This is a genomic window from Pseudomonas sp. P5_A12, assembly GCF_056400685.1.
Genome location: NZ_JBFUKU010000020.1, coordinates 1 through 41,547 on the forward strand (window position 1 = coordinate 1; position 41,547 = coordinate 41,547).

At 59.3% G+C, this 41,547-nt stretch carries 35 protein-coding genes and 1 pseudogene; 12 read left to right on the top strand and 24 right to left on the bottom strand.

From position 1 onward, the window contains the following. Together fahA and maiA are read left to right on the top strand one after the other, a co-directional pair. On the top strand, positions 1–864 hold an 864-nt coding region (gene fahA / locus AC1DSG_RS05040; RefSeq protein WP_477789872.1), incomplete at its 5' end, for a fumarylacetoacetase. 12 nt (positions 865–876) lie between these two features. Further along, the gene (gene maiA / locus AC1DSG_RS05045) at positions 877–1,512 is read left to right on the top strand and encodes a maleylacetoacetate isomerase (RefSeq protein WP_477789873.1); all 636 of its coding nucleotides are present in this window, start codon (positions 877–879) and stop codon (positions 1,510–1,512) included. Positions 1,513–1,571: 59 nt separating this feature from the next. Here maiA and AC1DSG_RS05050 read toward each other — a convergent pair whose 3' ends face one another. Further along, complete coding sequence (locus tag AC1DSG_RS05050) at positions 1,572–2,375, bottom strand: SirB1 family protein (protein WP_477789874.1); 804 nt, start codon at positions 2,373–2,375, stop codon at positions 1,572–1,574. Between the two features lie 183 nt (positions 2,376–2,558). Between AC1DSG_RS05050 and AC1DSG_RS05055 the strand changes: the two genes are divergently transcribed. Next, complete coding sequence (locus AC1DSG_RS05055) at positions 2,559–3,578, top strand: Glu/Leu/Phe/Val dehydrogenase family protein (protein ID WP_477789875.1); 1,020 nt, start codon at positions 2,559–2,561, stop codon at positions 3,576–3,578. Positions 3,579–3,753: 175 nt separating this feature from the next. On the opposite strand, the pseudogene AC1DSG_RS05060 reads toward AC1DSG_RS05055, so the two are convergent. After that, positions 3,754–3,993, bottom strand: a pseudogene (locus AC1DSG_RS05060) (YebG family protein); the annotation flags it as partial. Positions 3,994–4,361: 368 nt separating this feature from the next. Here AC1DSG_RS05060 and AC1DSG_RS05065 point away from each other — a divergent pair. After that, on the top strand, positions 4,362–4,862 hold the full coding sequence (locus AC1DSG_RS05065) for a phosphate-starvation-inducible protein PsiE (RefSeq protein WP_477789876.1): 501 nt from the start codon (positions 4,362–4,364) through the stop codon (positions 4,860–4,862). On the opposite strand, the gene AC1DSG_RS05070 is transcribed toward AC1DSG_RS05065, so the two are convergent. Both AC1DSG_RS05070 and AC1DSG_RS05075 read right to left on the bottom strand, forming a co-directional pair. After that, positions 4,859–5,176 carry a DUF3509 domain-containing protein gene (locus tag AC1DSG_RS05070; RefSeq protein WP_477789877.1) on the bottom strand — a complete coding sequence of 106 codons (318 nt, stop codon included), beginning with the start codon at positions 5,174–5,176 and terminating at the stop codon, positions 4,859–4,861. The two genes, AC1DSG_RS05065 and AC1DSG_RS05070, sit on opposite strands and share 4 nt — an antisense overlap. A 300-nt stretch (positions 5,177–5,476) precedes the next feature. After that, a complete protein-coding gene (locus AC1DSG_RS05075) occupies positions 5,477–6,853 on the bottom strand; it encodes an L-serine ammonia-lyase (protein WP_477789878.1) in 1,377 nt (458 codons plus the stop codon). Between the two features lie 135 nt (positions 6,854–6,988). Between AC1DSG_RS05075 and AC1DSG_RS05080 the strand changes: the two genes are divergently transcribed. Further along, positions 6,989–7,936 carry a LysR substrate-binding domain-containing protein gene (locus AC1DSG_RS05080; protein WP_477789879.1) on the top strand — a complete coding sequence of 316 codons (948 nt, stop codon included), beginning with the start codon at positions 6,989–6,991 and terminating at the stop codon, positions 7,934–7,936. A gap of 213 nt (positions 7,937–8,149) precedes the next feature. Continuing rightward, positions 8,150–8,557 carry an HPF/RaiA family ribosome-associated protein gene (locus tag AC1DSG_RS05085; RefSeq protein WP_007944669.1) on the top strand — a complete coding sequence of 136 codons (408 nt, stop codon included), beginning with the start codon at positions 8,150–8,152 and terminating at the stop codon, positions 8,555–8,557. Between the two features lie 150 nt (positions 8,558–8,707). Here the strand turns inward: AC1DSG_RS05085 and AC1DSG_RS05090 are convergent, their stop codons facing one another. Continuing rightward, entirely contained in the window at positions 8,708–9,583 is an 876-nt protein-coding gene (locus AC1DSG_RS05090; RefSeq protein ID WP_477789880.1) for a helix-turn-helix domain-containing protein, read from the bottom strand. A gap of 138 nt (positions 9,584–9,721) precedes the next feature. Between AC1DSG_RS05090 and AC1DSG_RS05095 the strand changes: the two genes are divergently transcribed. After that, positions 9,722–10,624, top strand: a complete 903-nt coding sequence (locus AC1DSG_RS05095) for a DMT family transporter (protein WP_477789881.1) — start codon at positions 9,722–9,724, stop codon at positions 10,622–10,624. A 27-nt stretch (positions 10,625–10,651) separates the two neighbouring features. On the opposite strand, the gene AC1DSG_RS05100 is transcribed toward AC1DSG_RS05095, so the two are convergent. The 4 genes from AC1DSG_RS05100 to AC1DSG_RS05115 all read right to left on the bottom strand — a co-directional run bounded on the left by AC1DSG_RS05100 (position 10,652) and on the right by AC1DSG_RS05115 (position 14,163). Further along, positions 10,652–11,161, bottom strand: coding sequence for a DUF2165 family protein (locus AC1DSG_RS05100; protein ID WP_477789882.1), 510 nt, complete (start codon positions 11,159–11,161; stop codon positions 10,652–10,654). A gap of 142 nt (positions 11,162–11,303) precedes the next feature. Further along, a complete protein-coding gene (locus tag AC1DSG_RS05105; RefSeq protein ID WP_477789883.1) occupies positions 11,304–12,278 on the bottom strand; it encodes a 2-hydroxyacid dehydrogenase in 975 nt (324 codons plus the stop codon). A 214-nt stretch (positions 12,279–12,492) separates the two neighbouring features. Further along, a complete protein-coding gene (locus AC1DSG_RS05110) occupies positions 12,493–12,870 on the bottom strand; it encodes a DUF6124 family protein (RefSeq protein WP_477789884.1) in 378 nt (125 codons plus the stop codon). A gap of 324 nt (positions 12,871–13,194) precedes the next feature. After that, the gene (locus tag AC1DSG_RS05115; RefSeq protein WP_477789885.1) at positions 13,195–14,163 is read right to left on the bottom strand and encodes a LysR family transcriptional regulator; all 969 of its coding nucleotides are present in this window, start codon (positions 14,161–14,163) and stop codon (positions 13,195–13,197) included. Between the two features lie 213 nt (positions 14,164–14,376). Between AC1DSG_RS05115 and AC1DSG_RS05120 the strand changes: the two genes are divergently transcribed. The 4 genes from AC1DSG_RS05120 to AC1DSG_RS05135 all read left to right on the top strand — a co-directional run bounded on the left by AC1DSG_RS05120 (position 14,377) and on the right by AC1DSG_RS05135 (position 19,291). Then, the gene (locus tag AC1DSG_RS05120) at positions 14,377–15,879 is read left to right on the top strand and encodes an efflux transporter outer membrane subunit (RefSeq protein ID WP_477789886.1); all 1,503 of its coding nucleotides are present in this window, start codon (positions 14,377–14,379) and stop codon (positions 15,877–15,879) included. Positions 15,880–16,034: 155 nt separating this feature from the next. Continuing rightward, a complete protein-coding gene (locus AC1DSG_RS05125; protein WP_477789887.1) occupies positions 16,035–18,227 on the top strand; it encodes an FUSC family protein in 2,193 nt (730 codons plus the stop codon). Then, entirely contained in the window at positions 18,217–18,417 is a 201-nt protein-coding gene (locus tag AC1DSG_RS05130; RefSeq protein ID WP_007896379.1) for a DUF1656 domain-containing protein, read from the top strand. Before AC1DSG_RS05125 ends, AC1DSG_RS05130 begins: the two co-directional genes overlap by 11 nt. Positions 18,418–18,442: 25 nt before the next feature. Then, a complete protein-coding gene (locus AC1DSG_RS05135) occupies positions 18,443–19,291 on the top strand; it encodes an efflux RND transporter periplasmic adaptor subunit (RefSeq protein WP_477789888.1) in 849 nt (282 codons plus the stop codon). Positions 19,292–19,420: 129 nt separating this feature from the next. On the opposite strand, the gene AC1DSG_RS05140 is transcribed toward AC1DSG_RS05135, so the two are convergent. From AC1DSG_RS05140 to AC1DSG_RS05150, 3 genes are all read right to left on the bottom strand, one after another. Further along, complete coding sequence (locus AC1DSG_RS05140) at positions 19,421–19,819, bottom strand: DUF4440 domain-containing protein (protein ID WP_477789889.1); 399 nt, start codon at positions 19,817–19,819, stop codon at positions 19,421–19,423. Positions 19,820–19,941: 122 nt separating this feature from the next. Beyond that, positions 19,942–20,766, bottom strand: a complete 825-nt coding sequence (locus AC1DSG_RS05145) for an SDR family oxidoreductase (RefSeq protein ID WP_477789890.1) — start codon at positions 20,764–20,766, stop codon at positions 19,942–19,944. Positions 20,767–20,798: 32 nt separating this feature from the next. Beyond that, positions 20,799–21,263 (bottom strand): multidrug transporter, encoded by a 465-nt coding sequence (locus tag AC1DSG_RS05150; RefSeq protein WP_477789891.1) that lies wholly within the window; start codon positions 21,261–21,263, stop codon positions 20,799–20,801. A gap of 165 nt (positions 21,264–21,428) precedes the next feature. Here AC1DSG_RS05150 and AC1DSG_RS05155 point away from each other — a divergent pair, with 165 nt between their 5' ends. After that, positions 21,429–24,272, top strand: a complete 2,844-nt coding sequence (locus AC1DSG_RS05155; protein WP_477789892.1) for an RHS repeat domain-containing protein — start codon at positions 21,429–21,431, stop codon at positions 24,270–24,272. A gap of 92 nt (positions 24,273–24,364) precedes the next feature. On the opposite strand, the gene AC1DSG_RS05160 is transcribed toward AC1DSG_RS05155, so the two are convergent. From AC1DSG_RS05160 to AC1DSG_RS05215, 12 genes are all read right to left on the bottom strand, one after another. Further along, positions 24,365–25,816: a mannose-1-phosphate guanylyltransferase/mannose-6-phosphate isomerase gene (locus AC1DSG_RS05160; protein WP_477789893.1), complete on the bottom strand. Its 1,452-nt coding sequence runs from the start codon at positions 25,814–25,816 to the stop codon at positions 24,365–24,367. A gap of 214 nt (positions 25,817–26,030) precedes the next feature. Next, positions 26,031–26,696, bottom strand: coding sequence for an alginate O-acetyltransferase AlgF (locus AC1DSG_RS05165; RefSeq protein ID WP_477789894.1), 666 nt, complete (start codon positions 26,694–26,696; stop codon positions 26,031–26,033). 17 nt (positions 26,697–26,713) lie between these two features. Then, the gene (locus AC1DSG_RS05170) at positions 26,714–27,889 is read right to left on the bottom strand and encodes an alginate O-acetyltransferase (RefSeq protein WP_477789895.1); all 1,176 of its coding nucleotides are present in this window, start codon (positions 27,887–27,889) and stop codon (positions 26,714–26,716) included. 11 nt (positions 27,890–27,900) lie between these two features. Next, the gene (locus tag AC1DSG_RS05175; RefSeq protein WP_477789896.1) at positions 27,901–29,466 is read right to left on the bottom strand and encodes an MBOAT family O-acyltransferase; all 1,566 of its coding nucleotides are present in this window, start codon (positions 29,464–29,466) and stop codon (positions 27,901–27,903) included. A gap of 146 nt (positions 29,467–29,612) precedes the next feature. After that, positions 29,613–30,734 carry a mannuronate-specific alginate lyase gene (locus AC1DSG_RS05180; protein WP_477789897.1) on the bottom strand — a complete coding sequence of 374 codons (1,122 nt, stop codon included), beginning with the start codon at positions 30,732–30,734 and terminating at the stop codon, positions 29,613–29,615. 8 nt (positions 30,735–30,742) lie between these two features. Continuing rightward, positions 30,743–32,191 (bottom strand): alginate O-acetyltransferase, encoded by a 1,449-nt coding sequence (locus AC1DSG_RS05185; protein ID WP_477789898.1) that lies wholly within the window; start codon positions 32,189–32,191, stop codon positions 30,743–30,745. Between the two features lie 10 nt (positions 32,192–32,201). Further along, a complete protein-coding gene (gene algG / locus AC1DSG_RS05190; RefSeq protein WP_477789899.1) occupies positions 32,202–33,788 on the bottom strand; it encodes a mannuronan 5-epimerase AlgG in 1,587 nt (528 codons plus the stop codon). Between the two features lie 26 nt (positions 33,789–33,814). Beyond that, positions 33,815–35,296 (bottom strand): alginate export family protein, encoded by a 1,482-nt coding sequence (locus AC1DSG_RS05195; protein WP_477789900.1) that lies wholly within the window; start codon positions 35,294–35,296, stop codon positions 33,815–33,817. Further along, the gene (gene algK, locus AC1DSG_RS05200; RefSeq protein ID WP_477789901.1) at positions 35,293–36,672 is read right to left on the bottom strand and encodes an alginate biosynthesis TPR repeat lipoprotein AlgK; all 1,380 of its coding nucleotides are present in this window, start codon (positions 36,670–36,672) and stop codon (positions 35,293–35,295) included. Before algK ends, AC1DSG_RS05195 begins: the two co-directional genes overlap by 4 nt. 171 nt (positions 36,673–36,843) lie before the next feature. Next, positions 36,844–38,013 (bottom strand): PilZ domain-containing protein, encoded by a 1,170-nt coding sequence (locus AC1DSG_RS05205; RefSeq protein ID WP_477789902.1) that lies wholly within the window; start codon positions 38,011–38,013, stop codon positions 36,844–36,846. 36 nt (positions 38,014–38,049) lie between these two features. Further along, the gene (gene alg8, locus AC1DSG_RS05210; protein ID WP_477789903.1) at positions 38,050–39,531 is read right to left on the bottom strand and encodes a mannuronan synthase; all 1,482 of its coding nucleotides are present in this window, start codon (positions 39,529–39,531) and stop codon (positions 38,050–38,052) included. 109 nt (positions 39,532–39,640) lie between these two features. After that, positions 39,641–40,957 carry a nucleotide sugar dehydrogenase gene (locus AC1DSG_RS05215; RefSeq protein WP_477789904.1) on the bottom strand — a complete coding sequence of 439 codons (1,317 nt, stop codon included), beginning with the start codon at positions 40,955–40,957 and terminating at the stop codon, positions 39,641–39,643. Positions 40,958–41,547 lie beyond the last annotated feature (590 nt).

The following is a 41,547-nucleotide window of genomic DNA, read 5'->3' on the forward strand; positions in this document are numbered from 1 at the left end:
CTGTTCCGCCCCGACAACCCGCTGCTGCCGAACTACAAGTATGTGCCTATCGGCTACCACGGTCGCGCCTCGACCATCCGCCCGTCCGGCACCGACGTTCGCCGTCCGAAAGGACAGACCTTGCCGGCCGGTCAGACCGAGCCGACGTTTGGTCCGTGCGCACGTCTGGATTACGAGCTGGAACTGGGCATCTGGATTGGTCAGGGCAACGAGATGGGCGACTCGATCGCCATCGGTGACGCCGCCGATCACATCGCCGGTTTCTGCTTGTTGAACGATTGGTCGGCGCGTGACATTCAGGCTTGGGAATACCAGCCATTGGGGCCGTTCCTGTCGAAAAGTTTCATCACCAGCATCTCGCCATGGGTCGTCACCGCCGAAGCGCTGGAACCGTTCCGCCGCGCCCAGCCTGCCCGCCCTGAAGGCGATCCGCAGCCGCTGCCGTACCTGTTCGACAAGCGCGATCAAGCCGCTGGCGGTTTCGATATCGAACTGGAAGTGCTGCTGCTTACCGAAGGCCTGCGCGAGCAAAACCTGCCGGCCCATCGCCTGACACTCAGCAACACCCAGCACATGTACTGGACCGTGGCGCAAATGGTTGCGCACCACAGCGTCAACGGCTGCCAATTGCAGGCCGGCGACCTGTTCGGTTCGGGCACCTTGTCCGGTCCGGAAAACGGTCAGTTCGGCAGCCTGCTGGAAATCACCGAAGGCGGTAAAAAGCCGATTGAGCTGGCGTCGGGCGAGGTGCGTAAATTCCTGGAAGACGGCGATGAAATCATCCTGCGTGCCCGTTGCAGCCGCGAGGGTTTTGCCTCCATCGGTTTCGGTGAATGCCGCGGTAAAGTACTGCCGGCGCGTTAAGAGGATTGGGTGATGGAACTCTATACCTACTACCGTTCGACCTCGTCTTATCGAGTGCGTATCGCGCTGGCGCTCAAGGGCCTGGATTACCAGGCCCTGCCGGTCAACCTGATTGCGCCGCCAGGTGGGGAACATCGACAGCCGGCGTACCTGGGCATCAACCCGCAAGGCCGGGTGCCGGCCTTGCGCACGGATGAAGGCGGACTGTTGATTCAGTCCCCGGCGATCATCGAGTACCTGGAGGAACGTTATCCACAGGTGCCGTTGCTCTCCAAAGACCTTGTCGCCCGTGCCCATGAGCGCGGTGTGGCGGCGGTGATCGGCTGCGATGTGCATCCGCTGCACAACGTCAGCGTGCTCAACAAACTACGCCAGCTGGGTCATGACGAACCGCAAGTGGTGGAGTGGATCGGGCACTGGATCAGCCAGGGGCTGGCGACGGTAGAACAGTTGATCGGGGAGAGCGGTTTTTGCTTTGGCGACGAACCGGGATTGGCGGATGTTTACCTGATCCCGCAGCTGTACGCGGCGGAGCGTTTCAACATTTCCCTTGAGGCGTACCCACGGATTCGCCGAGTGGCAGCGTTGGCGGCAATACATCCTGCGTTCATCAAGGCTCATCCGGCCAACCAGCCAGACACCCCATAAAGCCTCACCCCGATCGAAATGTGGGAGCGAGCCTGCTCGCTCCCACAGGGGATCTGCGATCAGTGGACGATTGCGTTGGGCGGCAAGTGCCCAAGGCGTTCAGTCAGGCGAATTCGCTGAATCGGGTCGTCGCTGAGCAACAGCGCATGCTCCAGGTCAAAGCGCTCGGCATTCGGGCAGTCCAGTCGTTGATAGAGGCTGGCCCGGGCCAGGTAATCGGCGGCGCTGGCGTTGCCGAGTTCCAGCACACGTTCAGCGTCGACCAGGGCGCCGATGTAGTCATCGTGGGAGAGGTGCAGTTGACGCAGGTTTCGCGACAGGCGTTGCAGCATCTGCAGCGGATCAGCCGTCAGTAAATGGTCGGCGCTGAGTTTCATGTTCGGGCCGTACTGGCGTTGCAGCAATTCCCGGCAGTCGTTGGGGTACAACCGACGCCCGCCACAGGGGTCGAGCAGGTGGTCGGCGCCCGGAACCCGCAGCAGGAAATGCCCGGGGAAGTTGACTCCCGCCAGCGGGATTTCCAGGCGTTTGGCCAACTCCAGCGCAATCAACCCAAGGGACAGCGGCTGGCCGCGTCGCAGTTCCAGGACTTTATTGAGCAAGGCCACTTGTGGGCGCAGCGGTGTGAAGTCGTCCTGGGCGAACCCCAGGTCATTCATCCGCCGCAACAACGGTTGAGCCAGTTCGCTGACCGGTAACATCGGCAAGCCATAGCTGACCTGTTGTGTCAGCGCGTTAAAGTCGACTAGCACCGCCTCGGGGCTCAGCTTGCTATCGTGCTCGGCGGCCATCCACAGCGCCGCTTCGAACAGCGCGGGCGGTGAACGTTGCAGGCAATCGAAGAAGCATTGGCGGGGCGTCATCAAAATCTCCGGCGAATGCCTCGTTTTAGCCCCGTCTCCGGCATTCGTCCAGTGCTGTACACATGCGGTTTCAGGTTATGTCCGAAAGGCTGCAAATTGACGTCGCTTATTCCGGTGCGCTTCTGCAATTTTTAGGCGCAAGCCTATACTGGCGACTACAAGAAGTGATTCGGGAGCCCCACGATGTTCGCTCTCATGCAAAGCACTCGCCTTGAATCGCTACATTTGAGCGTCGACTCGGTCACCGGGTTGAAGGCGGTCATTGCCATTCATAACAGCCGGCTCGGGCCTGCCCTGGGTGGTTGTCGTTACCTTGCCTACCCCAGCGACGAATCGGCGGTCGAGGATGCCATACGCCTGGCGCAAGGCATGAGTTACAAGGCTGCACTGGCCGGGCTGGCCCAGGGCGGCGGCGTGGCGGTGATTGTTCGCCCGGTCCACGTGGAAAATCGTGCCGCGCTGTTTGAAGCCTTCGGGCGCTGCATTAACCAGCTCGACGGCCGCTATATCACCGCCATCGACAGCGGCACGTCGGTGGCCGACATGGATTGCATCGCCCAACAGACCCAACACGTCACCAGCACCACGTCGGCGGGCGACCCTGCGCCGCATGCCGCCATGGGCGTGTTCACCGGCATTCGAGCGACCGCGATGGCCCGTCTGGGCAGCGATAATCTGGAAGGCCTGCGTGTGGCCATTCAAGGTTTGGGCAACGTCGGTTATGCACTTGCCGAACAACTGCACGCGGCGGGGGCGGAACTGCTGGTCAGCGATATTGATCACGGCAAGGTGCAACTGGCGATGGAGCAACTGGGCGCTCACCCGATTGCCAACGACGCACTGCTCAGTACACCGTGCGACATCCTCGCGCCGTGCGGCCTGGGTGGCGTGCTCAACAGTCATAGCGTGTCGCAACTGCGCTGCTCGGCGGTGGCCGGCTCGGCGAACAATCAACTGACGCACCTGGAAGTCGCCGATCAACTGGAGCGGCGGGGCATTCTGTATGCGCCGGATTACGTGATCAATTCGGGCGGGCTGATTTACGTTTCGCTTAAACACCGCGGCGAAGAGCTGACAACCATCACTGCTCACCTGTCGAAAATTGCCACACGCCTGACCGAAGTCTACGCCCATGCCCAGGCGGAAAAACGTTCGCCGGCGCGGGTGGCGGACGAATTGGCAGAGAAAGTGTTGTACCGCTGAGTCACTCTGTTATTCCAGACATGAAAAAGGCCCTGAGTCAGTCGACTCAGGGCCTATTCAATTTGGGTGTTGCTTACTTCGGCGTCTTGGCTGCCTTGGCTGGCTTGATCGGCTCAGCGGCTTCAATGGCCTCGACAGGTTCAGCCTGTTCAACCACTTCAACCGGCGCATTCAGCAGTTCGGACAACGCATCCGGCTGGCTCTTGAATGCCTTGGCGAACACATCGCGATTCTTCGCCATGTAGATCCCGGCTTCTTCCACTTGCTGCTCGGTCAGGGACGGAACGGCTTTTTGCAACACTTCAGCCAGCAATTCGGCCAGTTCGAGCATTTTGTCATGACGGTCAGCTTCGGCTTTATCCATGAACAAGCGCTCCAGATCTCGGCTGCTGCGGTATACCACTTCGACGGCCATTCACCACCTCACATGCCTTCACATTAGTTATCTGTTTCGACTACTGTATTTATATACAGCTAAAAGGATAAGCGAATCCCCGGGTTTTGGGTAGTGGCTTTTTAATGTAGACCGAAATTGGCGTTTGTCAGGTAAACCATGTTGCACCCATTCGCGAGCAGGCTCGCTCCCACATTGGTTTTGTTTACGCCGCAGATCCGCTGTGGGAGCGAGCCTGCTCGCGATGGCGTCACTGAAAACACCACAAAAGTGTCCAGCAACAATTCATCACCATCTTACCCACAACGGCTGGCCTTTTTTCTGCATGCAGAACAACCGTCACGTCCATCCCGCATCATCCGCTCAAACCGAGCTAAGGAAGCATCATCGTGAAAATCAACTGGGCCGAGAACCTGCGGCAGAACGTGCATCAACTGGCCGAGTCCCTGGGCAACCTGTTCGTCGAGACCTTTCACTACCTGGCGCTGTTCGCCATTGGTGCGGTGACCGCGTGGGCGGCGGTGATGGAATTTCTGGGGATGATCGAGGCAGGACACATCAAGATCGACGACATCTTGCTGCTGTTCATCTACCTGGAATTGGGGGCGATGGTCGGGATTTACTTCAAAACAAATCACATGCCGGTGCGATTCCTGATCTACGTGGCAATCACCGCATTGACGCGGCTGCTGATCTCTAATGTCTCGCACCACAATCCACCGGATGTCGGGATCATCTACCTGTGCGGCGGGATTCTGCTGCTGGCGTTTTCGATTCTGGTGGTGCGCTACGCCTCATCGCAATTCCCTTCGGTGAAGATCGAACACCCGCAACGCAAGGTCGGTGCGGGTTCCGGTGAACATCCCGAAGTGGAGAAGGGCGAGCTTTAAAGCCTGATGGCAGGTCGAGACTGGCCTTTGAGCGGTGGCGGCGCCTGGGAGTGATCGTCGCCGTCGGTCATGGCTTCGAGGATGGACATGGCACTGTGGCCTTGTTCGATGGCGATGCCGAATTGAATACTTTGCACCAAACGTTTGAGGCGTTTGGGGTCGTTGCGCTGCTCGGCACTGATCATGCGTTTGACGATCACCCGGCCGGCATTGGAGAGGGTCAGCATGATGCTGCCATCCAGACCTTGAATGCTCAGGTTGATCTGGTATTCCGGTGCAAAGGCATCGGTAATGACCTGGAAGGGGTTGTCCATGATGCGTCACCGCCTGATTGAACGTGCAGTTGTTGACCGGCCATGTTCGGGTTGGTTCGCAACTCCGGACCATCGGCAGATCGTTCGCTAAGGTTTCAACAGCCTCACCGGTGACGTAGCAAGGGGCATGCCGGAAAAATTGTCGAACAATAATCACGGCAAAAAAGTGGCGGACGTTGTCGCTAGTGCAAACTCACTAAGCCGCACCGCGATCCGTAGTGCGATTACGCCTGCCCGTTTCAGGGCATGAATGCGTAGATGATCGCAGACAGTGCAATAACGATGACCGACGCCAGCGCCTCAGCACTCCACCCAGCTCACCGCCAGGCCGCCCCGTGAAGTCTCTTTGTACTTGTCCTGCATGTCGGCGCCCGTATCGCGCATGGTACGGATCACCCGGTCCAGGGAAATAAAGTGTTTGCCGTCGCCGCGCAGGGCCATTTGCGTGGCGTTGATCGCCTTCACGGCGGCAATCGCATTGCGCTCGATGCACGGCACTTGCACCAGGCCGCCGACCGGGTCGCAGGTCAGGCCGAGGTTGTGTTCCAGGCCGATTTCGGCAGCGTTTTCCAATTGCTCCGGCGTGGCACCGAGCACGTCGGCCAGACCGGCGGCGGCCATCGCGCAGGCCGAACCAACTTCGCCCTGGCAACCGACTTCAGCGCCGGAGATCGAAGCGTTTTTCTTGCACAGAATGCCGACCGCCGCCGCGCCCAGAAAGAACGCAACCACATCATCGTCGGACGCGTCCGGATTGAATTTCATGTAGTAATGCAGCACTGCCGGAATGATCCCCGCTGCACCGTTGGTCGGTGCCGTGACCATGCGCCCGCCAGCGGCGTTTTCCTCGTTCACCGCGAGGGCGAACAGGTTGACCCACTCCATGGCCGACAGGGTGGAGGTGATGACATTCGGCTTGCCGATTTCCAGCAGGCTGCGGTGCAATTTCGCCGCACGACGCGGCACATTCAGGCCACCCGGCAAGATGCCTTCGTGACGCAGGCCTTGTTCGACACACTCGCGCATCACCGACCAGATGTGCAGCAAGCCTTGGCGGATTTCGGCTTCACTGCGCCACGCCAGTTCGTTGGCCATCATCAGTTCAGAAACGCGCAGTCCGTGCTGGTTGCAGAGTCTGAGCAATTCGGCAGCGCTGGAGAAATCGTACGGCAGCACCACATCGCTACCGGGCGCAATGCCGGACTCGGCTTGCGCCGCTTCGACGATGAAACCACCGCCGATCGAATAGTACGTTTGCTCGTAGAGTTCGCCGGTTTCGCCGAACGCTGTCAGAGACATCGCGTTAGGGTGGTAGGGCAGGCTCTCGTCCAGCAGCAGGAGATCGCGCTGCCAGTTGAAGGCGATCGTCATTCTGCCGGCCAGGGACAATTCGCCGGTTTCACGCAAAGTTTGGATGCGGCTGTCGATAGACGTGGGGTCGATGCTGTCCGGCCATTCGCCCATCAGACCCATCACGCAGGCGCGGTCGGTCGCGTGGCCGACGCCGGTGGCGGAAAGTGAGCCATACAAGCGGATTTCCACCCGGCGCACGGCGTCGAGCAAACCTTGGTCCATCAGTGCCTGGGCGAAGGACGCGGCGGCGCGCATCGGGCCGACGGTGTGAGAACTGGACGGACCGATACCGACTTTGAAGAGATCGAAAACACTGATAGCCATGCTAAAGCCTATACATGCAATGGAAGAGAAATCGCTGCCATTTTTGTAGGACAAGCGCAATGTCGGCGATACTGCCAACCTCGGTCCTACGTGACCAACGAAACTTCCTAAGACAGCCTTTAGCAGGACTAAACGATGAGTCGTCAATTGCATGCCCAGACCTATGTCTGGCTGCACGTGTTTTCCTGTGCCGCGCGGCACTTGTCGTTCACCCGTTGCGCCGAAGAACTGCACATCACGCCGGGGGCGGTCAGTCAGCAAATTCGGCAGCTGGAAGAGCGTCTGGGCTTCCGCCTGTTTCACCGTCGTGCCCGGGGCGTGGAACTGAGCGCTGAAGGCCAGCGCCTGGCCATTACGGTCAACGAGGCTTACGGCAGCATCGATGCAGAATTGCGTCGTCTGGACGCCGGAATGATCAGCGGAATTTTGCGGGTACGCTCGATTCCGTCATTCCTGAGCAAATGGCTGACCCCGCGCCTGCCACGCTTGCAGCAGCGCTTTCCGGACATTCAGTTGCGCCTGGTGGCCGAGGACAGCAGTGTGCCGCTGCACGAGGGCGACTTCGATTTGGCCATCGACCTGAACGATGGCAGTTACCCCGGCCTGTTATCCACAGCCTTGCTCGACGAGCAGATCTTCCCGGTCTGTGCCCCTAGCCTGCTACGAGGCCGACCACCGCTGCATGGCCCGGCGGACCTGATGCATTTTCCGTTGTTGCACGACATCACCGCCTGGCGCGGCAGTTATGAATACGCGGAATGGGAGTTCTATCTCGATGCCATTGGCTTCGAGGGCGCGGACGTGCGACGCGGGCATACCTTCAATCGCAATCACCTGACCATCGAAGCGGCCATTGCCGGGATGGGCGTGGCGATTGCGCGCCGCACATTGCTCAACGATGAGCTGGAGCGGGGGGCATTGATCGTGCCGTTCGGGTTGGCGGTGCCCAATCACAAGCGCTATATGCTGCTGTATGCGCCGGGGGCTTTGAGCCATCCGGGCGTGCGCGCGGTGCATGACTGGCTGGTGGAGGAGGCGGGGATTTTTCGAAGTTTGCATCCGCTGGCAGAGCAACGGATGTGAGCAATTGTGACAAACAAGCGAGCGTACCCAACTCCCGACCTTAGCAGCGCTTTTGCTCGTTGTCCGGCTTTTTTTGCGAATCCATATTTATCTTTTTTTAGGGGTTGAAATGTTCTGCGCACAGACCGATTGTGTAAGTAAGAGGTCACGGTGACGACGCCCAAGGGCTAGCCGAAGGGCCTCTCGCGAGCTAGCTGAAATAAGGGATGAACTATGCAAATCCAAGTCAACAGCGATAACCATATTCAAAGCAGCATCCGACTGGAGGAGTGGGTACGTACTACCATTGAGAGCACGCTCGAACGTTATGAAGAGGACCTGACCCGCGTCGAGGTTCACCTGCGGGACGAGAACGGCGACAAGCCCGGACCGCACGACATGCGCTGCCAGCTGGAAGCGCGGCCAAAAGGCCACCAACCGATTTCTGTCACCCATAAAGCCGCTAACCTGGAACTGGCGATCGACGGCGCGGCCGAAAAACTTGAACACGCGCTGGAACACCTGTTCGGCAAACTGCGGGGCAAACCACGTGCCGCTATTGTGCCGTTCGAGCGAGCTGCAGCCGATGCGCTGCTGGAAGACGAGTTTCTCGAAAACGAACAGGCTGCACAGAACGGCTGATGCCGATTCACTTTTACCTTTCCACCACTGACAACGGGCCTGCTGATGCAGGCCCGTTCTTGTTTCAGGGTTTGCGAGGGTTTACGCATTCCAATGTGGGAGCGAGCCTGCTCGCGATGGCGGCCTGACAGTCACCGATTATCTTGGGAATTACCGCAAAAACGCCTGCCGATACTCCCCAGGCGTCCCCCCCAAAGCCTGCCGAAATCGATTGGTGAAATGACTCGCACTGGCAAACCCACACGCCAATGCGATCTCCCCCAACGGCTGCGACGTCGAACGTAATAACTCCCGCGCCCGGCTCAGTCTGCGAGCCAACACATACTGATGCGGCGGCAAGCCAAAACTCTCCCTGAACATCCGCGCAAAGTGGTATTCCGACAGCGCGCACAGCGCGGCCAATTGCCCAAGGCTGATGGCATCGGCCAACTGGTTATCGATGAAGTCGACCAACTGCCGCCGCTGATGCGCCGCCAATCCACCCTTGAGCCGCAACCCCTCGCGCATGCCCACCTGGCCAAGCAACACGTGGCTGAGCATTTCGTGGGCCAGACTACTGGTCAGCAAGCGTTCGCCGGGTTCATCCCAGTTGAGGGTGAGCATGTGCCGGAAGCGCCGGGCTTGTGCCGGATCGTCGAGAAAGGTCCTCTCGCGCAATTGCAACTCGCGCGGTTCGCGATCCAGGAGCGTGACGCAGCCGAGGGCGAATTGTTCGGGGCTGAAATACAGGTGGGCCAGGCGAATGTCGCCGTTGATCACCCAGCCCGATTGATGCTCGGCGGGCAGGATGCACAACTTGTCCGGGCCGCCCATGGTGCCGGGCTGGTCGCGGCGGAAGGTGCCAGTGCCGCCGGCGATGTAGCACGACAGCGTGTGATGGCTCGGCGCTTCGTAGTCCTGGGCATCGTGGTGGTTACTCCACAAGGCTGCAGCCATGCCGTCACCGAGTTCGGCGCTGTGCTCCAGGCGAGCATTGGGCGAACGGTTAAGGGCTTGAAAGACTTGCAGTGATTCCAGTGCGGGCATGATCGCTTCTCTCCAACGCCTTGCATCCTACTCCGTAGACGTTGGCCTGCCAGCCTCCGGGCTGACAAAAGCGCAAGTTTATGCAAGTGCGAAAAGGTGTGGCGCAGGACACTGAACCTCTATTGAGGAGCGCTTGCCATGAACCTGTCGTTGTACTTGCTGACCGTGCTGATCTGGGGCACCACCTGGATTGCCTTGAAATGGCAACTGGGCGTGGTGGCGATTCCGGTGTCGATCGTCTATCGCTTCGGCCTCGCGGCGCTGGTGCTGTTTGCCCTGTTGCTGTTGAGTCGGCGCCTGCAAGTGATGAACCGTCGCGGACACTTGATCTGTCTGGCGCAGGGGTTGTGTCTGTTCTGCGTCAACTTCATGTGCTTCCTGACCGCCAGCCAGTGGATCCCCAGCGGCCTGGTCGCGGTGGTGTTTTCCACCGCCACGCTATGGAATGCGCTGAATGCGCGGGTGTTCTTCGGTCAGAAAATTGCCCGCAACGTGCTGATGGGCGGCGCTCTCGGCTTGTTCGGGCTTGGCCTGTTGTTCTGGCCTGAACTGGCTGGGCACACCGCCAGCCCGCAAACCTTGCTCGGCCTGGGCCTGGCGCTGCTCGGAACCCTGTGCTTCTCGGCGGGCAACATGCTGTCGAGCCTGCAACAGAAGGCCGGTCTGAAGCCGCTGACCACCAACGCCTGGGGCATGGCCTATGGCGCGGCAATGTTGACGGTGTGGTGCCTGGTCAAAGGCATACCGTTCGACATCGAATGGAATGCGCGCTACCTCGGCTCGCTGCTGTATCTGGTCATTCCGGGCTCGGTGATTGGTTTCACCGCTTACCTGACACTGGTCGGTCGCATGGGGCCTGAGCGCGCGGCGTACTGCACGGTGTTGTTCCCGGTGGTGGCGCTGAATGTCTCGGCATTTGTCGAAGGCTATCAATGGACGGCACCGGCACTGGTCGGTTTGGTGCTGGTAATGCTCGGCAACGTACTGGTGTTTCGTAAACCCAAGGCGCCAATGGTGCAAGGCACTGGCAAGCTCGCTTGAAAGGTTTTTGAAGAGCGTTGAGGCCACTCAGCGCTCGGTCCTGAGGGCTACGAATATCAGCAATGGAAGTATGAAATCGACAATATGCCGCGCCCAGTCCTTGGCGTTCCAGACTTGTGATTCATCCATGTTGAACCATTCGACGCCGATCACTTGCAAACAGACGTAATAGACAAATATGGCGATCAGTAATCCGATGATTGAAAACTTTTTGGCCTCATGGAAAACCTCGGCAGGTGCGTTTATATTCCGGTAAAGGTGATAGGCACCTACCAGGCAAAAAGCCGTATAGATAACTTCCAGGGTAATAATGAACCAGTAAATCCGGTGGTGGAGCATGGGCGAGGTGATGGCCCTGTAGCTCAGGTTCAGGTTTTCCCGAGTGGTGTCCATGCTCAGGATATGACCGACATATTCATAGTTGGATGAGTAATCGGTGAAGTTGCTGTACATCACCAAAAGACCAAAAAAGCTTATATAAGCCATTAGTGATAACTTGCAGCATCTGATGGTTTTGTCGGTGGTGAGGTTGTTCAAATGATGTACTCCATTACTGTTTTTCCATAGGGTCGGATAAGTAGTCTGGAGTGTATGACGCTTAACTTTTTTTCGTCGCTGGACTGAATTGCAAATTGTGTAACAAACGGGCAGACACGTTAAATGTATCTGCCCGTTTTAGTTAGCCTTTCCAGACTTGCGGGTTGACCAGATCTTGCGGTCGCTCGCCCAGCAAGGCGCTGCGCAGGTTGGCCAATGCACGGTTGGCCATGGCTTCACGGGTTTCGTGAGTGGCAGAACCGATATGCGGCAATGTCACCGCATTTTTCAGTTGGAACAGCGGCGACTCGGCCAGCGGTTCTTTTTCGTAAACGTCCAGACCGGCGCCGCGAATGCGGTTGTTTTGCAGCGCTTCGATCAGGGCCGGTTCGTCGACGACCGGGCCGCGTGCAATGTTGATCAGGATCGCGCTTGGTTTCATCAGTGCCAGTTCACGGTGGCTGATCAGGTGTTTGGTTTTTTCACTCAGCGGCACAACCAGGCAGACGAAATCGGCTTCGGTCAGCAGTTGATCCAGGGTGCGGAACTGCGCGCCGAGTTCTTGTTCCAGCTCGGTTTTGCGGCTGTTGCCGCTGTAAATGATCGGCATGTTGAAGCCCAAGCGGCCCCGACGAGCAATGGCCGCGCCGATGTTGCCCATGCCGACGACGCCCAGGGTTTTGCCGTGCACATCGGTGCCGAACAACGGTGCGCCGACRGTGGCTTGCCATTGGCCGGCCTTGGTCCAGGCGTCCAGCTCGGCAACGCGTCGGGCGCTGCTCATCAGCAGGGAGAASGCCAGGTCGGCGGTGCTTTCGGTGAGCACGTCSGGGGTGTTGGTGAGCATGATCCCGCGTTCATTGAAGTAGGCGACATCGTAGTTGTCGTAGCCGACCGAAACGCTGGAGACCACTTCCAGTTTTGCGGCGTTTTCCAATTGCGCGCGACCGAGTTTACGACCGACACCAATCAGGCCATGGGCGTGAGGCAGGGCTTCGTTGAATTGGGCATTGATATCGCCGTTTTTCGGGTTCGGCACGATGACGTCGAATTCTTGTTGCAGGCGTTCAACCATTTCAGGGGTGACGCGGCTGAAGGCGAGGACAGTCTTTTTCATGGGAGGAGGGCTCGTCGGGCGTGGAGAATGCCAAGCACGCTAACATTCTTCCCCGGCTTTATGCGAGTCCCCGGATTACCGGATGTACACCGACCAAAACTGTGGGAGCGAGCCTGCTCGCGATAGCGGTGTGTCAGTCGACATCAATTTTGAATGTCCGACCGCTWTCGCGAGCAGGCTCGCTCCCACAAGGGATTGGCTTTTTGTTTTGGGATCAGCGGTGTGGCGTGGATTTGGGCAGTTCGAGGTTATCCATCATCCGGTTCGCCGCCAGTTCGGCGAGCATGACGATCTGCTGGATCGCCATGGCCGTGTTGCGATGCGGGCCTTCCAGATAGCCGGCAAAATCGCTGGCCATCACACTGGCCTGGGCCAGCGATTCACAGGTGTGGGCCAGCAAGTCCTCGTCTTTGATATCGGGTGCAAGCATGAACATCGTGCTGGGTTTGCGGGTGGGCGGTGATTTGAGTGCAGCGGGATTGAGGTAGTGATTCAGCGCGCGCTCGGCGGCGTCGTGGAATTTTTTGGAATCGACGGATTCGTAGGGGGAAACGTCGTCGGTTTCCGGAGGATTCGGAGTTTCTTTAATCATTAGCAAAGATCCTTAGAGTCGAGGAGCTGCCAATTTCCGTTTTCCAGACGGAAGGGTGGCAGCTGTACGCGGACTGGAAAAACCGAGAAGGATCAGACCCGGCAGACCCGAAGGTCTCCCACGCACAGCCGCCATAACTCAAATAGCGGAGCTGAAAAAGCGCCGCATTATGTCATGTGCTGTGATCCTATCTTCGGGTTTTCCAGACCCGATCGCTGAAGTGCCAGCGACACCCAAAGCCTACCCAAATCCCGTCTGACCCAACAACCGACAGAACCCGTCGGAATCCTTCCCCAAAATCAGCGCGTCTGTAGGACCGTGAAATCAGTTCGCCAGCCGAATCCCGCCCAGATTCCCACTCAAATCATAAGCCGCCAGTTCCGCCTGATGCGCCGCCAGAATCTCCGGCAACGACCCGCGCAAGTACTCGACCCAGGTCTTGATCTTCGCGTCCAGATATTGCCGCGAAGGGTAGATCGCATACAGGTTCAGTTCCTGCGAGCGGTAGTTCGGCATCACTCGCACCAGCGAGCCATTGCGCAAGCCTTCAATCGCCGCATACACCGGCAACACGCCAACGCCCATGCCGCTGGTGATCGCGGTTTTCATCGCGTCCGCCGAGTTGACCAGAAACGGTGAGCTGTTGATGGTCACGGTCTCCTGGCCCTCCGGGCCGTCGAAGGCCCATTTCTCCAGGGGGATCACCGGGCTCACCAGGCGCAGGCACATGTGGTTCAGCAAATCGCTGGGCTTCTGTGCGCAACCGTTGGCTTTTACATACGCCGGTGAGGCGCAAACGATGCTGTAGGTGATGCCCAAGCGCTGGGAGACGAAGCCCGAGTCCGGCAGTTCGCTGGCGAGGACGATGGACACGTCGTAGCCCTCGTCGAGCAAGTCCGGCACGCGGTTGGCCATGGTCAGGTCGAAGGTCACGTCCGGGTGGGTCTTGCGATAGCGGGCGATGGCGTCGATCACGAAGTGCTGACCGATGCCGGTCATGGTGTGCACTTTGAGCTGCCCGGCTGGACGCGCGTGGGCGTCGCTGGCCTCGGCTTCGGCTTCTTCGACGTAGGCCAGGATCTGCTCGCAGCGCAACAGGTAGCGCTTGCCGGCTTCGGTCAGGGCGATGCGGCGGGTGGTGCGGTTGAGCAGGCGGGTTTGCAGGTGGGCTTCCAGGTTGGAGACCGCGCGCGAGACGTTGGCGGTGGTGGTGTCCAGTTGCAGGGCGGCGGCGGTGAAGCTGCCAGCCTCGGCCACGTAACTGAAGGCGCGCATGTTTTGCAAAGTGTCCATGGGGTGCTCTCAAGGGAGATGGCAAATTGTGACACAAGGTTTCAAGGTCGGAGACCCCGACGAAGGGATTATCGCGTTAACGGTAACAAAGATTCACAAGAATCCCGACTTATCGCCATTCGGACGGCCCCCTAGAATTGCGCCTCTGTAGGAGCCGGGCAAGCCCGGCTCCTACAGGATTTCGTACCTCCCACATCTCAGGAAATCGCAGCAGTGCCGCGTCGCATCAGCAGAGCGCTTCAGTCGCTCAGTGTTTTGGCTTTATCCCTGGCAATCAGCGGCTGCATCGGAACTGGAGGTATTGCCCCGCAGGGCAAGGCACTGGAGGCTGATTCATTGGCCACCGACGAAGCCATTCAAAGCGCCGCGCAGGACGCGCACTGGCCCACCGCGCACTGGTGGCAGGCCTATGGCGACCCGCAACTGAACCGCTGGATCGACCTCGCCGTGCAAGGCAGCCCGAGCATGGCCATGGCGGCGGCGCGGGTGCGTCAGGCCAAATCCATGGCCGGTATTGCCGAGTCCGCCGAGTCGCTGCAGGTGAATGGCGAAGCCACCCTCAAACGCCACAACTGGCCCACCGATCAGTTCTACGGGCCGGGCGAATTGGCGAACACCACCACTTGGGACAACAACGCCGCACTGGGCTTCAGCTATGCGCTCGACCTCTGGGGCCGTGAAAGCAATGCCACCGAGCGCGCCGTGGACATGGCACACATGAGCACCGCAGAAGCGCGCCTGGCGCAGCTCGAATTGCAGAACAACATCGTGCGCGCCTACATCGAACTCTCGTTGCATTACGCGCAACGCGACATCGTCGAGGCGACGCTGACGCAGCAACAGCAGATTCTCGACCTCGCACAGAAGCGACTGGACGGTGGCATCGGCACTCACTTTGAAGTCAGTCAGGCGCAAACGCCGTTGCCGGAAACCCATCGCCAGATCGATGCGCTGGACGAAGAAATCGCCCTGAGCCGCAACCAGCTCGCAGCGTTGGCAGGCAAGGGGCCGGGGGAGGGCGCGCACTTGCAGCGGCCAACGCTGTCATTGGGCGCGGCGCTGAAACTGCCGTCGTCGCTGCCCGCGCAATTGCTTGGTCAACGCCCGGACGTGGTTGCCAGTCGCTGGCAAGTGGCGGCGCAAGCAAGGGGCATTGATGTCGCCCACGCCGGTTTTTATCCCAACGTCGATCTGGTCGGCAGCCTCGGCTACATGGCCACCGGCGGCGGGGCGCTGGAGTTTTTGACCGGCAAGAAACTCAACTACAGCGTCGGCCCGGCGATCTCGTTGCCGATCTTCGATGGTGGGCGTTTGCGCGCCGAATTGGGCGAGGCTTCGGCGGGCTATGACATCGCTGTGGCCAAGTACAACCAGACGCTGGTCAATGCGCTGAAAAGCATCTCCGACCAGTTGATCCGCCGCGAGTCCATGGACAAGCAGCAAGCCTTCGCCGCCGAATCCGTGGCCACCGCGCAGAAGACTTATGACATTGCGTTGATTGCGTATCAGCGTGGGCTCACGGACTACCTCAACGTGCTTAACGCGCAGACGTTGTTGTTCAAGCAGCAACAGGTTCAGCAGCAGGTGCAGGCGGCGCGGCTCAGTGCTCATGCCGAATTGGTGACGGCGCTCGGTGGTGGGCTCGAAGCGGGCAACGATGTGCCGAAAGACAGCCAGACCGCGGCACCGAAAACCCCGGCGCTTCTTCAGAATTGAACATGGACCACTGTGGGAGCGGGCTTGCCCGCGATGGCGTCAAAACATCCAACATTGATGGCGCCTGATATTCCGCTATCGCGGGCAAGTCGGATCGCCGCACCGCCGTTCCCACTGGTTCTGTGTCTTAACCAAATATCATTGAGCAGGATTTCATGACTCCCTTGCCCGCACCGTTGCGCTGGCTGTATTCCCTAGAATGGCGCCGGGGTTTCTTCGACTGGGCACGCAGCGACGGCGTGACCTGGGTTTACATCTTCAAGGTGTTGTTCGCAGCGTTCCTGACGCTGTGGCTGGCGATGCGTCTGGAATTGCCGCAACCGCGCACGGCGATGATCACCGTGTTCATCGTCATGCAGCCGCAAAGCGGCCAGGTGTTCGCCAAGAGTTTTTATCGCTTTCTGGGCACGTTGACCGGCTCGGCGGTGATGGTCGCGCTGATTGCCTTGTTCGCGCAAAACACCGAACTGTTCCTCGGCTCGCTGGCGATTTGGGTCGGCATCTGCTCGGCCGGCGCGGCGCGGTATCGCAACTTTCGCGCCTACGGTTTTGTGCTGGCCGGGTACACCGCCGCGATGGTTGGTTTGCCTGCGTTGGCGCACCCGGACGGCGCGTTCATGGCGGCCGTCTGGCGCGTGTTGGAAATCTCCCTCGGGATTCTCTGCTCGACGCTGGTCAGCGCGGCGATTCTGCCGCAAACCGCGAGCGCCGCGATGCGCAACGCCTTGTATCAGCGCTTCGGTGTGTTTGCGTTGTTCGTCACCGATGGCTTGCGCGGTCGCAGCAAGCGGGACGCTTTTGAAGCCAGCAACGTGCGCTTCATCACCGAAGCGGTCGGGCTGGAAGGGCTGCGCAGCGTCACTGTGTTCGAAGACCCGCACATGCGTCGGCGCAACGGTCGGCTCAATCGTTTGAACAGCGAGTTCATGAGCATCACCACGCGATTCAACGCCTTGCATCAGTTGCTCGAACGCTTGCGCAGCAGTGGCGCGGACCATGTGGTCGCGGCAATCAAACCAGGTTTGCAAGACCTGGCGGAAGTGCTCGACGGCTTCAGTGGCCGTGCCCTGACCCACGCAGATGCAGCACGATTGATTGTCGAGTTGAGCGCTTACAAAGAAGGTTTGCCGGCGCGGGTTCGAAGCCTGCGAACGACCTTTCAAGAGAGCCATCCCAGCGACGCCGAACAACTGGATTTTCACACCGCCTACGAGTTGCTCTATCGCTTCGTCGACGACGTACACAGTTATGCACAGACCCACGCGTCCCTGGCCGATCACAGCCACGTGCGGGAACAATGGGACGAGCCGTTCACTCCGCAAACCAACTGGATGGCCTCGGCGGCGTCGGGGATTCGCGCGGCGTTCATCCTGGTGGTGCTCGGCAGCTATTGGGTGGCGACGGCGTGGCCGAGCGGGGCGACGATGACGCTGATTGCCGCCGCCACCGTCGGTCTTTCCGCCGCGACGCCGAACCCCAAGCGCATGGCGTTTCAGATGGCCTGCGGGACATTCCTTGGCGCGCTGATCGGTTTCGTCGAGATGTTTTTCATCTTTCCGTGGATCGACGGTTTCCCGCTGCTGTGCGTGATGCTCGCGCCGGTGATCGTGCTCGGTTCGTTCCTGACGTCGCGGCCGCAATACGCCGGTGTCGGCCTCGGCTTGCTGATCTTTTTCAGCACCGGTTCGGTACCGGACAACCTCACGGTCTACAACCCTTACGCCTTCATCAACGACTACATCGCCATGGTGCTCGGCATGCTGGTGTGTGCGGCGGCTGGGGCGATCATTCTGCCGCCGAACAGTCGCTGGTTATGGCGCCGGCTGGAGCAGGATCTGCGCGGGCAAGTGGTGTACGCGATCAGCGGCAAGCTCAAGGGGTTGGCGTCGAGTTTTGAAAGCCGCACGCGGGACTTGTTGCATCAGGCATATGGCTTGGCTGCCGGTCAGCCGCAGGTGCAACGGGACCTGCTGCGCTGGATGTTCGTGGTGCTGGAGGTCGGCCACGCGATCATCGAGTTGCGTAAGGAGCAGGCGACTCTGCCGGTGCATCCGGCCTATGCCGAGTCGCAGCCGTGGCGCCAGGCAATCCGTGTGATGGGCCGTTCGCTGATGCGGCTGTTCCTGCAACCGAGCCAGAGCAATCTGGAGCGCAGCCTGATCGCGGTCGACCATGCGATCAGCCGCGTACAAGCCACCGACGAACCTTTCGCGCCGCACTTCGACACCTCGGCATTGCGCCGGGTGAAGAGCTATCTGCACTTCATTCGTACCTCGTTGCTGGATCCGCAGTCACCTCTCGCGGCCTATACGAAAACCGAGCCTCAAGGACTTGAACATGCCTCGTGAAATCGCCTTCCACGGCGTGTACATGCCAACCATGACCCTGATGTTTTTCATCGCCGCCGCACTGGCCTGGGCGCTGGACCGGTTTCTGTCCGGGTTCGATCTGTACCGCTTCTTCTGGCACCCGGCGCTGCTGCGCCTGAGTCTGTTTACCTGTCTGTTCGGCGCCCTGGCGCTGACCGTTTACCGTTGACTTTCAATCTCTGAAGAAGGCCCTGATGAAAAAGCTTTTCAGCCTGCTCGCCACCCTGCTGGTACTGGCCCTCGCCATGTGGATCGGCCGGACCTTGTGGGTGCATTACATGGACACCCCGTGGACCCGCGATGGCCGGGTGCGCGCCGACATCATCAACGTCGCTGCCGACGTCACCGGGGAAGTGGTGGACGTGCCGGTGCGCGACAACCAACAGGTGAAGAAGGGCGACTTGCTGATGCAGATCGACCCCGAGCACTACCGCATTGCGGTCAAACAGGCACAGGCGCTGGTGGCGTCACACAAGTCGACCTGGGAGATGCGCAAGGTTAACGCCCGTCGCCGTGCCGACATGGACAACCTGGTGATCTCCCGGGAAAACCGCGACGATGCCAGCAACATTGCCGACTCGGCCTTGGCTGATTATCAGCATGCACAAGCGCAACTCGAAGCCGCTGAATTGAACTTGAAACGTACCGAAGTACGGGCGGCGGTGGACGGTTACGTGACCAACCTCAACGTCCATCGCGGCGACTACGCGCGCATCGGCGAAGCGAAAATGGCCGTGGTCGATATGAACTCGTTCTGGGTGTATGGCTTCTTTGAAGAAACCAAACTGCCGCATGTGCGGATGGGCGACAAGGCCGACATGCAATTGATGAGCGGCGAAGTACTGAAGGGGCATGTGGAGAGCATTTCTCGCGGCATCTACGACCGGGATAACCCGGAAAGTCGCGAGCTGATTGCCGATGTGAACCCGACGTTTAACTGGGTGCGGCTGGCCCAGCGCGTGCCGGTGCGGATTCACATTGATGAAGTGCCGGAGGGGGTACTGTTGGCGGCGGGGATTACGTGTACGGTGGTGGTTAACTAGGCGTTGGACCGAGTCGCGGCCTTCGCGAGCAAGCCCGCTCCCACATTAGATCTGCAGTGAACGCAATAGAAGCGATCGACGCAGCTCAAGTGTGGGAGCGGGCTTGCTCGCGAATGGAGCGACGCGGTCTCAGCCTTTGCAGAAAGTCTCATGCAAATGCCGCCAGATCAGCCGGCCATCCGCGTCTTTCTCAAACACCACGGTCGAACGCCGATCCGAATGCAGCCCGGTGGCATCGGTCTGTTGCTCGCGATAACTGACCACCGCGCCGCCGTCATACAGCGCAACACCGCGCAACTCGCTGAGCTCAATCCTGAACCCGAGCTTCTTCCCGCCCGCCATCTGAAACAGCTCGCTCAACGCCTCGAAATCCAGTACCCGGCCCAACGGAGAGAGCATGGAAAACTGCGGCGAAAATCGGCTCAGCAGGTGTTCAAGCGCGGATGCGTCTTGCTCCTCGGCCAGCCATTGTTCGATGGCGACGTGGGCCTGGATGACTTCGTCGAAGTAGTCGGTGTAGTCGGTCATGGAAGTGTGTCCTGAAATTTTTCGGTGTCTGCTCTGACGCCATCGCGRGCAAGCCCGCTCCCACAGGGGAATGCATTTCAATTTGTGGGAGCGGGCTTGCCCGCGATGGCGTCGACTCGGTCTCAAAGCTGCCCGCGCAACCCGAACCGCCTCATCAACCCCGCCTCCAACAACCCCTTGGGCAACAACCCCGCCAACAACGGCAACGCCCGGCTTCCGTTGCCCAATCGAATCAAGCGCGGTGGTTTGCTCTGCTGCACGGCCTTGAGCAAACCTTCTGCAAACTCATTGGCCGGTGTCGGTTTGTCCTGCGACGCCTTGGCCCGTGCACGAATGCCTTCGCGCAGTGGAAACCACGGAGATTGTTCGGTGATCAATTGTTCTGCTTCATGCCCGGCATTTTTAGCGAAGCTGGATTCGATGGCGCCTGGCTGGACTTCCATCACGCGGACACCGAAGGGTGCCAATTCCATGCGCAAGGCATCGCTCAACGCATGAACGGCGGCTTTCGAAGCGCAATAGGCGCCGGCGAACGGCGTAACCAAAATCCCTGAAACGCTGCCAATGTTCACCACCAATCCTTTGGCGCGACGCAGCACCGGAAACAGCGCACGGGTCACGCCGACAATCGCAAACACATTGGTTTCGAACTGCCGCTGCATGGCCGGAACACCGCCGTCGAGCAGCGGCCCCATGGCGCCATAACCGGCGTTGTTGATCAGCACGTCGAGGCCGCCATGTTGCAGGTTGATGCGCTCGCTCAATTGTTCGAGTGCCGCGCCGTCGTTGACGTCCAGTTGTACGGCGGTAAAACCGGCAGCCGTTAACGCGGCCACGTCTTCAGCTTTGCGGGCGCTGGCCCAGACTTCGTATCCGGCATTTTTGAATACCTCGGCGAGGGCGCGGCCAATGCCGCTGGAGCAACCGGTAATCAACGCAACGGGCATGGCGCGGTCCTTGTGCAAAAAGAATAAGGGGATCAGTCGGAGAAACTACCCTGCAAACGCTCGGCGCGAAACTCCAGGGTTTGTGGGCGATAGCCGGGGCGCAGGGGCGGCATTGGCAAACAGTCTTCCCAGTTGGCGCCGGCCTGCAATTCGCCGGGGCCGCGATAACGCGGTGCGTCGTACTGGTTGTCGGCCAGATTGACCGTATCGCCCGGTGCATATGCCGCGATGCGCCAGCGCAAATCGGTCAGCGGCACGTCATTGCCGTTGTTCATTTTTAGCTGCAATGGACGATCCGTCGGGCACTGCTCGGGTGCGTAGGTAATGCGCAGCTCCAGGCGTGCGAGCTGCTTGACCTCGCGGTTGTCCAGCCAGACCACCCACGTGGCAACCAGCGCCAAACCGACGGCGGCCGCCACAGAAACGGGAAACGCCTTTGCCGGGTAGCGCAGCAGTAAAATCAGCCAGGTAATGACCAGCAGGACGCCGATGAACATGTAGGTACGCTCCTTGAACTCATGCCCACCATCCTACCGAAGGGCTGTGGGAATGGACATTCATGGATCAGGTCTGTTGCCGTTGGTCGGTACTGTAATTTCTGACAGTAGCCCGTCATTGGCACGAACGGTTAGATAACCGCTGGCTTACAGGGACGCGCCGGCATGCATTACAAAACTCCCACACTGTCTGTCGTCGATCCGCGAGAGTTGCCAATCCGCTCGATTGATTATTGGCGCGAGGTTGAAGGCGAACCGGCTCAGGCCCGCATCAACCGCACTCTCCACAATGCTGCCGGGCACGCCGTCAAACGGTGGGACCCACGGCTTTGGTTGCTACAGGACCAAGATCTGTTGGCGCCCGCCAATCTCGTGACGGTGCATTCGCTGTCCGGTAACGCGGTGTCGACGCTCAGCGTTGATGCCGGCTCGCAGATCATTCTTTTCGGCCTGACCCATGAATTTCTGCAGGGTTGGGACAATCGGGGCACTCACCGCGAGGTTGAATACGACGACTTGTTGCGCCCCGTGACGGTGTTTGAGCACCTCGCTACGCAGCCACCATGGTGTGCGGAGCGGATGGAATATGGTCGTCCCGGTCAGGGGCGTCGGGACCAAAACCTTCTCGGTCAGCTCATTCGGCGAGATGGCCCTGGTGGCACCGTAGTGTTTGAGGTGTTTGCGATCACCGGCCAATGCACAAGGCAGGTGCAACATTTTACCAAGGATGCCGTCGCACCTGATTGGCCAGAGCCGATTGCTGATCGCAATAGTCTGTTGGAGCCCGGCGATGGTGCCGTCTCGACGTGGCGGTTCGGTCCGCTGGGGGATGTGCTGGAGTCGATCGATGCCCGGCAGAACTGCCAGACCTTTGGCTTCACCCTTGATGGTCGACTACGCCACAGTGCCTTGAAGCTCGCAGGCAAGCCCGCTTGGCAAACACTGGTGAGTGACATCGAGTACAACGCCCAGGGACAGATCACTCGCGAAGTGGCGGGTAACAACGTAGAAACGACCCTCAAGTATTCCCCTGAAGAAGGGCGATTGATCGAACGGCGAGCGCATGGCGATCACAGCGGTTTGCTGCAACACCTGTTCTATGTTTATGACCGAATGGGCAATGTGCTGAGCATCGAAGACAAGGCGTTGTCGGTGCGGTACTTCAACAATCAACGCATCGAACCCGTCAGTCGATTTATCTACGACAGTCTTTATCAATTGATCGCGGCATCTGGCTGGGAGGCGGGGGCTCCCAATCAAGGGCCGGCATCCGTCGGGCGCAACGATTCTGCGGCACTCAGCAATTACCACCAGGTCTACTCCTACGACGAGGGTGGCAACCTGCTGAAGCTGACGCACGTCGGCGCACAAAGTCCGGGACGTGAAATAAAACCCGCCCGGCACAGCAATCGCTGTTTGCCTTGGCGCAACGGCGTGCCGCCGACCGAAGACGAGATCGCCTCGGCATTCGACACCAGGGGTAATTTGCTGGAGCTGGATCAGGGGCGGTTTTTGACGTGGGATCTGCGTAACCAAATGCAGTCGGTCAGCCCGGTGGAGCGCGATACCGGGCGCAATGACTCTGAGTCCTATGTCTATGATGGGGGTGGCCAAAGGGTACGCAAAATCCGCTCGTTGCAGACCCATGCCCGAACCGTGATGGCCGACGTGCGCTACTTGCCGCAGCTGGAACTTCGTACCGACAGCGGCACCGGGGAGGTGCTACAGGTCATTACGGCTCAAACCGGTCTTAATTCGGTTCGGGTGTTGCATTGGGACAGTAATCCGCCGTCCGGCATCAACGATCAGTATCGTTATACCCTGGTCGATCATCTGAATTCCTGCAGCGTGGAGCTGGCGGACGATGCACGAATCATCAGCCGCGAAATCTATTACCCGTTTGGCGCAACGGCCTGGTGTGCCGGGGATGATGTGATTGAGGCCGGTTTTAAATTCATCCGTTACTCAGGCAAGGAGCGGGATGCCACAGGGCTTTATTACTATGGCCTGCGTTATTACGTGCCGTGGTTCCAGCGCTGGCTCAATCCTGATCCCAAGGGGTGGGTCGACGGGCCGAACCTGTATCAGATGGTCGGAAATTCGCCGATGACGTATGTCGATACCGACGGCGGGGGAAGGACCGAAGCTTCAGGGTTGAGTGCAAGCATGGACAAGCAACGAGCCCTGTTGTCATCGGTCGCAGGCGCTGTCGCTGATGCTAAAAATTCAATACTCAACCATGCCTATCCGCAGCAACGGTTCAAAGCGTTGGGCCGGCGGGTGGTGACCCAACTTGCCAGCAGTGCTTTCAGTTCTGCCAGTGAGGCATTGGGGGCTGCGGGGGGCGGTGCTTTGGGTGGATTGGGGGGGGCGTTGACCGGTGCGCTTGGCGCTAAAGTCGGAAAGGTGACGGCTTCAAAGATCTCAGGTGCCCTTATTTCCAAGGTGAAGGACGCCTATCAGCTGGAACGCCCGATCAACTTCAAGGGTGACGAAATGAACCCTAAAGCGTTCATTGAAAGCGTTGAACCGAAAAAGAAAATCAGCCTTGCAACGGTCAAACTTGAACTGTCTGCGGTTGACCCGCGGACCAGTGAAGGACGAAAGCAATTGCAGAAAAAAATCACCACCGCGGTTATTGATAAGGCGTTCAAAAAGGTCGGCAGTCAGTTGGGGTCGCAAGGGACGGGGTTGATCCAGACAGGTCGGGAGTTTTATCAGGCATCGTTGGGGCTGAACGCGGTCTCGCTTAGCAAGGCCTATGAAGAAACGCCGACAGTGATCGATATGCTGGAGTTCAGGATGCAGGCCATCAACACTGAATTTGCAGGTTCCGGTAGTCGCGACCCGGAAACCTTCGAGCGTATCGCCGAGCTCTCGATGCAGACGCAAACGRTGGTTCAGGCGTTGAACCGAAGCCAGGATTTCATTGCACTTGTCGCACCCAGGCCTTATGCCGGAAGACGACATTCACTCAATGGAAGCGCCAAGTCTTCCTCGGCCCGGTAGATGTCACTCCACTAAAAAAGCCCCCGCCCAACCCGCTGCGGATAGGGAAAAACGCAGCGGGCTGGACGAGGGCTTCTTGTGCTACAGATCAATCACTGCGCGATGGTTTTCACCGACACGCCGCGCTCGATCGGAGTGGTGCGACCGTAGATATCTTCAAACCGCTCGATATCGTCTTCTCCCAGGTAGCTGCCCGATTGCACTTCGATGATCTCGAGTGGAATCTTGCCCGGGTTGCGCAGACGGTGGACCGACGCAATCGGAATGTAGGTCGACTGGTTTTCGCAGAGCAGGAACACGTTGTCGTCGCAGGTCACTTCGGCGGTGCCGCTGACCACGATCCAGTGTTCGGCGCGGTGGTGGTGCATTTGCAGCGACAGGCACGCGCCCGGTTTGACCGAGATGTGCTTGACCTGGAAGCGCCCACCCATGTCCACTGAGTCGTAGGAACCCCACGGGCGATAAACTTCGCAGTGGTTCTGGGTTTCGCTGCGGCCCTGCTCGTTGAGGGTGTTGACCATCTGTTTCACGCCCTGGACCTTGTCCTTGTGCACAATCATCATGGCGTCTTTGGTTTCGACGACCACGATGTTTTCCAGGCCGATCACCGACACCAGTTTGCCATTGCCGTGAATCATGCAGTTTTTGCTGTCCTGAATGATCACGTCGCCTTTGGTGACGTTGCCGTTGGCGTCTTTTTTGTTCACTTCCCACAGCGACGACCAGCAACCGACATCGCTCCAGCCAGCGGTCAGCGGAACGACGCAGGCGCGCTGGGTTTTTTCCATCACCGAGTAGTCGATGGAGTTATCCGGGCAGCAGGCGAACGTGGCTTCGTCGAGGGTGATGGAGTCGTTTTCGTGGTCACTGCGCTCAAGCGTCAACAGACAGGTATCGTAGATGTCCGGATCGTGCTTCTTCAGTTCTTCGAGGAAGCGGCTGGCGCGGAACAGGAACATGCCGCTGTTCCAGAAATAACCGCCGGACGCGACAAACTCGGTGGCGCGTTTGACATCCGGTTTTTCGACGAAGTGCGAGACACGGCTGACGCCTTCCGGCAGCAGCGAATCATTGGTCGACTTGATGTAGCCATAACCGGTTTCCGGTTTGGTGGCCGGGACGCCGAACAGCACCATTTCGCCATTTTCGGCCGCGACGGTGGCCAGGGCCAAGGCGCGTTGCAGGGCTTTCTGGTCTTCCAGTACGTGGTCAGCCGGCAGCACCAGCATCAGCTCGTCGCGACCTTCATTGACCAGCATCATCGCGGTCAAGGCCACAGCCGGCGCTGTGTTACGGCCAAACGGTTCCATCAGGATGCGCTGGACTTCCAGTTTGCGCGCGCTCAACTGTTCGTTGACGATGAAGCGGTGGTCCTTGTTGCACACCACAATCGGTGTGTCCATGCCTTCGAACACCAGGCGTTCCAGAGTTTGCTGGAACAGCGTGTGTTCGCCGGTCAGGGCGAGGAACTGCTTAGGGAACTGCTTACGCGAAAGCGGCCAAAGACGTGAGCCACTACCACCTGACAAGATCACCGGAATCATGTTGTTACTCCTTCAAAATCGATTGGTTAGAGCTACGTACGTTCTGTCGTTTCACTCTTGTTCTTATTCCGTAACCCGACTGACGCTGCGATTCAGTGTGGGAGCGAGCCTGCTCGCGATGGCGGCGTATCAGTCGACATCAATGCTGTATGTCAGACCGCTATCGCGAGCAGGCTCGCTCCCACAGGGGGGATGCGTCAGTCAGGCAAATTGGTTAGCGCGTCGAAACCGGGCGTTTTACCCAGACTGGCGACAGGCTGCTGCCGTTGCCGGTGACGTACAGCACCGCTGCTTCACCGCGCTCCAGGGCAACCGGTTTGACGTCGCCGACTTTCTTGTCGCCTTCAAACAGCGMCAAGCTGACTTTCACCGGGTTGATTTCACGCTCGCCACGGCCCTTGGCGGCCACGCTCGGCACCACGTCGGTCTTGCCGTCAGCGGTTTTCAGGGTCAGGGACTTGTCGCTCAGGTTCTGCAGGCGCACCAGGGACTTCTGCTTGTTCTTGAACGGCGGTTCTTCGATCAGTTGCGGCGCGCCGCTGGCGTTGTTGACCAGGGTGTAATAGTGATCACTGGCCAGTTTCACCGGCAGGGTCTGGCTGCCGACCTTGGCACTGTAGTCACCGCCCGGCATGAAGCTGAAGTCGGTGCTCGACAGTGGCGCGACGTCGCTCAGGTTGGTGCTGCCGACGGTGGCGCTGACTTCAGCGTTGCCAGCGTTGAAGACACGCACGAAGCTCGAACCTTTTGGTGCGGTCGGGCCGTAGAGTGCAGCGTCACCGGCGAAGGCGTTCATCGACAGAACGCTCATGCCGGCAACGAGTGCAACTGCTTTTAAGGAGCGAGCGGCGAGACGGCGAGGAGTTGTAGTGAAAGTCATGGGAGTACCTCTCTCTTTCAGTTTTGCGCCCGGTCGGGCGTCTCGGATTTAGTGTTTGCGGCTACGTTTTGTTGGCGGGCGCCGGCTTCTTTGAGCTCTGCGACCCACTGCGGGTCGGCGTCGCCGATTTCGTTGTTCACAGGCAGATAACGTTCGGGAAACTCCCAGATCAGCACCTGTGGCGGGCTGTTCTTGAAAGCATCGCTTTTCAGGTAGCTGAGCATCGGCAGGATCGGGCCATGGCCGTCTTCGGCGTAATTGACCACGTCGCTGTGCAGCGCTTGCTTCAGTGCACCGACGAAGTTCCAGTTCGGGTTGGCGCTGTAACTGGTGCCAATCAAGGCGACCGGCACTTCAGTGTTGGCGAACAGCGCGTCGTCACTGGCCGGCTGATCTTCAGCCGCCACGGTGTTGCGCTTTTGTAGCGGCTCGGGTGCCGGCATCAGGTTTTCGAACAGCGGGTCCAGCGGCAGGAACAAGCGCAGGTCGCCCTTGTGCGTGATTTTTTCCGCAGGTTCGGTGACGAAGTTTTGCGGTTCGCCGCTCAGCGGGAGTTTTTCGGCGATGGTGCTGGCCAGAGTCTCGGCGGCGATTTGTGCGCCTTCCGGGGTCCAGTGAGTGTCAGTGCGCAGGAACACTTGCTGACCGTTCTGTTTGGCCTGTTGCAGCGGGCCGAGCAGGTCGGGGGCGAGGATCTTGTCGGCGGCCACACGGGCATGGAAGTCCTGATAGAGGTTGGCGTGAATGCTCGAAGGCTTCGCTTCACCCAAGTGCTCCGGGTACAGGCGGGTCTTGGCCGGCACGATCGCCATCACCAGTTTCACGCCTTGCGCTTTCAGGGTCTGGCGCACGCCTTCGACCAGCGCGTAGTTGCCTTGCAGGTTCAGCTCTTCGTTGACGATCGGGTTGAACTCTTCATCGCTGTAGAGCCACTGATCGCGACCGAGCACAACGCCCGGGCGACCTTCGTTGAACAGTTTGAAATCCAGCGCGGCCCAGAGGTTGGTGCCCAGGCGCTTGATCGGAAACTCGTCGTCGTAGTGCGTTTCCACGGCTTTGGTCCAGCGGCCGTTGAGCACCGTCGCGTCGGCATTGGTGCTGAAGCCCAGGAAGCTGCGCGTGGACCACAGGCCCAGGACCAACAAGGTCAGCATGAACAGGGCGATGTAGACGATGCGTAATGAGCGGGTCATGGTCAGATCCCTCAGAACTGGAAGTAAAGGAACGGCGAGAAGCTTTGCGCCGAGAGTTTTAGAATCGAAGCAATGAACAGCAGCAGCACCAGGGCGCGCATCACGTAACGCGACCAGTCAGCGGTCCAGTAGGCCGGTTGCACGGTGGCTTCAACGCCGACGGTGTAACCCGGTTGGTGAATGCTGGCCGGGTTGTCGCCCGGTACGGCTTTGATCATTCCAGGGGTTGCGCCGGCAGGGCCATCGGCCTCGACATTCACGGCAGGCTTGGTCTTCTCAGGCGGACGGTTGGTGTAGAAATCACGGATGCCGAAGTACGCCAGTGTCACGTAAGCCACCACCAGGGTCGCCACTTGCAGGCCGGTGAGGCTGGCCTGGTTGAGTTCCGACAGCGACCATTCGCTGAAGCTGAACATCGCGCTGTACATACGCCCGGCGACGTGCAGGTTTTCTGCGCGGAAGATCACCCAGCCCATCACCACCAGCAGGAACGTCAGGGCCCAGCGAATCGGGTTGATGCTGCGCGGCGAGGTATTCAGGCCCAGCGCTTTTTCAATCGCCAGCCACATGCCGTGCCACGCGCCCCAGACGATGTAGGTGATGTTCGCGCCGTGCCATAGTCCACCGAGCAGCATGGTCAGGAACAGGTTGCGATAGGTCATCAGCGTGCCTTTGCGGTTGCCGCCCAGCGTGATGTACAGGTAGTCACGCAGCCAGGTGGAGAGGCTGATGTGCCAGCGCCGCCAGAACTCGGTGATCGACTGGCTGATATATGGCTGTTTGAAGTTTTCCATGAAGCGGAAACCCATCATCAAGCCCAGGCCGATGGCCATATCGCTGTAGCCGGAGAAGTCGAAATACAGCTGCGCGGTGTAGGCCAGTGCGCCAAGCCAGGCATCGCCCGTGGTCGGGTTTTGCAGGGCGAAGCAATGGTCGGCCACGACTGCCAGGGTGTCGGCGATGAAGACTTTTTTGATGAAACCCTGCATGAACCGCGTGCAGCCCTCGGAGAATTTATCGAGGGTGTGGGTGCGGTTGTTGAACTGGTCGGCGAGGTCGCGGAAGCGTAATACCGGGCCGGCAATCAGGTGCGGGAAGATCGCCACGAACGCCGCGAAGTCGATCAGGTTGCGGGTCGCCGGGGTGTCACCACGGTAGACGTCGATGATGTAGCTGATGGACTCGAAGATGTAGAACGAGATCCCGATCGGCAACAGCACGTGGGTCAGAATGAACGGCGACAGGCCGACCGATGTCATCATGGCGTTGATGCTGTCGACGCCGAAGTTGGCGTACTTGAAATAGCCCAGGATGCACAGGTCGACGGCGACGCCGAGCAGCAGCCAGCGCTGGGCCGGTTTGGTCCTGACGCCGGCGGCACCGACTTTGAGGCCGATCCAGTAGTTCCACAGTGTGACGGCGGCGAACAGCGCCAGGAAGTCCACACGCCACCAGGCGTAGAACATGTAGCTGGCGATCAGCAGCAGCAGGTTGCGATAGCGTATTCCGCTCAAGTAGTACAAGCCGAGAAATATCGGCAAGAACAGAAACAGGAACACATTGGATGAAAATACCATCCCGATCTCTCCGTGTTTAATGTGTAGGAGCTGGCTTGCCAGCGAAAGTGGTGTGTCAGTCACACCGCGTTGTGTCATTCGCCAGCAAGCCGGCTCCTACAGGGTTAGCGGTGCGTCAGGTACACCGTGTCGTGCCATTGCAGGTCCTAGGAGCCTTTGCCTTTTTCATTGGCCGGGTCGTAGACCTTGGTCAGGTCCCCGCCGAGGCGGAAGGTCTTGAACGGTTGCATCCCGTGCTTCTTCTTCAGCACATCCGGCGAGCAGGTGTAGAGCGTGCAGAACGGTTCGAGCCAGGCAAATTTCGAGTCGATCTTGAGATCGGTCATGTCCTGTTCCTTGCCGTTCTTCTTCTCGAAGATGTCCGGGTCTTTCACCCCGGCCAGCACTTGATCACCCAGGCGTTTCAGCGCGCCGTTGTTTTCCTGGCGCACGTCCACACCGTTGACCTGAGCAAAACTGGCGATCATCGCCAGTGGCGGCAGGGCGTAGTTGTGGTAGGCGAGGGCGCGTTGCTCGCGCTTGAGTTCGTTCGGCAGGAAGCCCTGCGCGTCGACTTGATTGGCGCCGACCTTGTATTCCTTCACGGCCCAGTCAAACAGGTCGCGGCGGTTGGTCGCGATCGACGTTGCCATCACCGACCAGGCCGCCCAGTACGAGTGATTGTTGGTTTGCTCCAGCGGCAGGTTGTCCCAGTCGCTGACCACCTGATCCGCCATTTTGCTGAACCAGGCTTCGATCAACTGCGACTCTTGTTGATGGTTGAGCAATGGATTGGAGTTGGAGAACTTCAAGCGGATATACGACGAAGCCATGCTGCCCAGCGCCCATTTGCGCATGGACTTGCCGGTGTGGTTGAAGTCCTTGGACATCAACGCATTTGCCCGAGCCCATGTAGCCAGCCAGTTCAGTGTGCATTCCAGTTGTTCCGGACGACCGTCACGCATGAACTGCATCACGCGCTTGCTGGTACCACGTTCGATTTTGGTGATGTCGGCGGTGCTGTCGCGAAAGGCTTTTTCCGATTGCTCGTTCAGGGTCGAACGGGCCTTGTCGGAACCTTCGTATTTGCTGCGAAATTGCAGCGAGCCGGTGTACGGCGTCGGCATCGCATCACAGCTTTCGCCGCCGTCGCCGGTTTTGATTTTTTCAATCGGCGCGAAGTAACCCTGTGGCGGGCGCAGGGGCGCGGCGGCCTGGCTGGCGCCGGCGAACATCGCCAGCGTCAACAGCGAGGGTGCGAGTAGATTTTTCAACGTTCGGTTTTGCATGGCAGACCTCATTGCCCGGCCTGAGCGGTACGTTGCTCAGCACTCGGGAACACGTTGCGTTTGCAGATTTTCGCTTCGACTTTCTGCGGCGCGGCACCTGCTGCAGGGCCCTGGACTTCGACGGCCAGCAGATTCTGCGAGGCCCAGTCTTCGTCCGTGCGCAACTCAAAGGCGAAACGCCCGTCGGTGTCGGAGGTTTCCGGTTTTTCGATCTTGATGTCCTCGTGGCGACCGTTCATGTACCAGAGGGTGGCTTGCAGGGTTTTCACCGACGGATCGGCGAAGCGGATGTCAACCTGGTGGCTGCTGTTTTGCAGGTTCAGGTTTTGGCTGTTGACCATCAATTCGTTCTTGCCCGGTTTCAGCGTGGTCCTGCCGGACAGCTGTGCATCCTTGCCTTCGCAACCGTTGTCCAGCAGCGCCATTATCTGGCGGTAGATGGTTTCCTGGTCGAGGCGATAGAGCGGCGAGAATTCCCAGATCAGAATCTTCGGCGGCTTGGTCTGGAACTCTTCGCTGCCCAGGTACTGCAGCATCGAACCCTCCAGGCCACCGCCGGGGAACGCCACGTTGAGGATGTCGGCGCCGATGGCCTCTTCGAGGAAACCGGAGAAGTTGTAGTTCTTGCCGCTGTGGCTGGTGCCGACCAGGGTGATCTCCGGATTGCCGGCGTCGCTGAACAGATCGCCGTCGGCGGCTTCGCCCTTGGGCTCGGTGGTGAATTGATCCATGTACTGGACCGCATAGCTGGTGCCACAGAGTTGACCGGCCATGTTGTGCAACGTTCCGGTCTTGCCCATGCGACCCGACTTGTGGGTCTCGAATTCGCGTTTCGCAATGCCGGCAAACGCCGGGATCTGCTTGACCTTTTCCGCGACGATTTTCGCTGTGCGCTGGGCACCATACGGCGTCCAGTGCTGGTCGCCACGGAAGTAGAAGTCGTGGGCGGGCAGGGTCTCGGGCAGCGATTCGTTGGTCAGCGGCGACAGGTCCGGCACCACGTAACCCATGGCGGCGAAACGCCCGAGCATGGACTTGTAGTTCTTTAGTGCCTTGTCGAAATCGTACTTGGCTTTTTCTTCCGGGTTGAGCTTGTTGCGGTTCACCAAGCCACGGGTCGGCTGGTAAACCACCACCAGTTCGACACCTTTGCTCTTGAACGCATCGTGCAGTTCTTTCATGCGTTTGTAGCCAGCGGGAGTGGTGTCGAATTCGGTGCGCAAGTCTTCCTGGGTACGGAACAGCCAATCGCCTTGAGCCTGCACCAGCGTGGTGAAGTTCTGCTGATAACGCGTGGTGTAATTCTTCGCGTCATGGGCTTCGGGGCACAGGTTGCAGCACGGTTCGGCGCTGAAGCTGGGTGCTTTGACTTCATCGGCACGCACGCCGGCGCTGGCCGCGAGAATGCCGGCGGTCAGGGCCGACAGGCTGAGTAATTTGATCAAGTGTGTATGCATAAAATTATCCTCAGTCCCGCATTTCGGTCTGGCGTTCGACAGGGTCGATCAGCACGGCTTTCTGCTGGCGCACCAGCAGGTCGAGAATTTCATCCTGACGCTCGCCGAGAATCCCGCTGAAGCTGATGCCGCTGGATTTGGTCGGGGCGAGCATGGACACGCGATACAACTCGACGCTCAGCGGCGAGTCGATGGACAGCGGGCCACTGCCGTTGCCGGCCAGTTCACCGCCGACCACGATCAGCGACACCTGGGCGTCGAACGGGTCGAGCTTGATGTCGCGGTCGGTATCGCTCAGGTCTTTGATGTGGCCGTAGACACCGGTCAGGCCGTTGGCCAAGGACAGGTTTTCGTAGAGGCGGATATTCACGCTGTTACGAATGCGGATGCCGTGGCGTTTGTTGCTGATCACCTTGTTGCCGTAGATCAGGTTGTCGCCACTCTCGTAGAGGGTGATGCCGTCGGTGTGGTTCTTGTAGATCTCGTTGTAGGCGATCAGGTTGTTCACGCTGTTACGGTCGATTACCAGGCCCGAGAGTTTGTTGTCGTAGCTGCGGTTGTTGAAGATGAAGCTGTCGTTGACTTCACGGGAAATAATGATCCCGTGCTTCTTCTTCGTCCCGTAGACGGTATTGTCGGCAATGATCAGCCCGTGGGAACGGTCATGCGGGTCGATGCCGTAGACGATGTTGTCTTTGTAGGTGTTGCCCTTGACCACGAAGTCGCGGGTTTCGTAGCAGTAGAAGCCGTACCACATGTCCGAGAACTCGGAGCCGACGATCCAGCCAGTCGGCTCCGGGCGCTTCAAGACCTTGGCCATGTTCGGCGTGTACTGGGAAATACTCACGCCGTAGGACTTACTGTTGGCGTAGCCGAAACTGGCGATCTTGCTGTTGGCGATGTAGGTTTCGGTGCCACCCCAAGACAGCATGAACGGCCGGAATTCCTTGGCCGACTTGAAGGCCGCCGGGCTGCTTGCCTTCTCGCTCCAGCCAGTGATTTTGGTGTCACGCACAAACAACTGACCGTCGTTGACCAGGAACGAACCGGCCTCTTGCGACAGGCGCAACTCCTGGGTCTGTTTGTCGATTTCCAGGATGCCGTGGCGGCCGACCACAATCGGCAACTTCGCCAGGAATACCCCCGGCGAGGTTTCACTGAAGTACTGCTTGGGCACCTTCTTGGCCAGGTCCTTGAGGTTCATGTAGCCGTCGTCGACGAAGATCGCCTGCGGGATGCCGTGCTGACGCACCACCCATTCGGCCATCTTGTTGTCGCCACCGATGAAGTCCTTCAGGGCGTCTTCCTGCATCATCCGGCGCACGCTGATTTTGCCGGCCTTGGTGCGCACGATTTTCGCGGCGATGGCCTCGGCGGTGAAGCCAGAGGTGTCCGGCAGTTTCGGCTTGGCCAGCTCCAGCGGTGCGGTCGGCGCGCTGCTGACGGTGTAGGTCTTGGCCTGTTGCAGTTCCTTGGCCATGGTCACCGGCTTGCCTGGTTTAGGCGCAGCCGGTTCCACGTTGGCGAAGGTAGCCGCACTGGCCAGCAGCATCGCGCCGGCCAGCAAGGTCATCGAACCTTTCTTGGCACTGTTCATGTCGGGCACTCCCTTCGCGGTTCGCATCAGAAGCGCCAGATCACGTCGATAAACGCGCGGTGCATGTACGAGTCGACGTTATTGCCGTAGGCATCACCCGGCTTGAACACGCCACCACGGAAACGCACCAGCGCCGATGGCTCATCGATCGCCTGGCTCATCGATGCCGGCAACAGGCCTTGCTTGAAGTACTTGGTGACGACCAGGTCCATTTCCTGACCGAGGTCTGTCTCGCCATTGTTCAGGGGCAGGGAGCTGGTGGAGACAATGGCACCGGTGGCGTCGTCGATGTTGTTCTGCACGGCGTCGATGCCGTTGCTGCCGATCGGCTTGTTGCCGTCGACACGCCAGAATTTGTGGTAGATCAGGGTGGCGTCGTACTCGTCGTTGAGCATCCACGAACCGAACAATGTGCCGCTCTGCAGGTTGCTCAACTCGCCACGGAAGGCCTCGCCGAAACGGTGAACCCGCGAGCGCGTGCCGGTGTAGTTGGAGCGGTTGCTTTCCAGGCCGTTCTGTTCGTAATCGCCGCTGGCGCGGGCATATGCCGCACCGACTTGCCATTGCGGATCGAGGCGCAGGCGCACACCCAGGTCGGTGGCCCAGCCATCGACGTCACCGCTGCTCTTGGGTTGTGCCGGTGCGGTGCCATCGGCGTTCAACGGGTTGACCGTGTCGCGCTCGCCGCTCATGCCGGTGACGCTGGCCCAGTAGTTGACAGTGCTGGTATTGCGCCAGTTATAGGCGTCGCTATCGGCGTTGAGGCCGAGCCAGCTGATGTTGCCGTTCTGTTTCTTGTCCGAAGAGTCGCTGGCCTCACCCGGTGTCGGGTAGTCGAGCTTGCCGTTATCGTGGACGTGATGACCGCGGATGCCGACCCAGTGACCCGGTGTCCACTGATACGCCGCATCGGCGAAAGCGTGCTGGCGATCCTTGTCGTCCGGCGCCAGCTCTGTCAGGTCGGTACGGTACTCGCTGAAGCGTTCGGCAATACCGGCGTTGGCGCGCAGCAGGGTGGTGTCGAACGTCCAGTTCAGCGCTTCGATGTTGGTGTCGCGCCATTGGCCGTCATCATTGTGCAGGCGCTGGCGACCGAGCTTGAGGTTCTCGCCGGGGTATGGCGTGAAGCCGCTATAGCCGACCCAGAACTCGCGCATCGCCAGGTAGTTTTTCTTTGCCTCGCGACCGCCGACATCGGTGGACTCGACGCCGTTGGCCTGTTGCAGGGTGTCGGTTTCGATGATGTCGGTGGAAGTGACTGCTTGCCCCATGGCATAGGCGCTCCATGCGCCGCTTTCGCCATAGACCCACGGCCGCAGGTCGAGGCCGACGCCATTGACGGTGCCGCCACTTTGCGTGCCCAGGTCAGTGTCACCTTCGGACTGGCCGGTGATTTTCACGTCAAGGCCGTAGTTCTTGGTTTCGGTCAATGCCGCCAGGGTCGGACATGACCACAACAAGGCGAATGTCAGGCCAATACCGGCCTGAACGAATGGATTCAACTTCATAGGGATTCCTCGCCGTCTTCTTCTTGCAGGGCATGCAGTTCCAGCGTGTTCTGGCTCAAGGCACCACGAACGGCCTGTTCTTGTTTCAACAGGCGTTGGGCCTCGGCGAGCTGGGCAGGCGGCAGTTGTGCTTCGAGTGTTTGTGCAAGCTCGGTGGCTTGCGGGGTGTTCTGGGCCTTGGCCAATTGGCTGAAGACATAGGCGTTAAGCGGGTCGGGCTTGGTGCCCTTGCCTTGGGAAAACAACTGGGCGATGGCGAAGTCCGCACTACTCTGGCCATTGCGTGCAGCGGTCAGCAAATGATCCAGGGCTTTCTGCGGATAGACCTTGCCCAGGTAACCACGGCGGTAGATCTGGCCGAGGTAGTAATCGGCGGCCACTTCGCGGCCGACGGCTTTCTTGAAATGTTCTTCGGCAACCTTGGCGTCGGCCGGGACCATTTTGCCTTCGTAGTAGAGCTTGCCCAGCAGCAGTTCGGCGCGGGGCTGGTCGGCGGCGCGGCCGTTGTCCAGGTACTTCATCATCTGGTCGACATCACCCAGTTCCGGGAAGTCGTAGATCAATTGAGCGAGGGTGACCCACGACGCCGGGTAGCCCGGAGCGATGGGTTCGAGCAGTGACTGCGCGGTTTTCTCGTCAGTCTTGCCCAGGGTCGGATCTGCAAGCACACGGGCGACGCTGTCCACCCGCTGCGCGGAAACGGTGCCGTGAGCGTGTGCGGCTTGCATCTGCTTGATCAGCTCGGCCTGTTGCTCCGCTTTACCTTGTTTCTGATAAACCGTGGCCAGTTCGACGTAGCAGATGTCGGTAGTGTTCAGCGCGGCTTTGCAGATGCTGGCGACTTCGTCCAGATGCTGGTCGTAAGTGCCCTGGGTGCGATAGAGCAGCACCTGGGCCAGACCGGCTTCCGGTTTGCCTTCGGCACGCCATTGGCTGATCTGCTTCTGTGCGTCGACGTTGGGGAAACTGTGCGGGTATTGCAGGTACAGCATGGCCAGCGGGATCAGGGTGTTGCCTTCGCCATTGGCCGAGGCTTTTTTCAACAGGGCTTCGGCTTCGTGCTGTTCGGCTTCGGTGGAACCGGGCTTGGCCACCAGCAGACGACCCAGGCGAGCCTGGGCGCGCGGCGAGACGTCAGCCGCAGCGCGGTAAGTCGCCTCGGCTTGTTTGACCTGCGCCGGGTCACGGCTGTCGACCTGGATATCCGCCAGGCCCACTTGTGCTTCGCTGTAGCCCAGGTCGGCCAGTTGCTTGTAGTTCTGCTGAGCCAGCGCCGTGTCACCGCGCTTGAGGGCTTCATTGGCCAGACGCTGGTCGGGCAGTCCGGCGCAACCGGCCAGGCTGACGGCTAATGCCACAGCACACAGAGATCCCATGTAGGAGTGAGCCTGTGTGGGAGCCGAGCYTGCTCGCGATGCAGACAACTCGGTATCACCAATAGACCGAGCCGATGCTTTCGCGAGCAGGCTCGCTCCCACACAGGCTCGCTCCCACAGGGACTGCGGTGTGTTTGAGATTTTTGTGATAGTCACGGGCATGTCCTCGACTTAAAGACCAACAGCCATGGCTTTGTCGATCAGCCAGTTCAGGTTCGGGCCACGATCGCTGTTCACTTCCACCGGGCGACCGGCGAGGCTGCTGTCCAGGGCTTCATCAGGCTGAATCAGTACGCGGATGTCGGACGACAGGTCAGCGCTTTTCAGGCTGGTGCTGCTGACGATCTTGCCGGTGCGGGTCTTGTCTTCGCCGGCAACCTGGAAGCTGACCGCAGTACCCGGACGCACGTCGCGGAACTGGCGATAGGAGAAGCGGGCTTCAACGTTGGCTTCGCTGTTACGCGGCACCAGCTGGAAGATCACGTCGCCCTTGCTGGCGTACTGACCGTTGGCAACCAGTTGTTGTGCCACGGTGCAATCGCAGGGCGAGGTCAGGGTGCCGGTCATTTGCTTGCCGAACAGTTCTTCAACCTTGGCCGGTTGCAGTTGGTCTTCGTCCAGATGCCCTTTGAGTACATCGAGCATGCTGGTGCTGAAGGTGGCGAGCGGGGCGCCCTTGGCGGCAATGCCGTCGGCCTTGATCAGGCTCTGCACGGTGCCGTCGCGCGGCATGGTGATGTTCATGCCCGGCACGCTGACCAGACCGGCCTGGGCGTGGCTGACGAAGTACATGCCGTACACCGATTTGAAAATGAAGCCGAACGCCGCGACGCCGACGATGAAAACCCCCAGGCTGAAGGTCACTGCACGCAGACGACCGAACGCGGTCATGCCATGGCCGCCATCCTTGACCTTGCGCGCCTTGGTGAAGTTGTCGCGCTGCAGGGTCGCCAGCACTTCACCCATGCTGACGATGTCGCCGGCCAGGTGAGAAGTGATCAGGTGACGCAGGGTCGAGATGTCTCGCGGTTCCAGGTTCTGGAACTGGCAACCGGCACGGCCGGTCTCGCGGTCGAAGGAGCGAACCTGCAACTCCACGTCCATGGCCAGGCCGAGGTTGTCGATGACAAATTGCAGACGGGCCTTGTACACGTCACCGATCTTCAGCGGCAACTGACCGGCGTTGAACGCCAGGCCGCCAGCGGAAAGGTCGATCACTCGGGCTTCGACCGGAGTCCGGTCAGGACCGAAGAAGCGCAGCTTGGCCGGGATTTTCACACGGGCGTGTTGGCGCTGGGCTTCGGATTCATGCACTACGTTGGCGTTGACGGCGGTATTCATAGGGGCGATTTCCTGGTTAATTCAATAAGGGGGCGGTCAGACCATCATCAGCAGCACGGCGACAAAAATGCTGCCGGCGGAGAAGGTCATGGTCCGAGACGACCAGGTGTTGAACCAACGTTGAAAGCTGGCGAGATCACGGGTCAGAGATGTGGGCTGGCGAGTCCAGGACTGTTGATCGAGGCGGAAGAACACGTAGATCTTCACCAGCGCGCCAACGATCTGGTTGTAATAGAGGATCGCCGGGTAGGCCGGGCCGATCCGGTGACCGGAGCAGGACAGCAGCAGGGTCAGGATCAGGCGGGTAATGCCGATCCACAGCAGGTAGACCAGGATGAACGCGGTGCCGTACTTGAAGCTGGCGATGAGCGCCACGGTCAGGCCTAGCAGGGAGGTCCACATCGACACGCGCTGATCGAACAGCACCACGGAGGTGAACGCACCGAGGCGTTTGATCCCCAGGCCCAAGGCGCGGGAGTTCTGCCGCAGGTTGTTGCCGTACCAGCGGAACATCAGCTTGCGACTGGCCTTGATGAAGCTCTTTTCCGGCGGATGTTCGACGGTGTTGATCGCGGCGTCGGGCACGTAGAAGGTGTCGTAGCCCAGGCGCATCAGGCTGAACCAGCTCGACTTGTCGTCGCCGGTAAGGAACTTGAAACGACCCAGGCGCCAGTGTTGCAGCGAGTCGCTTTCCACGTCGGCAATGAATTCCGGGTTGGTAACCACAGTGGCACGGAACACCGACATGCGCCCGGTCATGGTCAGCACGCGCTTGGACAGGGCCATCGAGCACATGTTGATGTGACGCTGGGCGAAACGCAGCTTGTGCCATTCGCTCATGATGTAGCCACCACGTACTTCGCAGAACTCGTTGGTGGTCAGGCCGCCGACGTTGCCGAACAACTGGAACCACGGCACGGTCTTGCGCACCACGCCTTCGCCGAGCACGGTGTCGCCATCGATCACGGCCACCACGGCACGGTCGTCCGGCAAGTGGCGGGAGATGGCGCGGAAACCGTAGGCCAGGCCGTCGCGCTTGCCGGTGCCGGGAATGCGCACGAAGTCGAGCTTGACCCGGTCTGGCGGATTCATCCGCGACCAGAGGCTCTTCACCAGCTTCTCATCGGACATTTCCACGATGGAGCAGACCATGGTGGTCGGCAGGCCGCAGTCGATCGCTTCACGGATCACCGAGGCGTAGACCTGCGCGGTGGTCAACGCGTCGATACGGAAACTGGTGACCATCAAAAACACATGGGACGGGTCTGCCGCTTTACCCAGCTTGCGCACTTTGCGCCGCAGGTGCGGGTAGACCACGTACAGAAACAGCATGCCGCGCAGAAAGTGCGTGGCGCCCATCGAGTAACGCCAGATCCCGATGAAACCGATCAGGAAGATGAAGTCCTTCGACTCGGAGTCGAACGTGGACGCAGGCAACGCCAAGGCGATGCCCATCAATAAACTCAGGTAAAACAGCCAACCGGCGGCCTGAAGCAGGCCGTGCTTGAGCCTGTGCATAATCGGAATCCTAAAGTCAGTTGCCTAAAGTCAGCTGCAAGCTTCAAGCTTCAAGCTGCAAGTGAAGAGCTGTTAACTTGCCGCTTGAAGCTTGCCGCTTATGGCTGCTTTACCAGCAAATGCCTTCGGTGCGGCCGCTGACGCTGGTGGCTTTGGTCATGAAACCGACCAGATCGACCACTTGCTTGCCGTGCGGAGCGTTCTGCGCCAGGGCGCGGAATTTTTCGTCACGGTTGCCGAGGATGATCACGTCGGAGTTGTTGATCACGTCGTCGAAGTTGGAGTTGAGCAAGGACGAGACGTGGGGGATTTTCGACTCGATGTAGTCCTTGTTCGCGCCGTGGACACGGGCGTATTCGACGTTGCTGTCGTAGATGCTCAGGTCGTAACCCTTGCCGATCAGCATTTCCGCCAGATCAACCAGCGGGCTTTCGCGCAGGTCGTCAGTACCGGCCTTGAAGCTCAGACCCAACAGGGCGACTTTGCGTTTGTCGTGGCTGGAAACGATGTCGAAGGCGTTCTGCACCTGGGACTCGTTACTGCGCATCAGCGAGTTCAGCAGCGGCGCTTCCACGTCCAGGGAACCGGCGCGGTAGGTCAGGGCACGCACGTCTTTTGGCAGGCAAGAGCCGCCGAACGCGAAGCCCGGGCGCATGTAGTACTGGGACAGGTTCAGGGTTTTGTCCTGGCAGACCACTTCCATCACTTCACGACCATCGACGCCGACAGCCTTGGCGATGTTGCCGATCTCGTTGGCGAAGGTGACCTTGGTGGCGTGCCACACGTTGCAGGTGTACTTGATCATCTCGGCGACGGCGATGTCCTTGCGGATGATCGGAGCGTCGAGCTCTTCGTACAGCGATTGCAGAACGTCGCCCGACGCTTTGTCGAACTCGCCGATGACGGTCATTGGCGGCAGATCGTAGTCGGCGATCGCGGTACTTTCACGCAGGAACTCAGGGTTCACTGCAACACCGAAATCAACACCGGCTTTCTTGCCGGAGCAGTCTTCGAGGATCGGGATCACCACGTTGGCCACGGTGCCCGGCAGCACGGTGCTGCGAACCACGATGGTGTGGCGGGTGGTCTTGTCACGCAGGACAAAACCGATTTCGCGGCACACGGCTTCGATGTAGTTCAGTTCCAGGTCGCCGTTCTTCTTGCTCGGCGTACCCACGCAGATCATCGACAGGTCGGTGTCACGAATCGCCTCGGCGAAGTTGGTCGTGCCGCGCAGTTTGCCGGTATCGATACCCTTGCGCAGTAGCTCGCCCAGACCCGGTTCAACAATCGGCGATTTACCGGCGTTGATCATATCGATTTTGTCTTTGGCAACATCGACGCCAACGACGTCATGGCCCCGTGCAGACAGGCAACCGGCACAAACAGCGCCGACATAACCCAAACCAAATATGCTGATGCGCATCRCAATTACCTCTCTGTTATCAAGACTGTATTCACAAGCCAATAGATGGCCGGAGTTAAGGGTGTTCAGCGGTCATAGTGCACTCGAAAGTGTGGCTTACAGGCGCCACAATGCCGTGTGCGGGCATATGAAGTTTCGAGTGTGTAATAAGTGCACTCAAGATGTGCGCAACTAGGCCTTATTCTTATGACGTGCCCTTTTATGCAGCAGGTTCTCTGGCCTGAGAACGCTGGAGCAAAGATCTTGCACGCTCAATGTCAGGCAATATGCCTGTAAATCAAGCGGTTGGGTGCTCTGGCGAGCACGTTTATAGGGGCGCTGTCTTGGTGTTGTAGGGGATATTAATGGTGCATATCTCCTGTCCTTTGTCTGTTGCCAAAATAAGAGGCTCATCTTCGGAAGTTAATGTGACAACTTCACAGCGTGAATCTCTTGTCTGCGTAAGTTATCTCGTACAAGCACGTAGATAATCGTTACCGATGGTATGAGCTACGCATTTGGACATAGTTCCAGTCCGCCCATCGCGAATCCGGAAATTTCTTGAAATATTGAGAAAGATGGCACTACTTTCATATTGATGGCACTCGCAG

Excerpts from the sequence above, each read along its gene's own strand:
- AC1DSG_RS05145 (WP_477789890.1), bottom strand. The coding sequence starts at position 20,766 with ATGCCCGTTGCGTTGATTACCGGTTGCTCCAGCGGCATTGGCCGCGCC.
- AC1DSG_RS05110 (WP_477789884.1), bottom strand. The coding sequence starts at position 12,870 with ATGATTAAAGAAACTCCGAATCCTCCGGAAACCGACGACGTTTCCCCC.
- AC1DSG_RS05215 (WP_477789904.1), bottom strand. The coding sequence starts at position 40,957 with ATGCGCATCAGCATATTTGGTTTGGGTTATGTCGGCGCTGTTTGTGCC.
- AC1DSG_RS05075 (WP_477789878.1), bottom strand. The coding sequence starts at position 6,853 with ATGGCTATCAGTGTTTTCGATCTCTTCAAAGTCGGTATCGGTCCGTCC.
- algG (WP_477789899.1), bottom strand. The coding sequence starts at position 33,788 with ATGAACAGTGCCAAGAAAGGTTCGATGACCTTGCTGGCCGGCGCGATG.
- AC1DSG_RS05175 (WP_477789896.1), bottom strand. The coding sequence starts at position 29,466 with ATGGTATTTTCATCCAATGTGTTCCTGTTTCTGTTCTTGCCGATATTT.
- AC1DSG_RS05160 (WP_477789893.1), bottom strand. The coding sequence starts at position 25,816 with ATGATTCCGGTGATCTTGTCAGGTGGTAGTGGCTCACGTCTTTGGCCG.
- AC1DSG_RS05090 (WP_477789880.1), bottom strand. The coding sequence starts at position 9,583 with ATGCCCGCACTGGAATCACTGCAAGTCTTTCAAGCCCTTAACCGTTCG.
- AC1DSG_RS05135 (WP_477789888.1), top strand. The coding sequence starts at position 18,443 with ATGAAAAAGCTTTTCAGCCTGCTCGCCACCCTGCTGGTACTGGCCCTC.
- AC1DSG_RS05095 (WP_477789881.1), top strand. The coding sequence starts at position 9,722 with ATGAACCTGTCGTTGTACTTGCTGACCGTGCTGATCTGGGGCACCACC.
- AC1DSG_RS05170 (WP_477789895.1), bottom strand. The coding sequence starts at position 27,889 with ATGACCCGCTCATTACGCATCGTCTACATCGCCCTGTTCATGCTGACC.
- AC1DSG_RS05150 (WP_477789891.1), bottom strand. The coding sequence starts at position 21,263 with ATGTTCATCGGCGTCCTGCTGGTCATTACCTGGCTGATTTTACTGCTG.
- AC1DSG_RS05125 (WP_477789887.1), top strand. The coding sequence starts at position 16,035 with ATGACTCCCTTGCCCGCACCGTTGCGCTGGCTGTATTCCCTAGAATGG.
- AC1DSG_RS05115 (WP_477789885.1), bottom strand. The coding sequence starts at position 14,163 with ATGGACACTTTGCAAAACATGCGCGCCTTCAGTTACGTGGCCGAGGCT.
- AC1DSG_RS05205 (WP_477789902.1), bottom strand. The coding sequence starts at position 38,013 with ATGAATACCGCCGTCAACGCCAACGTAGTGCATGAATCCGAAGCCCAG.
- AC1DSG_RS05130 (WP_007896379.1), top strand. The coding sequence starts at position 18,217 with ATGCCTCGTGAAATCGCCTTCCACGGCGTGTACATGCCAACCATGACC.
- AC1DSG_RS05195 (WP_477789900.1), bottom strand. The coding sequence starts at position 35,296 with ATGAAGTTGAATCCATTCGTTCAGGCCGGTATTGGCCTGACATTCGCC.
- AC1DSG_RS05070 (WP_477789877.1), bottom strand. The coding sequence starts at position 5,176 with ATGGACAACCCCTTCCAGGTCATTACCGATGCCTTTGCACCGGAATAC.
- AC1DSG_RS05180 (WP_477789897.1), bottom strand. The coding sequence starts at position 30,734 with ATGCAAAACCGAACGTTGAAAAATCTACTCGCACCCTCGCTGTTGACG.
- alg8 (WP_477789903.1), bottom strand. The coding sequence starts at position 39,531 with ATGCACAGGCTCAAGCACGGCCTGCTTCAGGCCGCCGGTTGGCTGTTT.
- AC1DSG_RS05085 (WP_007944669.1), top strand. The coding sequence starts at position 8,150 with ATGCAAATCCAAGTCAACAGCGATAACCATATTCAAAGCAGCATCCGA.
- maiA (WP_477789873.1), top strand. The coding sequence starts at position 877 with ATGGAACTCTATACCTACTACCGTTCGACCTCGTCTTATCGAGTGCGT.
- AC1DSG_RS05140 (WP_477789889.1), bottom strand. The coding sequence starts at position 19,819 with ATGACCGACTACACCGACTACTTCGACGAAGTCATCCAGGCCCACGTC.
- AC1DSG_RS05055 (WP_477789875.1), top strand. The coding sequence starts at position 2,559 with ATGTTCGCTCTCATGCAAAGCACTCGCCTTGAATCGCTACATTTGAGC.
- algK (WP_477789901.1), bottom strand. The coding sequence starts at position 36,672 with ATGGGATCTCTGTGTGCTGTGGCATTAGCCGTCAGCCTGGCCGGTTGC.
- AC1DSG_RS05050 (WP_477789874.1), bottom strand. The coding sequence starts at position 2,375 with ATGACGCCCCGCCAATGCTTCTTCGATTGCCTGCAACGTTCACCGCCC.
- AC1DSG_RS05080 (WP_477789879.1), top strand. The coding sequence starts at position 6,989 with ATGAGTCGTCAATTGCATGCCCAGACCTATGTCTGGCTGCACGTGTTT.
- AC1DSG_RS05185 (WP_477789898.1), bottom strand. The coding sequence starts at position 32,191 with ATGCATACACACTTGATCAAATTACTCAGCCTGTCGGCCCTGACCGCC.